General features: G+C 49.4%; 53 protein-coding genes, 3 riboswitches and 1 other annotated feature. Of the genes, 7 read left to right on the top strand and 46 right to left on the bottom strand.

The window, feature by feature from the left end; genetic code table 11:
- The first annotated feature begins 305 nt into the window (after positions 1-305).
- Positions 306-1,796: a lyase family protein gene (locus QZN42_RS02895; RefSeq protein ID WP_296954228.1), complete on the top strand. Its 1,491-nt coding sequence runs from the start codon at positions 306-308 to the stop codon at positions 1,794-1,796.
- Positions 1,797-2,146: 350 nt separating this feature from the next.
- On the opposite strand, the gene gyrA is transcribed toward QZN42_RS02895, so the two are convergent.
- Entirely contained in the window at positions 2,147-4,588 is a 2,442-nt protein-coding gene (gyrA, locus tag QZN42_RS02890) for a DNA gyrase subunit A (protein WP_296954227.1), read from the bottom strand.
- A 291-nt stretch (positions 4,589-4,879) separates the two neighbouring features.
- Between gyrA and QZN42_RS02885 the strand changes: the two genes are divergently transcribed.
- Complete coding sequence (locus QZN42_RS02885) at positions 4,880-5,386, top strand: succinate dehydrogenase (protein WP_296954226.1); 507 nt, start codon at positions 4,880-4,882, stop codon at positions 5,384-5,386.
- 332 nt (positions 5,387-5,718) lie between these two features.
- On the opposite strand, the gene QZN42_RS02880 is transcribed toward QZN42_RS02885, so the two are convergent.
- Positions 5,719-6,843: a metallophosphoesterase gene (locus QZN42_RS02880; protein WP_296954225.1), complete on the bottom strand. Its 1,125-nt coding sequence runs from the start codon at positions 6,841-6,843 to the stop codon at positions 5,719-5,721.
- A 139-nt stretch (positions 6,844-6,982) separates the two neighbouring features.
- Here QZN42_RS02880 and QZN42_RS02875 point away from each other — a divergent pair, with 139 nt between their 5' ends.
- Positions 6,983-7,234, top strand: coding sequence for a hypothetical protein (locus QZN42_RS02875; protein ID WP_296954224.1), 252 nt, complete (start codon positions 6,983-6,985; stop codon positions 7,232-7,234).
- A 119-nt stretch (positions 7,235-7,353) separates the two neighbouring features.
- Here the strand turns inward: QZN42_RS02875 and mutY are convergent, their stop codons facing one another.
- The 13 genes from mutY to QZN42_RS02810 all read right to left on the bottom strand — a co-directional run bounded on the left by mutY (position 7,354) and on the right by QZN42_RS02810 (position 19,435).
- A complete protein-coding gene (mutY, locus tag QZN42_RS02870; RefSeq protein WP_296954223.1) occupies positions 7,354-8,412 on the bottom strand; it encodes an A/G-specific adenine glycosylase in 1,059 nt (352 codons plus the stop codon).
- Entirely contained in the window at positions 8,409-8,879 is a 471-nt protein-coding gene (locus QZN42_RS02865) for an 8-oxo-dGTP diphosphatase (protein ID WP_296954222.1), read from the bottom strand. Before QZN42_RS02865 ends, mutY begins: the two co-directional genes overlap by 4 nt.
- Positions 8,876-9,388 (bottom strand): HD domain-containing protein, encoded by a 513-nt coding sequence (locus QZN42_RS02860; protein WP_296954221.1) that lies wholly within the window; start codon positions 9,386-9,388, stop codon positions 8,876-8,878. Before QZN42_RS02860 ends, QZN42_RS02865 begins: the two co-directional genes overlap by 4 nt.
- 62 nt (positions 9,389-9,450) lie before the next feature.
- Entirely contained in the window at positions 9,451-9,867 is a 417-nt protein-coding gene (locus tag QZN42_RS02855) for an OmpH family outer membrane protein (RefSeq protein WP_296954220.1), read from the bottom strand.
- A 355-nt stretch (positions 9,868-10,222) separates the two neighbouring features.
- Positions 10,223-10,651: a GerW family sporulation protein gene (locus QZN42_RS02850; protein WP_296954219.1), complete on the bottom strand. Its 429-nt coding sequence runs from the start codon at positions 10,649-10,651 to the stop codon at positions 10,223-10,225.
- Positions 10,644-11,396 carry a hypothetical protein gene (locus QZN42_RS02845; RefSeq protein WP_296954218.1) on the bottom strand — a complete coding sequence of 251 codons (753 nt, stop codon included), beginning with the start codon at positions 11,394-11,396 and terminating at the stop codon, positions 10,644-10,646. Before QZN42_RS02845 ends, QZN42_RS02850 begins: the two co-directional genes overlap by 8 nt.
- A complete protein-coding gene (locus QZN42_RS02840; RefSeq protein WP_296954217.1) occupies positions 11,393-12,433 on the bottom strand; it encodes a YafY family protein in 1,041 nt (346 codons plus the stop codon). Before QZN42_RS02840 ends, QZN42_RS02845 begins: the two co-directional genes overlap by 4 nt.
- 1 nt (position 12,434) lies before the next feature.
- On the bottom strand, positions 12,435-13,022 hold the full coding sequence (locus QZN42_RS02835) for a phosphatase PAP2 family protein (RefSeq protein WP_296954216.1): 588 nt from the start codon (positions 13,020-13,022) through the stop codon (positions 12,435-12,437).
- A 777-nt stretch (positions 13,023-13,799) separates the two neighbouring features.
- Complete coding sequence (locus tag QZN42_RS02830; protein ID WP_296954215.1) at positions 13,800-14,030, bottom strand: RNA helicase; 231 nt, start codon at positions 14,028-14,030, stop codon at positions 13,800-13,802.
- A 310-nt stretch (positions 14,031-14,340) separates the two neighbouring features.
- Positions 14,341-15,243, bottom strand: coding sequence for a succinate--CoA ligase subunit alpha (gene sucD, locus QZN42_RS02825; protein ID WP_296954214.1), 903 nt, complete (start codon positions 15,241-15,243; stop codon positions 14,341-14,343).
- Positions 15,244-15,252: 9 nt separating this feature from the next.
- On the bottom strand, positions 15,253-16,443 hold the full coding sequence (sucC, locus tag QZN42_RS02820) for an ADP-forming succinate--CoA ligase subunit beta (protein WP_296954213.1): 1,191 nt from the start codon (positions 16,441-16,443) through the stop codon (positions 15,253-15,255).
- Between the two features lie 314 nt (positions 16,444-16,757).
- Complete coding sequence (argH, locus tag QZN42_RS02815; protein ID WP_296954212.1) at positions 16,758-18,185, bottom strand: argininosuccinate lyase; 1,428 nt, start codon at positions 18,183-18,185, stop codon at positions 16,758-16,760.
- Entirely contained in the window at positions 18,182-19,435 is a 1,254-nt protein-coding gene (locus QZN42_RS02810) for an argininosuccinate synthase (RefSeq protein ID WP_296954211.1), read from the bottom strand. Before QZN42_RS02810 ends, argH begins: the two co-directional genes overlap by 4 nt.
- Before the next feature lie 430 nt (positions 19,436-19,865).
- Here QZN42_RS02810 and QZN42_RS02805 point away from each other — a divergent pair, with 430 nt between their 5' ends.
- Both QZN42_RS02805 and QZN42_RS02800 read left to right on the top strand, forming a co-directional pair.
- Positions 19,866-20,609 (top strand): class I SAM-dependent methyltransferase, encoded by a 744-nt coding sequence (locus QZN42_RS02805; RefSeq protein WP_296954210.1) that lies wholly within the window; start codon positions 19,866-19,868, stop codon positions 20,607-20,609.
- Between the two features lie 658 nt (positions 20,610-21,267).
- Complete coding sequence (locus tag QZN42_RS02800) at positions 21,268-21,927, top strand: TetR/AcrR family transcriptional regulator (protein WP_296954209.1); 660 nt, start codon at positions 21,268-21,270, stop codon at positions 21,925-21,927.
- 109 nt (positions 21,928-22,036) lie between these two features.
- Here QZN42_RS02800 and speE read toward each other — a convergent pair whose 3' ends face one another.
- From speE to QZN42_RS02695, 21 genes are all read right to left on the bottom strand, one after another.
- Positions 22,037-22,891 carry a polyamine aminopropyltransferase gene (gene speE, locus QZN42_RS02795; protein WP_296954208.1) on the bottom strand — a complete coding sequence of 285 codons (855 nt, stop codon included), beginning with the start codon at positions 22,889-22,891 and terminating at the stop codon, positions 22,037-22,039.
- Between the two features lie 2 nt (positions 22,892-22,893).
- Positions 22,894-23,514, bottom strand: coding sequence for a DivIVA domain-containing protein (locus tag QZN42_RS02790; protein WP_296954207.1), 621 nt, complete (start codon positions 23,512-23,514; stop codon positions 22,894-22,896).
- A gap of 175 nt (positions 23,515-23,689) precedes the next feature.
- Entirely contained in the window at positions 23,690-24,481 is a 792-nt protein-coding gene (locus QZN42_RS02785) for an RNA-binding protein (protein ID WP_296954206.1), read from the bottom strand.
- Positions 24,482-24,658: 177 nt separating this feature from the next.
- Complete coding sequence (gene proC / locus QZN42_RS02780) at positions 24,659-25,456, bottom strand: pyrroline-5-carboxylate reductase (RefSeq protein WP_296954205.1); 798 nt, start codon at positions 25,454-25,456, stop codon at positions 24,659-24,661.
- A gap of 1 nt (position 25,457) precedes the next feature.
- Positions 25,458-25,889 (bottom strand): cell division protein SepF, encoded by a 432-nt coding sequence (locus QZN42_RS02775; protein WP_296954204.1) that lies wholly within the window; start codon positions 25,887-25,889, stop codon positions 25,458-25,460.
- Positions 25,889-26,395 (bottom strand): cell division protein SepF, encoded by a 507-nt coding sequence (locus QZN42_RS02770; RefSeq protein WP_296954203.1) that lies wholly within the window; start codon positions 26,393-26,395, stop codon positions 25,889-25,891. The genes QZN42_RS02775 and QZN42_RS02770 overlap by 1 nt, the downstream gene beginning before the upstream one ends.
- 11 nt (positions 26,396-26,406) lie before the next feature.
- Complete coding sequence (locus QZN42_RS02765; protein WP_296954202.1) at positions 26,407-27,093, bottom strand: YggS family pyridoxal phosphate-dependent enzyme; 687 nt, start codon at positions 27,091-27,093, stop codon at positions 26,407-26,409.
- A 280-nt stretch (positions 27,094-27,373) separates the two neighbouring features.
- The gene (locus QZN42_RS02760) at positions 27,374-28,369 is read right to left on the bottom strand and encodes an ABC transporter substrate-binding protein (protein ID WP_296954201.1); all 996 of its coding nucleotides are present in this window, start codon (positions 28,367-28,369) and stop codon (positions 27,374-27,376) included.
- A 143-nt stretch (positions 28,370-28,512) separates the two neighbouring features.
- Complete coding sequence (locus tag QZN42_RS02755; protein WP_296954200.1) at positions 28,513-29,511, bottom strand: ABC transporter substrate-binding protein; 999 nt, start codon at positions 29,509-29,511, stop codon at positions 28,513-28,515.
- A 20-nt stretch (positions 29,512-29,531) separates the two neighbouring features.
- Positions 29,532-30,314: a transporter substrate-binding domain-containing protein gene (locus QZN42_RS02750; protein ID WP_296954199.1), complete on the bottom strand. Its 783-nt coding sequence runs from the start codon at positions 30,312-30,314 to the stop codon at positions 29,532-29,534.
- A 117-nt stretch (positions 30,315-30,431) separates the two neighbouring features.
- Positions 30,432-30,640 (bottom strand) — a binding site (T-box leader).
- A gap of 37 nt (positions 30,641-30,677) precedes the next feature.
- On the bottom strand, positions 30,678-31,469 hold the full coding sequence (locus QZN42_RS02745) for a TetR/AcrR family transcriptional regulator (RefSeq protein WP_296954198.1): 792 nt from the start codon (positions 31,467-31,469) through the stop codon (positions 30,678-30,680).
- A 139-nt stretch (positions 31,470-31,608) separates the two neighbouring features.
- On the bottom strand, positions 31,609-32,403 hold the full coding sequence (gene truA / locus QZN42_RS02740; protein ID WP_296954197.1) for a tRNA pseudouridine(38-40) synthase TruA: 795 nt from the start codon (positions 32,401-32,403) through the stop codon (positions 31,609-31,611).
- A 269-nt stretch (positions 32,404-32,672) separates the two neighbouring features.
- On the bottom strand, positions 32,673-33,476 hold the full coding sequence (locus QZN42_RS02735) for an energy-coupling factor transporter transmembrane protein EcfT (protein ID WP_296954196.1): 804 nt from the start codon (positions 33,474-33,476) through the stop codon (positions 32,673-32,675).
- A 1-nt stretch (position 33,477) separates the two neighbouring features.
- Entirely contained in the window at positions 33,478-34,335 is an 858-nt protein-coding gene (locus tag QZN42_RS02730) for an energy-coupling factor transporter ATPase (RefSeq protein WP_296954195.1), read from the bottom strand.
- Entirely contained in the window at positions 34,311-35,189 is an 879-nt protein-coding gene (locus QZN42_RS02725) for an energy-coupling factor transporter ATPase (RefSeq protein ID WP_296954194.1), read from the bottom strand. Before QZN42_RS02725 ends, QZN42_RS02730 begins: the two co-directional genes overlap by 25 nt.
- A gap of 259 nt (positions 35,190-35,448) precedes the next feature.
- Entirely contained in the window at positions 35,449-36,210 is a 762-nt protein-coding gene (locus QZN42_RS02720; protein WP_296954193.1) for an HAD-IIB family hydrolase, read from the bottom strand.
- A 196-nt stretch (positions 36,211-36,406) separates the two neighbouring features.
- Positions 36,407-36,952 (bottom strand): glutathione peroxidase, encoded by a 546-nt coding sequence (locus tag QZN42_RS02715; RefSeq protein ID WP_296954192.1) that lies wholly within the window; start codon positions 36,950-36,952, stop codon positions 36,407-36,409.
- A 906-nt stretch (positions 36,953-37,858) separates the two neighbouring features.
- Positions 37,859-38,035: riboswitch (cobalamin riboswitch) on the bottom strand.
- A 96-nt stretch (positions 38,036-38,131) separates the two neighbouring features.
- A riboswitch (cobalamin riboswitch) is annotated at positions 38,132-38,303 on the bottom strand.
- A gap of 260 nt (positions 38,304-38,563) precedes the next feature.
- Entirely contained in the window at positions 38,564-39,139 is a 576-nt protein-coding gene (locus QZN42_RS02710) for a peptide-methionine (S)-S-oxide reductase (protein WP_296954191.1), read from the bottom strand.
- Positions 39,140-39,252: 113 nt separating this feature from the next.
- Positions 39,253-40,425: a methylmalonyl Co-A mutase-associated GTPase MeaB gene (gene meaB / locus QZN42_RS02705; protein ID WP_296954190.1), complete on the bottom strand. Its 1,173-nt coding sequence runs from the start codon at positions 40,423-40,425 to the stop codon at positions 39,253-39,255.
- 11 nt (positions 40,426-40,436) lie between these two features.
- Positions 40,437-42,632, bottom strand: a complete 2,196-nt coding sequence (gene scpA / locus QZN42_RS02700; RefSeq protein ID WP_296954189.1) for a methylmalonyl-CoA mutase — start codon at positions 42,630-42,632, stop codon at positions 40,437-40,439.
- Between the two features lies 1 nt (position 42,633).
- Positions 42,634-44,913 carry an acyl-CoA mutase large subunit family protein gene (locus QZN42_RS02695; protein ID WP_296954188.1) on the bottom strand — a complete coding sequence of 760 codons (2,280 nt, stop codon included), beginning with the start codon at positions 44,911-44,913 and terminating at the stop codon, positions 42,634-42,636.
- 160 nt (positions 44,914-45,073) lie between these two features.
- A riboswitch (cobalamin riboswitch) is annotated at positions 45,074-45,244 on the bottom strand.
- Between the two features lie 191 nt (positions 45,245-45,435).
- Here QZN42_RS02695 and QZN42_RS02690 point away from each other — a divergent pair.
- Positions 45,436-45,921 (top strand): hypothetical protein, encoded by a 486-nt coding sequence (locus tag QZN42_RS02690; protein ID WP_296954187.1) that lies wholly within the window; start codon positions 45,436-45,438, stop codon positions 45,919-45,921.
- A 187-nt stretch (positions 45,922-46,108) separates the two neighbouring features.
- Here QZN42_RS02690 and QZN42_RS02685 read toward each other — a convergent pair whose 3' ends face one another.
- From QZN42_RS02685 to QZN42_RS02640, 10 genes are all read right to left on the bottom strand, one after another.
- On the bottom strand, positions 46,109-46,525 hold the full coding sequence (locus QZN42_RS02685; RefSeq protein ID WP_296954186.1) for a biotin/lipoyl-containing protein: 417 nt from the start codon (positions 46,523-46,525) through the stop codon (positions 46,109-46,111).
- Positions 46,526-46,563: 38 nt separating this feature from the next.
- On the bottom strand, positions 46,564-46,878 hold the full coding sequence (locus QZN42_RS02680; protein WP_296954185.1) for a hypothetical protein: 315 nt from the start codon (positions 46,876-46,878) through the stop codon (positions 46,564-46,566).
- 40 nt (positions 46,879-46,918) lie between these two features.
- Complete coding sequence (locus QZN42_RS02675) at positions 46,919-48,448, bottom strand: acyl-CoA carboxylase subunit beta (RefSeq protein ID WP_296954184.1); 1,530 nt, start codon at positions 48,446-48,448, stop codon at positions 46,919-46,921.
- An 82-nt stretch (positions 48,449-48,530) separates the two neighbouring features.
- Positions 48,531-48,983: a VOC family protein gene (locus tag QZN42_RS02670; protein WP_296954183.1), complete on the bottom strand. Its 453-nt coding sequence runs from the start codon at positions 48,981-48,983 to the stop codon at positions 48,531-48,533.
- 19 nt (positions 48,984-49,002) lie between these two features.
- Positions 49,003-49,941, bottom strand: coding sequence for a methylmalonyl Co-A mutase-associated GTPase MeaB (gene meaB, locus QZN42_RS02665; RefSeq protein WP_296954182.1), 939 nt, complete (start codon positions 49,939-49,941; stop codon positions 49,003-49,005).
- A 127-nt stretch (positions 49,942-50,068) separates the two neighbouring features.
- The gene (locus tag QZN42_RS02660; protein ID WP_296954181.1) at positions 50,069-50,458 is read right to left on the bottom strand and encodes a cobalamin B12-binding domain-containing protein; all 390 of its coding nucleotides are present in this window, start codon (positions 50,456-50,458) and stop codon (positions 50,069-50,071) included.
- A gap of 60 nt (positions 50,459-50,518) precedes the next feature.
- Positions 50,519-52,165 carry a methylmalonyl-CoA mutase gene (locus tag QZN42_RS02655; protein WP_296954180.1) on the bottom strand — a complete coding sequence of 549 codons (1,647 nt, stop codon included), beginning with the start codon at positions 52,163-52,165 and terminating at the stop codon, positions 50,519-50,521.
- A 290-nt stretch (positions 52,166-52,455) separates the two neighbouring features.
- Positions 52,456-54,003, bottom strand: a complete 1,548-nt coding sequence (locus QZN42_RS02650; RefSeq protein ID WP_296954179.1) for a succinate CoA transferase — start codon at positions 54,001-54,003, stop codon at positions 52,456-52,458.
- Positions 54,004-54,598: 595 nt separating this feature from the next.
- Positions 54,599-55,846 carry an O-antigen ligase gene (locus QZN42_RS02645; RefSeq protein ID WP_296954178.1) on the bottom strand — a complete coding sequence of 416 codons (1,248 nt, stop codon included), beginning with the start codon at positions 55,844-55,846 and terminating at the stop codon, positions 54,599-54,601.
- Between the two features lie 170 nt (positions 55,847-56,016).
- Positions 56,017-56,226 (bottom strand): hypothetical protein, encoded by a 210-nt coding sequence (locus QZN42_RS02640; RefSeq protein WP_296954177.1) that lies wholly within the window; start codon positions 56,224-56,226, stop codon positions 56,017-56,019.
- A gap of 331 nt (positions 56,227-56,557) precedes the next feature.
- Between QZN42_RS02640 and QZN42_RS02635 the strand changes: the two genes are divergently transcribed.
- Positions 56,558-57,217, top strand: a complete 660-nt coding sequence (locus tag QZN42_RS02635; protein ID WP_296954176.1) for a DUF4405 domain-containing protein — start codon at positions 56,558-56,560, stop codon at positions 57,215-57,217.
- The last annotated feature ends 130 nt before the right edge of the window (positions 57,218-57,347 follow it).

The raw sequence follows: 57,347 nt of genomic DNA, 5'->3' as shown, positions 1-57,347 counted from the left end.
AGGTCAAAGTCCCTGCAGCCGATTGATTCATACTGCTCTTTTCAGGTTACCCCCAGCTCAGACGGCCGGGGGAATTTTTTTTGCCCGTTTCCGGTATAAAAAGAATTTCTTTCCAATTGTACAGCCTGCTGCCGGTCTTATAAAATTTCCGTCCTGACCCGCCATGGGAAATACAGGGAGCAGGCCATAAGCTGTGATTTTTATTTCCTGTTACTCTTTATAAATCATTTCAATACATGCGTTAGTAAAAATGTATTTTATAATATATAAGGTATGTCATTCCGTTTATTTCAAAGGAGAAACCTATGAAAAAATCCATCCTTGCTTTAACGATTGCCGCACTGATTTCAAGCGGCACAGCCTTTGCCGCGGAAACGCCGCGGGATAACTTTTACTGGCTCGGCCAGATTAATAAAGCCTCGGACATCATCAATACGTCCGAAGGACTCCTGACGCCGGAGGAAGGAAGAAATATTGCCCAGGGCATCCGGAAGGTCCTCGCCGACGGCTCCCGCCCCGGCGCGCCAAGACCGTCCAACGTAGTCGCTTTCGAGCCATACCTCATCAAGGCTGCCGGCCCCCAGGTGACGAAAATCCATGCAGGCCGTTCCTCCCAGGATATGCTCACCACCGTAGGCATCATGGAACAGAGAGAGCATCTCCTCGATATGGCAAAAGAGCTGAACAAAGTACAGGCCGACCTCATCCGTCTGGCGGAAGAAAATAAAGAAACCGTCATTCCGAACTATACGAACGGCGTACAGGCCCAGCCGAACAGCCTCGCCCACTACCTCATCGCCTATGCCAATGCCTACAACCGTGATATGCAGCGGACCCGCGAATATTACGCCCGCCTCAACCGCTCCCCCATGGGCTCCACCGTTTTAAACGGCACCGGCTGGCCACTTAACCGTGACCGTATGGCCGCCTACCTTGGCTTTGACGGCCTTGCCTACAATACTTACGATGCAGGACAGGTCTTCCCTCAGGAAGCGCCCATTGAAACCGGCGGCATTACCAACTGCATTGCCATCCATACCACTTCCTTCATTGAAGAAATCATGCAGCAGTATGCCCAGCCCCGCCCCTGGATCCTCCTGAAAGAAGGCGGTGGAAATACATACGTATCTTCCGCTATGCCCCAGAAGCGGAACCCCGGCATCCTGAACTCCTGCCGCGGAGAAGCTTCCACCCTTCTCGGCATGAGCATGGAAGCCGCTTTCCGCTCCCACAATATCCCCGCCGGCATGGCTGACGGAAGGCTGAACGGAAGGCGCGACCTCATGCCCCAGGGCACGAAAGTCCTCTCCGGTCTGGACAGGATTCTGAACAATCTGGTCATTAAACCGGAAAGGTCTCTCGAAGAACTGGACCTCGACTGGACCTGCTCCCAGGAAATCGCCGATGAACTGATGAAGAATCACGGCATCCCCTTCCGCACGGGCCATCACTTTGCCAGCGAAATCGTGACCTACGCAAGAGCCAACAACATCACCCCGAAAGACTTCACCTATGATAAAGCGCAGATGGTCTATGCGAACCTTGCCAAAGACGATCCGGTCCTCCCGAAATCCTTCCCTATGACCGAAGAAGAATGGAACCATGCCAAAGACCCCGTAGCCATCGTGCACAACAGAAAAGTCAAAGGCGGACCCCAGCCGGCAGAACTTGACAAGATGATTTCCATGGCACAGAAAGACCTCGCCGATAACGAAAACTGGGTCTCCCGGCAGGAAGAAAAACTCTCCGCTGCAGAAAATAAACTGAATGCAGACTTTCAGGAGATGCTGAAATAGCGTCAGGCTCCTGCTTGTGGGTTGAGTCAGTTGCGGTTTTCGTGAGTTAGCCCCACCGGGACTTGAACCGCTATTCTCAGGCTCGTGCGATCGTGGTTCGTGATTCGTGATTCGGGTCGTCAGGCTCCTGCTATTGACCTCTGTCACTAACGAATCGTGAGTCAGCCCTGCCGGGACTTGAAACGATATTCTCAGGCTCGCGCGATTGTGATTCGTGAAGGTGGCGCCTTCTACTGTTGCGCCGCAGCTTCACTTACACTTATCACTTACTACTTTCACCAATAAAAAAGCTGCACAGTCTCACAATGACTGTACAGCTTTTTTGCTGATAACTAACGGCTGGCGGCTAATTATTCTTCTTCATTTTCGTCATCTTCTGCGGAAAGCACGTCGATGGAGGCGATTCTGTCTCCTTCTTCGAGTCTCTGGAGGATGACGCCCTGGCCGCCTCTTGATTTCTTGGAGAGGATCTGGCTGGCTTTTGTCTTGATGGTGATGCCCTGTTCGGATACGCCTACCAGTTCATCATCGTCGTCGGCTGCCACGAGGGCTACCACTTCGTAGCCTTTCTTGAAGTTGCGGACGCCTGTGCCATTCCGGCCCTGGAGTCTGTAGGCATCGGCTTTATTTCTCTTTGCATTACCGTCTGCGGAAATGGTGAAGATATCCTTTTCGTCGGCAATAGCTGCGCCTACCACTTCATCTCCTTCGTTCAGGCGGATACCGTGAACGCCGGCTGCCGCGCGGCCCACAGCCCGGATTTCTTCTGTGGAAATACGGATGGCCATACCCCATTTGGTACCGAGGATGAGATCTTCGTCTCCCTTAATGCGGAGCACCTGGGCCAGTTCGTCCCCTTCGTTGATACGTACGGCAATAAGGCCGTTTTTATTGATATTTCCATATTCGGAAATTTCGGTCTTCTTTACATAGCCAAGTTTGGTGACCATGAGGAGGAATTTCGTTTCTTCCCCTGCTGCATCGATATCGAGGAGCTCCGTCACTCTTTCACCGGAAGAGAGTCCCGGAATATAGTTGATGATAGCGCTGCCCCTTGCGGTCCTGCCTGATTTCGGGAAGTCTACGGCCGTCTTCATGTAGACCTTGCCCTTATTCGTGAAGAAGAGGATGCGGTTGTGGGTGGACGTATTGAGCAGCTTCCATACATAGTCGCCGTCTTTCATCTTCATGCCGGATACGCCGCGGCCGCCTTTCCGCTGTACGCGGATGTCGGAAGAATCCATGCGCTTGATGTAATTCTGTTTCGTCATGGTGATGGTCATGGGTTCATCCGGCACGAGGTCGGTGATGGTGAATTCTTCCTGTGCTTCGGAAATTTCCGTCCTTCTGTCATCACCAAAGTTGGCTTTTTCGTCCTGCAGTTCTTCTTTCACCACGCCCATGATCTTATCCCTGCTGGAGAGCAGGTCTTCCAGGTATGCGATTGTTTCTTTCACGTCTTTATAGTCCGCTTCCAGTTTATCTCTTTCGAGACCTGTCAGTCTTCTGAGTCTCATATCGAGAATGGCGAGAGACTGCTTTTCAGACAGGTCAAATCTCGTCATCAATGCATCTTTTGCAATGACGTCGGTGCGGGATTCACGAATGGTGCGGATTACTTCATCGATATGGTCGAGGGCGATGAGGAGTCCTTCCAGGATATGCGCCTTGGCTTTTGCCTTGTCCAGTTCGAACCGGCTTCTCCTGGTAATGACTTCTTCCTGATGTTTCAGGTAGTAGTAAAGGATCTGCTTCAGGTTCAGTACCCGCGGATGGCCGTCAACCAGGGCCAGCATGATGGCTCCAAAGTTCATCTGCATCTGGGTATGCTTGAAGAGGTTGTTCAGCATGATTTCCGGGCTCACATCGGCACGGAGTTCGATAGCGATTCTCATACCCGTGCGGTCTGATTCATCGCGGAGCATAGTGATACCGTCCAGTACTTTCTGGCGCTGGAGATCGGCAATGGAGGAAATAAGGCGGGCTTTATTCACCTGGTACGGGATTTCAGTGACTACGATCCGGTGTTTGCCGTGAGGCATATCCTCGATTTCCGTCTTTGCGCGGACGGTGATGGAACCGCGTCCTGTGCGGTAGGTATCTTCAATGCCCCGGTGTCCCAGGATGATGCCGGCCGTCGGGAAATCCGGGCCTTTGATGTATTTCATCAGTTCATTGATGGAAATTTCCGGATTGTCAATCATGGCACAGCAGCCATCGACCACTTCGCCTAAATTGTGGGGAGGAATATTCGTAGCCATGCCTACCGCTATACCATAGGAACCATTGACCAGAAGATTCGGGATGCGGGACGGGAGGACCACCGGTTCCTGCAGGGAGCCGTCGTAGTTCGGCATGAAATCGACCGTATTCTTGTCGATATCCCGCAGCATTTCCAGAGTGATCTTTGCCATGCGCATTTCGGTATAACGCATAGCGGCCGGAGAGTCGCCGTCCACGGAGCCAAAGTTGCCGTGGCCGTCTACCAGCATGTAGCGGGTGGAGAAATCCTGAGCCATGCGGACAGCCGATTCATAAACCGCCGTATCGCCGTGAGGATGAAATTTACCGAGAACGTCGCCCACGATTCGGGCGGATTTTTTATAAGGCTTATTGGGAAGCATTCCCGCTTCATTCATGGCATAGAGAATGCGGCGGTGCACCGGCTTCAGCCCGTCCCGCACATCAGGCAGCGCTCTGGTGACGATGACGCTCATGGCATAGTCGATGTAGGAATTCTTCATCTGCCCCTCGAGAGGGGTATTGACGATTTTACCTTCTTTCCACTCCATAAGGACTCCTTTGTTTCAAACATAAAAATAAGACCCGAAAGCCCCGGGTCCCGTTGGAACTTTTTATATATTATACCATGAAATCGCTAAAAAAGCCATTTAAGGCCGTTTTTAAGCAGATTTACTGTTTCTTATACAGAAAATAAATTTCGTTTGACTGAAAATAAAGCCATTTTTGTAAAATTCCCGCTGAAGAAAGGTAAAATAAAATTCAAAAAACACCTTCCTTTATTTGTCTGTTTTTTATATAATTAACTTGTATACTCTCTATTTCCCTAAGGACGTGTAATCATGAAAAAACTGGCACTTTTACTCATTGCCATTATCATACTTATAGCAGGCGGATTCTTTATTTTTGTTCACTTCATCAGCGGCGGTCCCTGGCAGGGCACCTGGTGGGGCGTGCAGGACGCAGGGATCAACTGGTCCGGCGATAATATCCGCAATCTGGAAACCATCAATTTCACAAAGAACGAGGATGGAACCATCAATGTAGACCATAAAGTCCAGCAGGGCAGCCGTGAAGTGGACGGATCTCTGGCAGGCACTGGCGTAGTCGATGGCGGAAGGCTCGTAGTGACCCCGAAAAAAGGCGGCAAAGATCTCGCGCTCTCTTACAATACAATCTCCAAGACCATGGATACCCCTTTCACCAATGCAGATGGTTCCACCGTCACCCTCAAGCCCCTCACTCAGGACAACAACGATGAAATGGAACGGATCCGCAGTGAAATCGTGCAGATTTCCCAGAAACCGGAAAATAAGATCGATACGACAATCTCTACGGCGAAGAGCTGAGTTCTGACAAATTCTCCATGAACGAGGGGAAAGGGGAACGGGAAAAGGGAAAAGGAAAGGATATGGTTTTCCTGCGGAAAACCAATCTTATGTATGAAGCCTTCGGCTCCCGGTCAGTGCCCCCATTGACAAATTTATTTTCCTGTCTATTCCAAAATAAAAGCTTTCATTGAATTTCCATTCAGTGAAAGCTTTTTATTTTAGCACTGCAGAGTCTTTAAGCCCTGCCTGTGAAAAGTCCCCATACAAACTCGCGCCGCCGGGCGGCGTCACCTTCCCTTATCCCTTTCCTCTTATCCCTTTCCCTTGCCAGGCTCTCTAAATGTATGATTCTATTTTCTATGAAATGTGATAATGACCAGTTCCCTGGGGCAGGAGAAGCGGAAGGGAAACCAGCTGGCGCTGCCTCTGGAGACGTAGCCGGGATGGGTACCGTCGGAGTAAAGGCCGCGGGTGAATTTGAAAGGCGTAATGATGGGCCGTCCGAAAAGGCCGAACTGGGTACCGTGGGTATGGCCCGTCAGGGTGAGGATGGCTCCCCGTGCAAAACCTTCATCGATGAAAGAGGAATTATGGGCGAGCAGGATGACTTTCGCATCCTTCGGAATTCCTTCATAGGCCCATTCGGTCATGTCTTTCCGCTGGCGCTGGAAGGCTTTGCTCCGTTCACCCCGTACCCAGGGATAGTCAACGCCTGCTACATACAGGGATTCTCCATTCCTGGTAATCTTCATGTGTTCATTTTCCAGAATCTTTACAGGCGTCTGGTTCAGGAAACCATGAATATAGGCCTGGCCCCGGTAATATTCGTGATTGCCCCAGACATAAATGATTCCGTCTTCAAAATCCTTATATTTCTCAGAAAGGGTACCGGCCGCTTCCGGCATATGGCGCACATCATCGATAAGGTCGCCCGTGAAGAAGACCACCTGCGCCCCCTCTTCCCTGGCCCGGTCGAATTCATGGGGGAGATCCTCCGCCCGGAAATAGGGTCCGATGTGGGTATCCGTGAGCTGGGCCGCCTTGTAGCCGTCAAAGGCTTCCGGAAGGCCTTCCACATAGACATCCAGATACTCCGTCACTTCCCGACGGTTTCCGTCGACAGCTCCGAAAATGCCGATGAAGAGCGCTGCCGCCAGGGCCGCCAGAGACAGGTATTGGGCAGGTTTTTTCAGTTTCTTTGAAATCGTGAAGAAGGGAAGAATGACATAGGCAGGAAATAAAACAATCTGGCTCACCATGAGGCCGCAGAAAAGGTAGCCCAGCCACAGGGACCAGGTTCCCAGCCCGTCATAGCCTTTCGCATACCATACGAAATATCCCGCCGAAGCGAGCCCTATAAGGAATCCGCCAAAAGTGTAACGGAAAAAATTCCGCCTCCTCATGATGAGCGCAAAAAGAGAGCCATTCAGGAGACCCAGAATGGAAAAAATCATAAGTATCATGCGCTCGAACATGGGGGACTCCTTTCGGGGGGGGGAAAACTGAGATTTCTGCTGATGGGTAATGGGTAATAGCTGTTAGCCATCAGCCGTTGAATCGGGGTGCGGGATACGGGGTGCGGGGTGCGGGATTATCGGGAAGGTGGCGGCCCTGATGGGCCGCGAGTTTTGTATGGGGATTTTGCTTCAAGGTGCTGATTCTTTTATCTCTCAATCGGAATCGAGATTTATAGAATCATATTTGTTATATAAAGATTTTGCGGCGCTTTTTACTATTGCGCCGCACCACCCCGAAACTCCCGGGATTCCCGAAACAAAGGCTTTTAAACCGGCAGGTTCCCTTATGCACTTTAAGTTTGTGAAAGGATATATACAGTTTTCCGAAGGACAGTCTCCTTCGGAATAAAGTTCCCAGACAATCAGCCATTAGCTATTCGCCATTAGCCATTTCCAGTAACTTTGAGGATTGCTAACTGCTATCGGCTAACTACTAAGGGCTCAAAAAGTTCTTCCGCTTTTATTGTATCAGAAGTCTCCTTCTTCCCGTAACAGTTTTTCCGTGAAGGCTGCCAGCTTTGCGTGAGGGCCTGCGAGGGGGATTTCTTTGTATTCTTCTGCGGTAAACCAGCGGTACTCTCCTTTTGGTACTACGCAGCTTTTCATGGTATAGGCTTTCATCATCCAGATGCGGTGGGTGAAGACATGTTTATATTTCCACACCAGTTCTTCCGCCTCTGACTGAAGGAGTGATTCCAGTTCAGCCCGGGAAGTTTCCGCCGATTCCGAAAGGATCATGGGAAATTCCCACATGGAGGCCAGCATGCCGCGGGAGGGCCTTTTGTGAAGGAGCACCTTTCCTTCTTTCATGATGATTCCGCAGGCCGCTTCCTGAAGGAGCTGTGGTTTCTTTTTCGTGCGAAGGGGCAGTTTATCCTGCAAACCCTTTTCAAAGGCCATGCATTCGCCCCGGAGAGGACATTCCCTGCAGCGGGGGGATTTGGGAATGCACACATCTGCCCCGAGATCCATCAAGGCTTCATTGAAGTCCCCTGCCCTTTCCGGCAGCGTCTTTTCCACCAGGGAGGCGATGGCCTTTTTTCCCCTGCTCTTTAAAATATCTTCTTCAATTTGATAAAGTCTTGCATAGACGCGGAGCACATTGCCATCGATGGCTCCTTCTTTTTTTCCGTAAGCCATGGAGAGGATGGCGCCTGCCGTATAGTCCCCGATGCCGGGAAGGCTGCGGATTTCTTCTTTGTCCTGAGGAAGCCGGGCGCCGTATTTTTCTTCCATTTCCCTTGCCGCTTTATGGATATTCCTTGCCCGGCTGTAATAGCCAAGGCCCTGCCACTGGTGGAGGACTTCCGCTTCCGAAGCCTTTGCAAGATCATGAATGGTTGGAAATTTTTCCATCCAGGAATGGAAATAGGGCTTCACCGCTTCGGTCCGCGTCTGCTGCAGCATGATTTCCGAAATCCATACGTGATAGGGATTCCGTGGCTTGTCTTCCCTCCAGGGAAGGTCCCTTTTATGGTCATCAAACCAGGCAAGGAGCTTTCCGGTCCACTTGTCAGATGGTTTCATTCCATTTCCCTGAATTCGTAATCATAGACGGTTTCCCCGTCTTCTGCAAAGTAGATGATGCCCCGTATTTTCCGTCCCGAAAGGACGAGTGGAAGCCACACTTTGTCGGCCATCCACATTTCCTCATAGGGAAATTCTTCCGGTGAAAACCAGCGGGGTTCCATTTCTTCCGAAAGGCAGGGGATTCCCATCCATTTCTTCGCAAAGTACACAATGCCTGCATGGGACCATTCAAGAGCTGATGGCTGATGGAAATAGAGGTCTGCCACCATTTCCAGATCTTCCGTATTGGAACGCAGGCCGCACTCTTCGTAGAGCTCTCTTGCGGCGCACTCGCGCATGGTTTCACCGGCTTCGATTTTTCCGCCGAAGCCGTTCCATTTCCCATAGCCCATGCCCCGCCGCTTGCGGCCAAGAAGGATTTTCCCGTCTCCCCGGAACGGGTAAACGAGTGAAGTATCTCTCATTCTTTTCCTGCCTTGTAATCCTCAAAATACAGTTCTTCAAAAATCCGCTTCCCAGCAGTCGTCTTGTAAAGGCGGTGATAGAGCGCTTCATTCTGTTTCCGCGGAGCATTGTCTTCATACTGGTTGACCAGCATATCCGCTTCCGCCAGGATCTGCGCATCCGGACCGTCGATGGAGCCATAGGAGTGATGATGGGCCACCAGCCACAAGATGCGTTCGATATCCTCTTCATCAAAGGAAAGGGCTTCCAGCATGGGACGGGATTCTCCCGGTCCCAGTTCCTGCTGGATCATGCCGTCGTTTCTGCCGAAACGCCTCTCCCCTTCGTGAATACCGATATCATGTACATAGGCTGCCGCTTCCAGGCGGAAGAGCGTCTTTTCATCAAGTCCTTCTTCCAGGCCGATCTGGCGGGCGAAGGCGTGAACTTTCAGGAAATGATGAATGCGGCGGACGTCGCCTTTATCATAGGTAATCATGGCTTTGCAAAGTAGAGACAGCTTATCCATTCTTTTTCCCTCCCGGTAAGAAAAAACGGTGCAGCCATGGGCTGCACCGTTTCCGGAATCAATTATTTTGCCAGTTTCTGAGCAACCGCAGAGGTTACATCTACACCGCCGTCAACGACAGCAGCCTGTTCCAGAATGACATCCAGGCTCTTTTCCTGACGAACCTGCTGGATAGCTTTGATCACATCAGTACGGATCGGTGTAATCAGGGATCTTTCTTTTTCCTGCAGTTCTTTGTCCAGGTCGGTTGCAATCTGCTGTTTTTCCTGATCGGTCTTGCCGGCAGCTTTGCTCCTGAAAGTTTCAGAAGCTTTCTGAGCGGCAGCCTTGAAGTCCAGCTGAGCTTTCTGCATCTTCGGATGAGAATTCATGAGGTAGTCAAAATTCACATAACCGATTCCTGCTGCAGAAGCAGAAAATACGGAACCAAATGCAATCATACCAGCAGCGATGGCTGCGACAGCTTTATTCATTTTCATATTGTCCTCCTAACTCGCCCTCAAATTGGGGGTAAAAGCAAGTATGTATTAATTTTAATCAAAGAATTCGTCCATGTCAATGGGAAAGTCATGGTTTTCAGTCAGCTTTACAATGTTTACGATTGGGAGAAATGGCTGTGAGATTTGCGTTTCCTCAAATATCGATATCGTTATTCGTTCTTCGTTTAGGCGGCGCCCTGCGGGCAGTTTTATATGGGCTTTGGGGGGCATCCCATGAACGATGCGTACTATATAAGATTGGTTTCCAGCAGGGAAACCCTATCCTTCACGGGTCACGATTCACGGCTGCAATAAAAGAGCTGCGGAAAAATTATATTTCCACAGCTCTCCGTACTCACGCCTTATCCCCTTTTGCTTCGATAGCTGCCGTTTCCGCTTCTTCCTGCATGGCCTGTTTGGCTTCCTTCAGGGCAGCTTCGCGGACTTCCGCTTTCTTTTCTTTCTTCTTTGTGAAATGGGATACCACTTCCGGCACCATATTGAGGACTTTATCGATAGTTCCATTGGGCGTAGCATTCTTGATGGAGAAGAGTTCCACTCTTTCCCCTTTCATGATGAGGACTGCCGTAGGCGTTACTTTGCCGCCGCCTGCGCCGCCGGAAGCGCCGCTCCCCGTGTGGGAACCGCTGCCGAAGCCGAAGGAAATATCCACAAAGGGGACGATGGTTGCGTCTCCCAGGTAAATCGGTTCACCTACTACCGATTCCGTGGTTACCATTTTTTTGAAATCATCAAAAATCTGCTTTCTTACTTCATCATCCATTCTGTTTTCCCCCTTGTCTGAAATGCCAGAATTCTCTTGCTTCTTTTGATACCGCAAGTTTGAGTAGAATATAAAGTACATAGAGAGGAATGAGCCGTCCCCGGCCACGCCCCTTTAAAGTGAAAACGGTTTCCAGATAATCCCATTCGATCTCTTCCGCCGCCCCGGGGAGGGTGGCGTACAGGAGCCCCTGGAACACCCCGGTATACATGGGGTCCGGAAGGCCCAGCTTTCCTTCCACCTGCCAGCGGCGGGGAAAGCCATGGTCAATGATTTTGGCTGCTGCAATGAGCACAAGCTTTATAAGTCCATTATCCAATGCAAAGCGTCCCTGCGCAAGAAGGGAAGGCTTATTTTTTTTATTTTTCTTTGATTCCTCTTTTTGAGGTTCCTCTTTTTCCTCTTCCTCCGGCTTTTTCTCCGCAGGCCGGCTTTCCGCGGACGTCGGACTTTTCTCGTCTGTCTTTATTTCAAGAGGTTCTTCCGGCATGATGGGGCCTGTTTTGCCGGATACCGATTCGTCCAGTTCGTCCAGCGCTTCATCCAGTTCTTCTGCCGATTCTTCCGATTCTTTCTTTTTCTTCTTCATGGGATCGATTTCTATCACTTTGGAAATCAGCCCGAAGAGGGCCCCCACCCTGACCGTGAGTTTCCATTTTTCAAAGGAAATGGAATAGGTAAGGGGAATGAGGAGCAGAAGAAGGATGACCAGAAGAATCCCGACAATTATTTTCACTGCTGTCATGATGAGCCATAGAGGCGGACAAGTCCATCTGCCGCCTCCCTCACCTCTTTTGCCAGGAACGAAGGTGAAAGGATCTTCACCAGCGGCGCATGCTTCAGGGCCCAGGCCTTCAGTGCTTCCGTCTGGATCGTGATTTCCACCAGCACCAGATTCTGCCTGGCGGAGACCAGGCGGGCCGATTTGCCGAAATCGCTGATGATATCGCTCATCAGGTGCCAGTCGGCCTCAAAGGTGCATAGCATGGGCGAGCCCGTATAAATATCGCTGGTCGAGGAAACCCAGTCGGAAAGCCTGCCTCCCTTCTCCAGTACGGGGATGGAAGTCTGCAGTCTCGCCGGTTCGTCGAGAATCAGGATATCCGCCATAAGGTCTACCCGGAATATGGATATTTCCTCGCTCCCCTCCAGATTGCACAGGAGAATATACCGGTCGTCGGATGCGATGATCTGGTAGGGACTGGCCCGGTAAAGACGGGCATTGCCGGAAATCGTATACCCGTGATGGCGCTTCCCGTCAGCTTCATAATGATCATAAAAGAAAGAAATCATCTTTTTCTGGCTGCAGGCCCTGGAAATCAGATTCAGCACTTCATCACAGCCGGCCGTCCTGGCAGCCGATGGAAGGTTTCGGATATTTCCTTTCCCGTCTTCAAAAGAGCTGCTCTGGATTTTTTTCAGTTTGTCCGCCAGCTGACGGACCTGCTGGCTTGGCAGATGGGAGAAATAAAGAAGGTCAATGAGTGTCTTAAGCTCTTCCTGGTTCAGCACATGGTCCCAGTACCAGTCAAGAGAGAGGGGTGCCTCTTTACCGTTGATCACCCGGGTCACCTCCCGGCACATCACCGGAAGGCCTGCCTCCTTCAGCCGGTTCAGGTTCCGGCTGACTGACTTCCTGCTCACCGTCATGCCGTATTTTTCTTCCAGCATCCTTAATATTTCCTGCTGCGTCAGCGGGTGGTCCTTATCCGATTCACGAAGGAGCACCTGGACGATGCGCATAATGGACATTTTGCTTCCGTTTTCTACGGATTCTGCCATCTCACCGCCCCCTGACCTTCATTACCAGCACATCGCTGATGAAAGAAGCAATGAGGGCAATGGGATTAAAAAAGTGAATCACCGAAGGACGGTGGAAAAGGAAGTGCACCATGCCGGCCAGCGTAAATCCGCCGAGAAGGTCCGTAGGATAATGCATACCCGAAAAGAGGCGGGAAAAGGCAAGAATACCCGCGAGGAGCGTCATGAGCCAGGAGCCTTTGAAACGGTACCTCAGAAGTTCCATGGCAATGAGAGATCCATGCATGGTGTGATTGCTGGGGAAGGATGCATTGGCCTTATGGCCTGTAAAATTCCAGATGGCAGGATCCCTTGTAAAAGGGCGCTTCCTGAACCAGACCTTGCCGATGATAAAGGAAATAAGGGATGCCACAATGACTTCCGTGAAAATAATGAGGCAGGACCGGCGCCTTTTCTCCCGGTCACTCCCCGGAGCAAACCAGAGAAGAAGTCCGTAAATCACAAAAGCCCAGTGGCCGTAACGGGTAAAAAGATCCATGGCCAGGTCAAAAGGACGCACCTTCCCGGCCAGGCCATTGATTTTCTTTACCAGTTCCATATCAGGATTCATGACAGTCACCTCTTTTTCCGAAGTGCCAGAAATCAGAATTTGATTTCTGTGGTTATTTCTCATTTTAGCATACTAATGGAAATTTGACAAAAAATGGGAAGTTTTTGGCCTTTCTTTTCGACTTGAGCTGCAGAGGATTTCGGGCCTGGGCCTTTTGGGTATTCGTATGGCCCGCCGGTCCGACTTGCGCTTTAGAGGCTTTTGCGCCTGGAACTTTGAGGTATTCGCTGGGCCTGCCCGTCCGACTTGATCTTTCGAGGCGTTTGTGCCTGGAACTTTGGGGTATTCGCTGGGCCTGCCCGTCCGACTTGAGCTGCAGAGGCTTTTATGCCTGGGCCTTTGGGGTATTCGTTTGGCCTGCCGATCCGTCTTGAGCTGAAGAGGCGTTTGTGCCTGAAACTTTGGGGTATTCGTTTGGCCTGCCGGTCCGTCTTGAGCTTTCGAGGCTTTCGTGCAGACAGCTTATTTGTATTCGTGGGTTACTCCGATTAACCATTAACCCCAATGTACGGTTTCACGCAAGATGGCCATCCTTCGGATGACAGCTCTCCATTCATTAACCATTAACCCCAATGCACAGTTTTCCGTAAGGCAGCCACCCTTCAAAAGACAGTTCCCCGTTCATTAACCATTAACTCCAATGTACAGTTTCATGCAAGACAGTTATCCCTTCTGAAGAAAGTTTCCCTATTATCTATTCCCTATTAGCTATTACCTGTTAGCTATTCCCCATTTGCCCCAAAAGCACAATAAAAAAAGCCCTCCCCGGGGCAATTTTTATTTCTTTTCTTTTTCTGCTTTTTCCTCTTCCATTTTCTTTATGGCTTCTTCCTTTTTCTTCTGGGCCCGGGCGTAGGCGCCGCTTCTGTTTAGAGCCATGGAGATGACGGCCACAATGGCACAGAGAAGGATGAAAAGGTTGATGGTTGTGAAGCCCACCGTTGCTATGCGGTAAACGGCATAAATGAGGACAAGGACGAGGAGCATATCCTGGAATTTGGCAAACATGGGAACCTCCGCTTTGAATCAATTACTATATCTACATTAATGGAAGAGAGCCATTCCGTCAAGAGGGAGAGTTTTGATATTCGCCGTTAGCAGTTAGCCGTTAGTGGAGAAAGGCTCATGAAAGCAAGTCGGAATCCATTTTCCATGACCGGTACCGCGGGCCGCAAATCAAAAATTTTTCGAAAATAAAAATACCGCGGCATACCATTATGACGAATGCCGGACCTTTCTAAAACTAACAAAAAGAGACTCTAAACAATTGTCAGAGTCTCTTTCTTTATAAGGCCAAAGCTTCTGTCTGTTAAACAAATCAGCAGGTATGGCAGATTTCGTACAGTCCTTTTTCTTTCAGCAGTTTAATGACTGTATCACCGATGTCGGCTACGGTATTGGCTACCGGAATGCCTACGGCTTCCAGGGCTGCAATCTTTTCAGCAGCTGTGCCTTTGCCTCCGGTAATGATAGCGCCTGCATGGCCCATGCGCTTTCCTGGAGGCGCCTGACGGCCTGCGATGAAGGCTGCTACCGGTTTTCTCATATTTTCATGAATCCACTTTGCTGCCTGTTCTTCCGCATTGCCACCGATTTCACCGATCATGAGGACTGCTTCGGTATCTTCATCATCGTTATAAAGCTTCAATACATCGATGAAATCAGTACCTTTGATCGGGTCGCCGCCGATGCCGACAGCTCCGGTCTGGCCGATACCTGCCTTGGTGAGCTGGAAAGTGGCTTCATAGGTGAGGGTGCCGGAACGGGAAACGACGCCTACATGACCTTTTTTGAAAATCTGGGCCGGAATGATGCCGATATTGCTTTCATCCACGCAGAGGAGCCCCGGGCAGTTCGGCCCGATGAGTCTTGTCTTCTTCCCTTCCATATACCGGTGTACGCGCACCATCTGTTCTACCGGAATATGCTCGGTAATGCAGACGACGAGATCCATTTCCGCTTCTACGGCTTCCATAATGGCATCTGCTGCAAATGCTGCAGGGACGAAAATGACAGAAGTCCTGGCGCCGGTTGCTTTTGCTGCATCACGGACTGTATTGAAAACCGGTACGCCGCAGCAGAGTTCTCCGGCCTTGCCGGGAGCTGTACCTCCGACGATTCTGGTACCGTCGGCCTGCATCTGGGCTGTATGGAAACGGGCAGCCTTGCCGGTAATGCCCTGTACAATGACTTTTGTACCTCTATTGATTAAAATGCTCATAAGCCCTCCTTATTTCTTATTTTCCTTAACAAGACGAATAACCTTCTTGGCTCCGTCATCCATATCAGATGCGGGGTAAAGGTTCTTGATATTTGCCTCTTCAAGAATCTGGCGTCCCCTTTCCACGTTTCTGCCTTCGAGGCGGACAACTACAGGAATGGGGAATTCTTCTTTGCCGCCGGAGAGGAGAGCCGCAGCCTGTGCGATGCCGGTAGCAATGACATCGCATTTATTAATTCCGCCGAAAATATTGATCAGAATACCATGCACCTGATCATCTTCCAGCATAATCTGGAAGGCAGCCACGATTTTTTCAGGTGTGGAATCGCCGCCTACGTCGAGGAAGTTGGCCGGTTCGCCGCCATTTTCCTTGATAATATCCACAGTTGCCATAGCCAGGCCTGCACCATTGACCATGCAGGCTACGTCGCCGCCCAGGTTGACGTAGTTCAAACCTTCTGCAGCTGCTTTCATTTCCTTATCATCTTCTTCGGTGATATCGCGAAGTGCCAGGATTTCCGGATGACGGGAGAGGGTGCTGTCATCGAAATTCAGCTTGGCATCCAGGGCCATGACATCACCTTCATCGGTAACGACCATGGGGTTCGTTTCGGCCAGGGAGCAGTCTTTTTCTACAAAAATCTTGTACAGGCATTTCATGAACTTGGCTGCTTTATTCACGACTGCCGGTTCGAAATGAAGGCTGAATGCCATACGCCGTGCCTGGAAATCAGCAAGGCCGATGACGGGGTCGATGTATTCACGGATGATTTTTTCCGGAGTTTTAGCCGCAATATCTTCAATAGACATGCCGCCTGCCTCGGAACCCATCATAACGACGCATTCGCTCTGGCGGTCCACAACGAAGGAGAGGTAGTATTCCTTTTTGATATGACAGCCGGCTTCAATAAGAAGTCTGTTTACTTTCTTGCCTTTCGGTCCGGTCTGGCGGGTCACAAGGGTGGAGCCGAGAAGTTCTTTCGCATATTTACGGACTTCTTCTTCGTTGTGCGCCAGTTTGACGCCGCCTGCCTCACCACGTCCGCCGGCATGAATCTGTGCTTTGACAACGACTACCGGTGTCCCAAGACGTCTGGCTGCTATCGAAGCATCGGAAACGGTAAATGCAGAATACCCTTCCGGCACGTGAATGCCATATTCTTTCATAAGGGCTTTTGCCTGATATTCATGAATATTCATAAAAATCCTCCCTTCCAATCAAGGAAATAACGATTGCCTGGATGTTCAGTCTCACTCATCATACCACTTTATGTATAAACAAAAAAGGTACATTTATTCAATTAGCATACTCTTTGCAAAAATAGTATAGTTTTATAGGAGTATATTGCAAAAAAGGTATGAGTGACTCCCCTGTGGCATCATAAGCGTTCCATCAGCTTTGTTTCTGATGGAAACCAGGCTGATTCCATGCAGGGGTACAGAGAAAAAGCCCCGCTTTCGCGGGGCTTTTTCCCTGTGAAATTGTCTATACCAGGCGCATTGGCCGTGGCTGCTTAACCGAGGAAGGCCATGGATTCTTTCCAGGCCGATGCAGTCTCTTTCATCTCTGCAATGACTTTTTCGCCATGTGCCTGCTGACGGGCCACGGACTTTGGTCCTGTACCGCCATAGCTTTCGCGATTCTTCACGCAGTTTTCAATCTTCAGCGTTTCCAGAATATCTTCTTCAAAGAGAGGAGATAAGGATTTCAGTTCTTCCATGGAAAGGTCCAGAAGCACTTTGTGATGTTCTATGCAGTAATGCACCGCATTTCCCACCACGGCATGGGCTTTCCGGAAAGGAAGACCTTTCTTTGCCAGGTAGTCTGCCATATCGGTGGCATTGGAGAAGTCATGCTCCAGCACTTCCCTCGTGTGACTGCCGTTGACGGTCATGGTATTGATCATGCCTGCATAAATATCGAGAGCAAAGTACAGGTTGTCAATGGCATCAAAGACTCCCTCTTTATCTTCCTGCATATCCTTGTCATAGGCAAGGGGCAGGCCTTTCATAACGGTCAGAAGGCCCATAAGGCTTCCGTAAATACGGCCGGTCTTTCCGCGGATGAGCTCGCACATATCCGGATTTTTCTTCTGGGGCATAATGGAGCTGCCCGTGGAATACCCGTCGTCCAGCTCGATGAACTGGAATTCGCTGGTACTCCAGTAAATGAATTCTTCCGAAAGCCGGGAAAGGTGCATGGCGCAGATAGCGGCAAAGGAAAGGAACTGAAGGAGGTAATCCCTGTCAGAAACGGCATCCAGGCTGTTTCCATAGATTTTTCCGAAATGGAGCGCTTCTCTCTCTTCTTCCGGAGCCGTGGGATAGGTGGTGCCGGCCAGGGCACAGGCGCCGATGGGAGACATGTCCGTCATTTCATAACAGTCCATGAGCCGCCTGAAATCCCGCTCCAGCATAGCGAAGTAGCAGAGCATATGGTGGGCGAAGAGTACCGGCTGGGCCCGCTGCATGTGGGTATAACCGGGAAGAATCACATCTTTGTATTTCTTCGAAGCAGAAAGCAGCGCTTCTTCCAGGGCGATGAGCTTGTCTGCCAGGCGTCCCATATTTCTCTTCATATACATATGAAGATCCAGGGCACACTGGTCATTCCGGCTCCGCGCCGTATGGAGGCGGGCGCCGGCATCGCCTATATCATCGGTGAGCCGTTTTTCCACATTCATGTGAATGTCTTCCAGCTCGATGGAGAAATCAAATTTCCCCTCATCGATTTCCTTCTTGATCTTTTTGAGACCCTCAGTAATTTTTTGTGAGTCCTCTTTGGAAATAATTCCTTGATTTGCCAGCATGGCCGCATGGGCCATGGATCCGGCAATATCTTCTTTATACATACGGCAGTCAAAGGAAATGGATGCGTTGAAATCGAGGGCGTTTTTCTCTTCTGCTTTCGTGAAGCGTCCGCCCCACATCATTTCACTCATTTGCTGTTTTTCTCCTTCATCAGGGCTCTGATAGTAAGCGGCAGTCCGAAGAGGTTGATGAAGCCTTCTGCATCGGCCTGGTTGTATACATCATCTTCGCCAAAGGTTACGAATTCTTCATTGTACAGGGAGTACGGGCTTTCAGCGCCATGGGACATGATATTTCCTTTATAGAGGCGAAGCGTAACTTTACCGGTTACGGTTTCAGAGGTCTTCTCTGCAAAGGCCTGCAGCGCTTCTCTCAGAGGAGCAAACCACATACCGTCATAAACGAGTTCGGAATATTTCACAGCCGTTACCTGTTTGAAATGGAAGGTTGCCCGGTCGAGGCAGAGTCTTTCCAGTTCGGTATGAGCATAGAAGAGGATGGAACCGCAGGGATTTTCATAAACCCCTCTGGATTTCATGCCTACCAGTCTGTTTTCCACAAGATCGTCGATACCGATGCCGTTTCTGGCCCCGATTTCATTCAGGGTATTCACCAGTTCCACCCCGTCCATCTTCTTGCCATTTACAGCCACCGGTACGCCTTTTTCAAATTCGATGGTCACCAGTTCATCCTTGTCCGGAGCGTCTGCCGGATCGCAGGTAACGAGGTACATATCTTTATGAGGCGCATTGGCCGGATTTTCCAGATCATCCCCTTCGTGGGAAAGGTGCCACATATTCCAGTCCATGGAGTACGGATATTTCTGGGCTGCTTTTTCTTCATCCGTCTGTTTTTCGTCGTATTTGTCAATCGGTACGCCATGGGCTTCCGCATAAGCCATTTCATCTTCTCTGGACTTCATATCCCAGATTCTCCAGGGAGCGATGATCTTCATGTGGGGAGCCAGAGCCTTTACAGTCAGTTCGAAACGGACCTGGTCATTGCCCTTGCCGGTAGCGCCGTGGCAGATGGCATCTGCGCCATATTTCTTGGCCATGTCCACCAGGCATTTGCCGATGAGCGGACGGGCAAAGGAAGTGCCCAGCAGGTACTTGCCTTCATACTGACCGTCAGCCTGAAGGACTTTGTAGGCATATTCTTCAATGAATTCTTTGCGTACATCCAGGGTTTCCGCATAGGATGCGCCGGAAGCCAGCGCTTTTTTATGAATGGCATCGAAATCTTCCGGCTGCCCCAGGTTTACGGTGCAGGCAATGACTTCGCAGCCATAATTTTCTTTCAGCCAGGGAATGATGACGGAAGTATCGAGACCACCGGAATAAGCAAGAACTACTTTTTTAACATTTTTTACATCAGCCATAATAATGCCGCCTTTCTTAAGGAAATAGACAATTTCACAGCCCTTCACAGCGGGCTTCTCAAACTGTGATAATTATACAGCTTTATGTATATTATTGCAAGCGTAATTTTGAAATATTTCCTTTTATCCGATAAATTATAAAAATGTATATCTGTTTTTTATCGATAATTTCTGGCTTTGCAGGATTTTTCAGTCACTAACGCGTTACTCATTTTTATACAAAATATACAATTATATATGTATAGAAGCGGCAAAACCATCCATCTGCCGGAAAGAGGGACGCCTTCCGAAGATGTACCTGAAAAATGAAAAGCAGACCTGTAAAATCCGTGAAATAAGGAGGTCCCGCCCTCTCTTCTCTCTCAAAACAGAATCGGTTATAATAAAGAATATAATATGTACGAAAAAATTTTCACAAGGAGGTACCACTATGAATCTTGAACTTAAGAATGCAGCGACCGGCGCAAAAGTAGAAAACTGCCTGCTCACTGCTTCCAACCTGTGGAACACGCCCCTTTCTCTCTGGGGCCTTTCGCGGATTGATATTCCGGAGGATGCGGAAATCCTTGATATCGGATGCTGCGGCGGAAAAAATCTGGAACGGCTGACAAAGCTGGCCCCCAAAGGCCACGTGAGCGGTATGGATGAATCGTTCCGGGCGGTGGACTTCGCATTCCGCCTCAATGAAGAAGCCATTGGTGAGGGCCGCTGCCAGGTCTATGAAGGATCCGCAGACATTCTCCCATTCGGTGCAGGCAAATTTGATCTTGTAGTCGTGGAGGATACATTCTTTTTCTGGGAAGATCCCGCCAAATGTTTCAAGGAAATTTCCCGTGTCATGAAGGCGGAAGGAAAGATTCTGCTCCTCCTTTCCAAGGGAGGCCTTGCTCCGCTGGACAAGTTCTTTGCAGCCCTGATTCCCGGCATGCAGGCCTATGGCCGGGACGATATCAGAGACCTTCTCGAAGATGCCGGTTTCCGGGATGTGGAAACAGCTTCCCGCCTGGGCGCACTTGTCGTCACTGCAGTAAAGCCCCTGTCCCTTCCCGCACGGGCAAAACGCAGACTGAATCTGCCGGATACGATTCCTTACAGCAAGCTGGCTGTCGCAGCTCTGGGCGTCCTGGCCCTTGGCGCTGCTGCCGCCGCTGCCGCTTCTAAAAAGAAGGAATAAATCATTTCAGAAATCCTCAAGGATTGTATCTTTTCTTTCTTCCTGCTGACGCTTCCTGTCCGCGCTGAACAGACGTCATGGAAATATATGGATCTTCCGGGTAGATGCAAATTATTTCCATCATTCCTTCCCGGCCGGTTAAAAGAACCGGGACAGGCAACTTTTGTGTTATGACTCATTGACTTTCCTCATGGAACCTCGTATAATTAAATACATTCTAAAACGTATTTTATATGTTTTGGAACAGGTATCTTCCCTGCGCGGTTTATCTGCCCCATGAAGAGACGGCTCCTGCCCTAACCTGGAGCGGTGTCCCTACGCCGACTCCGGCCGGATCCCCATCCGGTACGGGATGCTGTCCTTCTCCACGCACGGAAGAAATGAAGGAGCGGGATTCCCCTAAATCCCGCTCCTTTCCTTTTTCATTCAGAAATTAAAGGTATCTCTATTCATGTTTCCCATGATATAAAGAGATACCTTTTTTATTCAGTTATCGAATATTTTTATAAACTTTCAAATTTAACTGTTTTGACAGTGAATCCTGTTTGACAGTAAGGACTATTCTCTTTTATAATAATCCTAAGTTAGGGGGGGTAAGTGCATATTAAAATTTGCATGAAATATATACATTTTTAGTTAGGGGTAAAGTGAGGTATATATGGCAAAATCAGAAAAAAGGGCAGTGCACATGCAGGGGGTGCGGGAAAAAATCCTGACTACCGCGGAAAAACTTTTCCTTAGCCAGGGATATAAAAATACCACCATCCGGCAGATTGTGCAGATGTCCGGCATCACCTCCGGCAGCATCTACAATATCTTTGAGGACAAGGAGCACCTGTTCTCGGCGCTGGTGGACAAATTTATGGATATCATCCAGGACAGTGTGGATAAGGAATTGAAGGGTGAGGACGGCCTGCACAGGCTGGCAGGCCTGATTTACGTCGAGCTGTACTGCGCCCAGCTGAACCCGGTAATGCGGGAAATGATGGCCGCCTCCCATGTATCACCGATCCTTCTCGAGGATATTATAGCGCGCCATGAAAGAGTGATTTACGCAGTCACGGGGAATACGAAACAGGATGAAAGCTTCAGGTCGGATCTTCTTCTGGCAGAAGGGTCGGTAGGGGCGTACCTTTTTGCTTTTGAATTCAATGTGAAGCCGAATCCATCTGTGCTTCGTGAAAAAGTGGTTTGCGATGTTTTCCGTGCCATGGGGCTTGAGGCAGAGGAAATCGCTCTACTGATTCGTTTCGTAAGAGAAAAAGAACCGGTTTGGAAAAAAATTGCGGGCTCCATCCTGAAGCCGTCGGATGTATGAACTCTTCGAATCAATAAAAAAAGGCTGCATCTTTTCATGCGGCCTTTTATAAATAATAAATAAATGCTGTGCATGGACAGGGTATCGTCTGCACAGCATTTTTTTATTTCTAAAAACTGATTGTACCTTTAAACAGGAGATTCCTGATGAAGTTCGGAAGGATAAAGCAGCTTTTCTGGATTCCTTCGTTATAGTACTTCATGGGGGCAGGCACGTCTTTCCTGGGTTCCGTCGTAAGGGGATCATATTTCTTGGATGCCATCATGAAAGAGTGCAGGCATGCCGGGTAGATGGGTACATGGGAGTAATACATGCGCACAATGGGAAATACATCGCCCATGGCTTCGTACACATCATGAACGATATGCTGCTGCACGATGGGAGATTCGGTCTGCTGTACGATGAGTCCGTCTTCCCTCAGGGCATCGAAAGCGCTCCTGTAGAAATCCCGGGTGAAGAGGCCTTCTCCCGGACCGATGGGATCAGAGCAGTCGATGATGATGATATCGTAAAAATCTTTCACCGCTTTCGCAAAAGCAATTCCGTCCCCCACATGGATGTGGAGCTTTGCCGGCGGGTCATTCAGCACTTTGGAAATAGTAGGGAAATATTTCTTTGAAAGTTCGATGACCCTTCCGTCGATGTCACAGAGGTCTACCTGTTTGACGCACTCGTGGCGGCATACTTCCCGTGCTACCCCGCCGTCTCCGCCTCCGATGATGAGCACCCTCTCCGGATGGGGATGAAGCATGAGGGGCACGTGGGAAATCATCTCATGATAGGTCCACTCATCCTTGACGGACGTCTGGAATACACCGTCCAGGATAAGGATACGGCCATACTGAAGGGTATCCGCAATCTGGATATGCTGGAAAGGCGTCTTTTCTTCATGAAGCATCTTCGTGATTTTCAGGGTGAGCCCCAGGTTTTCATTGGCCCACTCCGTTACGTATGCGTTATCCATACTCAATCCTTCGGTTCTTCCGAGGAAGCCACGGTCTCTCTCGCCTGATCAAAAAGGTTGCCGGAATAAGGATCTTCCTCGGTTGCTTCTTCGGCAGAAGTCGTTTCACCGGGAGCCTGGAGAGGAGAAGCCTGTTCAGAAGCCGGTTTCATCCCGTCTTCCACGGGCTGCGGCGCCTGTACTGCCTTGGCCGCTTCAATCATGGCAAGAGCCGATTTGCAGTTGGACAGGAGTTTGGCAATATAAAGGTTCATATCCCCTTCTGCCTTCAGAAGGTCTTCATTCATTTTCCGGCGGGCCGCTTCTGCATCAGCCACGATTTTATGGGCTTCGCTCTGGGCTTCCTTGATGGACAGATCCGCTTCTTTGTGCGCAATCTTTTTCAGATTGTCTGCCGTCTCCTGGGCCATGATCAGGGTATTGGACATGGTGGATTCCATTTTCTCATAATTCCGAAGCTTTGTACGGATACCATCCATTTCCTCTTCCATTTCACGGTGTTCACGATAAATTTTCTCATAGTCCGAAGCCAGTTCTTCGAGGAATGCATTGACTTCCTCCTGGGAATAGCCGCGGAGCTGGCGGGAAAACGTCTTATTGTGAATATCCATCGGTGTAATCATGTGTTTCTCCTTTTTATAACAACTTGAATTCCATAAAATACGGTTACTATAGGTGAGAAGTTATCAGTTGCATTCAGCTCAGGCGGGAGGCAGAATTTTCATCTCAAATACGCACTGAGAGTGGTTAGCCATTAGCTATCAGCCATCAGCGATGAGCCGATCTGAAAACTAACTGCTACTTATATCGATTAATGAGCAGCCCGATCCTGCCTTTCCGGCTCACACCGGTCTGTTCCACGATTTCTATGCGGCCGCGGCCCCTGATGCTGATGATATCCCCCGGTTTTACGGCCTGCGAGGCGCTTTTGGCAGGGACCCAGTTCACTTCGGTCCTTTCATCATCCACTGCCTGGGCCATTTTGGAACGGGAAATGCCAAATCCGGCGGCCCCCACCGCATCAAGGCGCAGGGATGCCACAGTGGCCCTCACTTCTTTAGCAGTCTGTTTCGGAGGCTGTATTTCCGAAAGCGGAATTTCTTTGACTTCTACCGGTACCATGGCCACTTTATGGAAATTATCGATGAGCCAGCCTGCCATGGTTTTATCGCAGATCACCTGGCAGCCGGAGCCCTGCATGAGGATATCTCCCAGGATAGACCGGTCGATACCAAGACCCATCAGGCTTCCCAGCACATCCCGGTGACCGATGAGACGGTACCTGCCGTCCCAGGTAACGGAAAGAAGGGAAACTCCATAATCCACAGGGCCTTCATAATCATTGCTTTTGAAAGAAATGCGGACTCGTTCTGCTTCATGAAATCCGCCAAAGCCGGCGGATGTGACGGTCTTCATATGCGCCGCGATGGTCTGGCCGATCTGCCTTCCGTAGGGAGCCATGAAAGGACCAACGGCAAAAGGCCTGCCCCGCTCTACAGAATCTGCCAGATCCAGCAGGCGGATGGCCATTTCTTTTGCCTCATCACCGCCGGCCGCAAAAAACTTAAGAATTTTTTCTCTATCTTTCATTTCATCCTCTTTCCTGAAATGAGATCATATATTGTTCCTGTAAAGGTCGTATGGCTTTGCAGCCCTTCCCTTCACTGATGGAAGTATTCCAAAAACGAGCCGCCGCCTGGGGAATTCCTCTCCGGGCGGCGGACGGTTATTCACAAAATAAAATCCGCAAACCGGGTTTTATTTCCTTTATTTCTTCGCCATAGCGTCTGATTTATCGAGGCAGGCTTTCACTCCATCGATCAGGGCGGCCCGGAGGCCTCCTTTCTCCATGGCATAAATACCGGCAATGGTCGTGCCGCCCGGGCTTGTCACCTGGTCGCGCAGTTCGGCTGGATGTTTACCTGTTTCCAGTACCATTTTCGCTGCACCATACAGAGTCTGTGCAGCGGCTTCAATAGCCAGTTTCCTGGGCAGTCCCACAAGTACGCCTGCATCAGAAAGGGCATCAATGATAACGAAGGCATATCCCGGGCCTGCGCCGGAAAGGGCGCCCAGTTCATCGAGCTGCCGTTCCGTGACTACTGCCGCTTTGCCAAGTGCATTGAAAATATCGACTGCATCTTTCAGGAATTCATCACCTGCAAGGGTGCCTTTCGCAATGGCAGCCATGCCCTCCCCTACGGATGCCGGGGTGTTTGGCATGCAGCGGATTACTTCCGTTCCTTTGGGAAGACTTTTTTCCAGTGTTTCCAGAGTCACGGCTGCTGCAATGGAAAGTACGCGACGAGGTTTATATCTGGAAATTTCTTCCAGTACAGACGGTACTACATTCGGCTTTACTGCCACAATGACCATATCTGCTTCAGCAGCCACACTGCCATCAGCAGATACGCCGACCCCGTAGCGGGCTGCTTTTTCTTCTGAAGCCTCGAGGGAGTGTTCCTTGAGGAAGACCTCCTCCTTCTTCCAGAGCCCTTTGGCAAGGCAGCCGGAAAGAATGGCGCCTCCCATGGCCCCGCAGCCGATGAGCAGTATTTTCTTCATATTACGGTCCTTTCCAGGTAGGAATGCCCGATACAAAAGCCAGTCTGTCTTCATGCAGGTCAACCGTATCAGGGACACAGATGAGCACATCATCACCGATCAGGGTGATATCCCCATGGCACATGCAGACGGCTCCGCTCATGAAATCTACGAAGCGGCTGGCCACTTCATCATTCACATTATCTGAGAGTACAACCATGACGGATTTGCCCTGCTCCAGTGTCTCTACGGCACGGCGGGCATCGCCATAAGAGCCGGGAACCATGATGACAACCTGCTGGGGACGAATAGCCCTCGCCGGCAGCGCGCCTGCCGCGGGCACATCATCGCCATCTTCATCATAGCTTCCCTCTGCTTCCTCATAACCGGCTTCTTCATCGGTATCTTCAAACTGGTTTTTGAACCACTGAAGACCGTTTGAAAGGAAGGACATTAAGCCTGTGGTGCCCCAGAGTCCTGAGGCTGAGCGTTCCACTGGGGAGCAGCCGGTGCCTGCTGGTCAGAGTAAGCTGCAAAATTTTCACGGGATACGCTCATATTATTCGGCGCGCAGAGATAAATGCTTTCGGAAATCTGGTCAATTCTGCCATCCAGCGCATACATGATGCCCTGTACGAAATCGACGATACGCTGTGCTTCATCAGCATCGGTTTTTTCCATATTCATGACTACCGGGCGCATGGCTTTCAGATGGTCACCGATCTTTTCAGCATCTGCATAGCTCTTCGGATTCACAACGACCATGGTGTAGGGTTTAGCAGCCTGACGGGGAGCCGCACTGCGGCCGACGGGTCTTGCAGGATTGACGGCTGCCGGACGGGGCGGGACGGGTGCTGCCGGGCTAACGGCTTCTTCTTCCTCATCCAGTTCTTCTTCGTCTTCTCTTTCATCATCATCGCGGTCTACAAACTGGTCCTTAAATTTATCAAGTAAGCTCATGCTTTCTCCTCCTAATACTGTCTTGGCCCGAATATGGCCGTACCGATGCGCACCATGGTGGCACCCTCTTCAATTGCTATTTCAAAATCATGGGTCATGCCCATAGATAATATTGAAATCTGTCCTTTGGGAAATTTTTCTTTCAGTTCTTCAAAAAGCCGGCGGCCTTCCCTGAATACGGGCCGTGTCTTTTCCACATCCTCATATTCCGGAGCCATGCACATGAGGCCTTTCACGCGGATGTGCTGAAGTTCCTTCGCTTTATTGACAGCTTCTTCCATAGCCGAAGGTTCAAGTCCGGTTTTTGATTCCTCTCCGGAAATATTGAACTCCAGAAGCACTTCCTGTACCTTGCCGATTTCTCCTGCCCGCCGGTCGATTTCCTGCATGATTTCCAAGGAATCCACGGACTGGATGAGATCCGCCATGGCTACCGCTTTTTTCACTTTGTTCTTCTGCAAATGCCCCTGCAGGTTCCAGACGACAGGAAGCGTGAGGACTTTATGTTTTTCTTCCATTTCCTGAACCCGGTTTTCTCCCACCTGTGTCACGCCGAGACGGATGGCTTCTTCCATATCCTGAAGAGGATGGAATTTCGTCACTGCCACCAGCTGTACTTCCTGACCATAGGGAGACCGCTTTTCCGCGGACCGGATCCGGTCCCTGACCCGGGCTAACCTTGTCTCTATCTCTGACATAGCCCCGCCTTCTTTATCTGTTTTTCGTATATTCCTCATGACGATAATTTGGGATATACCTGTTAAGTATTATACATCATCGGGATATTGACATTCCAGTAAATTTGTTGATTTTGTTTGAATTTTTGATGAAGAAAATTCCTGATTTGAATCAGTAATTTTTACGATTTACCGGTAAATAGAAATGGCGCCTGCAAACAGGCGCCATGTTCAGGAAAGACGAATCACGAGATATTCCTCTCTATGTCTGCGCAGCCTGGTCTTCCAGGTTGACTCCTGCTCACACCATCTGCGCTTTCTTCGCTATTTCTTCCGGAATCGTGATTCCCAGGGTTTCAGCAGTTTTCTTGTTGATCACGATGGGGAATTCTTTCTGGTGCTCAATAGCCCTCGTTTCCGGTTTACTCTTGCCGTCCAGGATATCGGCAGCCATGTGGCCGGTCTGGATGCCAAGTTTGTAATAGTCCACGGAGAGGGAAGCCAGAGCCCCGTCTTTGGCCATGATTTCAGCGCCTGCAAAGACAGGAATCTTATGTGGATCCGTAATCTTCACGAGGTTTGCCATGGCGGAAGCCACCGTATTGTCTGTGGGGACATAGATGATGTCTACTTTTCCGATGAGGGATTCTGCCACCTGCTGAATGTCATTGACATTGTGAATGGTCCTTTCTTCCACAGTCAGATCATGGGTTTTGCAGTAATCCCTGAGCATATTGGCCTGAACCTCGGAATTGACTTCACTGGCCGTGTAGATCAGACCCACTTTCTTTGTATTCGGTGCCAGTGAAAGAGCCAGCTTCATCTGGGGTTCGATAGGCGTCAGGTTGGAGACGCCGGTGACATTACCGCCGGGAGCATCATTTGTCTTGACCAGCTTCGCTGTAACGTAGTCGGTGATGCAGGTGCCCACGATGGGGATGTCCCTGATTTCATTGGCCATGGTCTGGGCTGCCGGTGTAGTGATGGCACAGACAAGTTTCGGTTTCTCCGAAGCAAAACGGGAAGCAATGGATTTCAGATTGGCCTGATCCCCCTGTGCGTTCTGCTGATCGAAGTGGACTTTATCCTCTGTATAGCCTCTTTCTTTCATGCCTTCCATGAATCCCTTATTGGCAAGATCCAGGGAACCGTGTTCCACGAGCTGTACTACGGCTACGATTGGTTTTCCTGAAGATGCGGCGGAGGATCCTGCCCCTTTATCACTGCCGCAGCCTCCGTAAATCAGGGCTGATGCCGCAAGCACAGCCGCCATTCCAAGTTTCATCCATTTCTTCATAAATATTCTCCTATCCTACCATCCCATTTTTAATTCCGGCCTGCTTACCTTCCATTTTATCTGCCGGTTTGGGAAATAGACTTAATCCGGGGTCCGTTTCCCCTTTTTCGTTCACCGGTATCCGGAAACGAAATATTTCTTACTTAAACCATCTGTGCTTTCTTTGCGATTTCTTCCGGAATCCTGATTCCCAGAATTTCTGCATCTTTCTTGTTGATCATGATGGTATATTCTTTCTGGTGCTGGATTGGCGCGGTTTCCGGCTTGATTTTGCCATCCAGGATGTCCGCCGCCATCTGGCCTGTCTGTATGCCCAGCTTGTAGTAATCTACGGAAAGAGCTGCCAGAGCTCCGTCTTTAGCCATAATATCGGCCCCTACAATGACCGGTATCTTATGGGCATCGGTAATCTTCATAAGGGTGGGAATCGCCGAGGCCAGTGTATTATCGGTGGGGACATAGATGAAATCTACTTTGCCTGCCAGGGATTCAGCTACCTGCTGGATATCATTGACACTGTTTACGGTCCTTTCTTCCACTGCCAGATTATTTCTCTTGCAATAATCCTTCATCATATTGGCCTGCACTTCGGAATTGACTTCGGAAGAGCAGTAGATGAGGCCGATATTTTTCGCACCCGGTACAAGGGCCCTTCCCAGATCCATCTGGGCATCGATGGAGGCCAGGTCGGATACGCCGGTGACATTGCCGCCAGGCTTTTCATCATTCTTCACCAGTTTGGCAGTGGTGTAATCAGTGATGGCTGTGCCGACAATCGGGATATCCTTGATTTCATTGGCTACCGCCTGGGCTGCAGGCGTAGCAATGGCACAGATGAGCTTCGGTTTTTCAGAAGCAAATCTGGATGCGATGGTCTTCAGATTGGACTGGTCGCCCTGGGCATTCTGCTGATCGAAAGTAACTTTGCTTTCATCATAGCCCCTCTGCTTCAGGCCATCCACGAATCCCTTGTTTGCCTGGTCAAGGGAACCATGCTGTACGATCTGGACTATGCCGATGATTGGTTTATCCGAAGGAGGCAGCTGCTGTTTGCCGCCCTGTCCTCCTCCGCCGCAGCCTCCATAAAGGAGCGCTGCCGCCGCGATGGCTGCTGCCATACCGATTTTCATCCACTGTCTCATATATGTTCCTCCCGTTTCCCTTATTTAATATATTTATCTTCCAGTTCTTCCATGGTACCGGTCGTTTCCATTTCTGCCAGGAAGAAGTTCACATAGTTCAGGAAATCCTGGTCTCCCTTTTCCATCAGGGCACCGAAGCGGCTCTTTGTGAAAGGTTCATCCACAAGGGGCGCCGCCAGTTTTTTATTGAGCTTCACATAGCGGTTGGCTTCCATGGTTTCCGTAATCATCACGTCTGCTTTGCCTTCTGCAATGAGGCCCGGTATTTCTGCATTCTGTTCATGAATGAGGAGTGTGGCTTTCGGCAGGTTGGCTTTGGCGAATTTTTCGTTCGTTCCGCCCGGATTGACCATGACTTTCACTTCCGGCCGGTTCAGATCTGCCAGGGATTTGTATTTCCCTTCCTCACCTTTGCGGCAGAGAATGGTCTTCCCGAAAAGAAGATACCCGTCGGACATGGTCAGTGTCCTTTCACGGTCAAAGGTGCGGGTAATGCCGCAGAGCGCAAGGTCGAATTTACCTGCGGCCGTATCGGCGGAAAGTGTCTTCCATGTGGTGGGCACGAATTCCACCTGTACATGAAGGGAATCGGCCAGTTTCTGTGAAAGCTCCACGTCGAAGCCTTCATACTGACCCGTTTCCCTGTCTTTATAGGACATGGGCCGGTAATCGCCCGTGGTGCCTACGCGGATGGTCCCGCGGGCTGCAATATCTTCCAGATGAGCCGCCATGGCATCCATTCCTCCTGCCATGAGCAGTCCTGCTGCCATAAGGGCAGCTGCCTTCCATTTCAAACCTTTCATTTGAATCCTCCTCTTCTTCCGGTACCATCAAAAAATCCCCGCTTCATTGCTGAAGCAGGGACGAAATTTTTCGCGGTACCACCCTTCTTATCTGATTTGAAACAAAAAGGGTGGTACCAAAGGGACGGATTATCCGTGGTACCACCCAAATTATCTTCATCAGATCAACTCTCTGCCCTGTAACGGGGGCTCTACGTCAGGGCCTACTGTCATTTCAGCTCTGCAGTTCAGGAAAGAACTTCCTCATTTCTCCGCTGCCGGTTCTCACCAGTCCGGCTCTCTTTGAAACTTCTGAAACAAGTACTTTTTTCCATCAGCACTTTTTACGTGTTGCATACATTTTAGCGAATGAGGTCCTTTTTGTCAAGACAGGGATTTTTTATTCCGGATCCCGTTCATGAGCACATCGTAGGCCTGGGTCATGTAGGATTCTTCGGAAATATCTTCTTCCACCTCAAACCGTTTCTTGATTTCATTCATCAGGTAGTAGTATACCACCATGCCGGCCCAGGATATGCAGACTTCCGTGGGCTTCAGGTCTTTCCGGAAACAGCCTTCTTCCATGCCTTCCGTCAATGCGCCGCGCAGCACCATGAGCACCATGGCGAACCGTTCCTTCCCGATGGAAGCAAAGACATCGGTGGGATGGATCATTTCCCAGGAAAAAATGCGGAGGATGTACGGCCGGTCCTCCATGAGGCGGAAGAAGAAATGAGCATACATTTCCATGACTTCCGTAGGGCTCCTTGTGCCGTCTGCCGCTTTTTCCACAAAGTCTACCAGAAGGTTGGAGCCTTTTTCCAGAATGTCCGCATACAGCTCCCGTTTGCCGCCGAAGTAATAGGAAATAGCCGCACTGTTGACCCCTGCTTCTTTTCCTATATCCCGGATGGATACGTCTGAATAGCCTTTCAGCGCAAAGAGCCGAATGGCGGCATCCCGGATCTGTTTTTTCTTGTCCGGCACTGTTTCTTCCTTCGACTTTGGAAATAGTTCCTGATACAGTTCTTCCTTGGTTCCAAAATAATAAGAAATAGAGGACACATTCACTCCTGCCTCGCGGCTGATATCCCGGAGCGATGTGTCCTGGTAACCATTCTCTTTAAAGAGCTTCTTTGCCGCTTTGCGGATCTGCTCTTTCTTTGTCAATACCATAGTCCTCTCCCCAAAATGAAATGAAATTGATTATTGTTATTATTATTTCCTATATTATAACTCTTTCGGGAGAAAATTGGAACGTGAGAATTGAACGATTGAACTGTTTTAACTGGAACGTAATAATCGATTCACCTGTTCAGCACCAGGGAAATAGTGGCCGGGAAAGTGTCTCTTCAACTGCCTCTTTTGTAATGGGTGAAAAGTAAACGCGAAGGAGACAAAGACCTTCTGCAGGGGCGGTCATTCCCAGCTCCTTCCGGTCTTTTAATGCGAGGATCCTCGTGATATCGTCCGGCGACAATGCCCCGGTTCCTGCATCGACAAGGGCACCGGCAATATTTCTCACCATATGGTAAAGGAACCCTTCCCCGGTGACGAAAATCCGGACATAAGGTCCATCTTTTGCGATTCGGATTTGATTGATTTTCCGGACGGGAGAAGAAGGGACCGAATTGTTCCCGCGGAAAGAAGTGAAATCGTGAGTGCCTTCCAGCACTTCAGCCGCCTTTTCCATCAGGGAAAGATCCAGATTCTTCCCGGTCCTCCAGATATAGCGCTTCAGGAAGGGCGGACATTCCCTCTCCTCTGTCAGAAGATACCCATAGGTCTTTCCGAAATTTCCTTTCCGCACGGAAAAATCCATATCTGCTTCCATGCTTCTCGTCACGCGGATATCGTAGGGCAGCACTGCATTCATGGCATAGATGAAGCGATCTCCCGGAATGGTGGATTCCGTATAAAATGTACATTCCTGTCCATAGGCATGGACGCCGGCATCGGTGCGGGCCACAAAATAAAGGGTGGTTTTCACTCCGGTAATCTGAAGGAGGCAGTTCTCCACCATCTCCTGCACGGTCATTCGGTTTTCCTGCCGCTGGAAACCGGCGTAATTTGTGCCCTCATAAGAGAGGGTAATCCAGATATTTTTCATATAGCCTCGGATTTGTAGATGGGTAATGAGTAAGGGGTAATAGTTAATGGGTATCGGTTATAGTTGGCAGCTGCATTGTACACAGGCGAGCGGCGGTGCGATCGTACTATATTTCCTATCCGCGGAGATTTTCCCACAATCAGGCAAAGGCTCTGTAAAATGAAGTCAAATCAGCCATTCGCCATCAGCAGTCCCACGGATGAGAAACCAATGGAAACTGCGAAATGATCACTAAACAAAAATTGGCAGGAGTATTTCCCGCCAATTTTTTATCTGAAATAAATATAAAGCACGATTAAAGCCACGGTCACAATAACTACGGCAAGGAATGCATTCCTGTCCCGCCAGGTGTAGGCCAGCTGATGCATTTTCGTCCTGCCTTCACCGCCCCGATAACAGCGGGCTTCCATGGCCGTAGCCAGGTCATCGGCCCGGCGAAAGGCGGAAATGAAGAGCGGTACCAGAAGAGGCACCATGTTTTTGGCCCTCTGCCAGAGATTGCCGTTCACAAAGTCCGCGCCCCTGGAGGACTGTGCCTTCATGATACGGTCTGTTTCCTGAAGAAGGGTCGGGATGAAACGGAGCGCGATGGTCATCATCATGGCCAGTTCATGAGCAGGCACGCCGAAACGGCGGAAGGGCATGAGAAGCGCTTCGATGCCATCGGTGAGGACAATCGGGCTGGTCGTATAGGTCAGGAGGGAGGAAAAAGCGATAAGGAAAACGAGACGGAGCGTCATGATGAGACCGTTCGTAATACCTTCCTGGCTGATATGGATGAATTTCCAGGTGAAGAATTCATTGCCCGGGGTGGTGAGCATGTGAATGACCATGGTAAAGACGAGAATGATCCAGAGCGGTTTGATGGCTTTCCAGATAAGTTTTGACGGTACGCCGGATTTGGCGATGGCCGCAAAAGTAAAAGCCGCCACAAGGACATAGGAGAAAAGGTTATTGGCAAGGAAAATGGCAATGATGAAAATCATGGTACACAGGATCTTTGCCCTGGGATCCATGCGGTGAAGGAAGGAATCACCGGGATAATACTGGCCGAGAGTGATATCTGTAAGCATCTTATTTACCTCCCAGCATTTTGTACATACGATCCACGGCTTCCTGAACAGTCTTCGCGTCTTCCGGTACAGGGATGCCTTTTTCTTTCAGATAGAGCAGCGTCTGGGTAAGAGGCGGCGCATCTACGCCGCAATCCTTAAGTTCCTTCCTGTGATGGAGGAAAATATCCATGGGCTTTCCATCAAGTACGAGGTGTCCCTTGTGCATGACAAGGAGCCTGGTCGCCAGGCGGGCGATATCATCCATATTATGAGAAACAAGGATGACGGAAAATACGCCTTTTTTATACCAGCTCTGGATGCGGGCAAAAATTTCCCTTCTGCCGATTGGGTCAAGTCCTGCGGAAGGTTCATCAAGGATGAGGAAATCCGGGTGCATGGCAATGACTCCGGCAATGGCTACACGTCGCTGCTGGCCGCCGGACAGGCGGAATGGCGAACGCTGCCCGAAAGTTTCATAATCAAGGCCTGCAAATTTCATGGCGCTCTTTACGCGCTTTTCCGTTTCTGCCTCATCGCAGCCCAGGTTTCTGGGCCCGAAGGCAATGTCTTTGGCCACTGTTTCCTCAAAGAGCTGGTGTTCCGGATACTGGAAAACCATGCCTACGGAATGACGCTTCTTCACTACTTCTTTCGATTTGGCCGAAAGGTCAATACCATCGATGGTGACTTTGCCGGTCGTAGGATGAATGAGGCCGTTCAGGTGCTGGATCAGGGTAGATTTGCCACTTCCCGTATGGCCGATGATTCCGATGAATTCTCCTTTCTCAATGGTAAAGCTGATATTTTCCAGCGCCACCTTTTCAAAAGGAGAACCCTTGCTGTAGACGCAGCTTACATTTTCGACACATATGGACATAATGCTTCTCCCAGCTCCTCATCTGTCATACAATCTTCAGGAATGGAAAGTCCCTTCTTTCGAAGGCCATAGGCAAGGTCGGCTGCCACCGGCACATCAAGCCCCCAGGCCGTCAGCTTTTCCGCCTGGGAAAATACTTCCTTCGGGGTGCCTTCCATGCGAAGCTCTCCTTTTTCAACGACCATCACATGGTCTGCAGTCACCGCTTCTTCCATGAAATGGGTGATGAGGACGATGGTAATCCCTTCTTTTTCATTCAGTCCGTGAATGGTATCCATCACTTCCCGGCGTCCTTTGGGATCCAGCATGGCCGTCGGTTCATCAAGAACGATGCAGTCCGGTTTCATGGCAAGGATGCCTGCGATGGCGATTCTCTGTTTCTGTCCGCCGGAAAGCATGGCGGGGGAATAGGTACGGCAGGCCGTCATGCCCACCTTTTCCAGCGCATCATCTACACGCTTCCTGATTTCTTCAGAAGGCACGCCGATATTTTCCGGGCCGAAGGCCACATCTTCTTCCACGATGGCTGCCACCAGCTGGTTGTCCGGATTCTGGAAGACCATGCCCACCTTCTGGCGGATATCCCAGATATGGGAAAAATCAGAAGTCTTCATGCCTTCCACGTAAAGTTCCCCATCCGTAGGGATAAGGAGCGCATTCAAGTGACGGGCCAGGGTGGATTTACCGCTTCCGTTAGTGCCGATAATAGCCGTAAAGGAGCCCTTTTTTATGGTCGCCGTAACGTCCTTCAATGCATCAAACTTCTTCCCGTCCTCCATTTCAAAGGTATGGGTTAAATGACGGATGTCAAAAAGGACTTCCTCTTTTCCATCCTTCAGTTTTTCTGTATCCATATTTCCTCTTTTCAAATCAAGAAATACAAAAATTCACTGATACTTTATGATAGCAGAAGTGAACCTTTGACGTCAATGGGAAATTGTAAATGTAAAATACACATTTAGATTAACAAACAAGCGCTGTCCCTGACAAGAACCGGCCATCAGCTTGAGGCGCACCATGCGTGGACGGGCAGAAATTTTTCAAACTGAAAACTCCCCGTTCGCACGAACGGAGAGTCTCATCCATTTTATCCATAAAAGGACAGTTGCTGCTTCAGATCCACCCGAAATGCCTGCATGCATTATATATCCCATCTTCATCTGCCCGGGAAGTGATATATTTCGCCAGTTCCTTCAGCTGCGGCTTCGCATTGCCCATGGCCACGCTCATCCACTCAGGACGGAACATGGTACGGTCATTCATACCATCACCAAAGACGATGATATCCTGATCGGAAATACCGTATCGTTTCTGTATTTCCAGGATTCCTCTCTCTTTGTGGACCGGTTCCACCAGCATGGTATCTGCCGAAAACCACACGTGAGGCAGCGTATAGAGAGGAATATCCTCCTGTTCTGCTTTCGTGCAGGCAATGAAAATTTTGTGAATGACATCCACAGAAGGGATATAGAAATCAGGAATCACTGCCGTTTCATAATACCGGTCCTTCACTTTTTCCAGATATTTCGTGGTTCTGGTGATACGGAATTTCCTGTTATAGGGGCAGAAGGCGAAAGGATGCTTTTCTTCGTCAATTTCAGAAAGGGTGCGGATGCAGGCATCGAGGGGAAGGCCTTCATCATAGAGGATTTTTCCGTCGATGGTCACCGCATTTCCCCCATCGGAAACGATGGAAGAAATACCGAGGGTCCTTCCCACTCTGGCCGCATCAGACTGCATGCGGCCCGTGGCAATGGCCACGAAATGGCCTTTTTCCTTGAGCAGGCGCACCGCTTCCCTGGTGCTGTCCGGATAATCCGCCGTAAGCGGCGTAGTCAGCGTCCCGTCGATATCAAAGAAAAAATATTTCCTCATGCCCTGCCTCCTTTACTACATATTATAGTATCATATTTTGTCGTCCGGGAAACATTAGAAATGCGTCACACATGCCTTCCGGCTCTCATATGATTCATGATCCGCCGATGTCTGACAACGAATCACTAAATGCCCATACAAAAGGCGCGCCTCATCTCTGATGCGCGCCACAATTACTTTTCGCTTATCACTGCTTTCACAACAGTTTTTCAATTTCTGCCGCTATGACCTCCGGTGTTTTTGTCGGTTCAAAGCGGGCAATGACTTTTCCATCCCGGTCAATGAGGAATTTCGTGAAGTTCCACTTGATATCGTCCCCTTCCAGGAATTCGGGGAAGTTCTTCTTCAGGAAATCAGTGAGTCCCTTTGCATTGGGATGATCCATGTCAAAGCCTTTAAAGCCCTTTTCGCCGGTCAGGTACTTGAAGAGAGGCTGCGCCGTTTCTCCCCGCACATCCCCTTTTTTGAACAGGGGAAAGGATACGCCGTAATTCAGCCGGCAGAACTGCTCAATCTCCCCGTCGCTTCCCGGATCCTGTCCGGCAAACTGGTTGCATGGAAAGCCTAAGACCACGAGACCTTTGTCTTTATAAGTTTTATACAGGGCTTCGAGTCCTTCATACTGGGGCGTAAAGCCGCATTTGCTGGCCGTATTCACGATAAGAAGGACCTTGCCTTTGTAATCAGACAAAGAGATTTCCTTTCCTCTATTGGTAATGACCTTGAAATCATAAATGTTCATAGTATGCCTCCTTTTATCAATGATAGTTTCTATGCCTTTATTATATCGAATATAATCGAATTAATCAAACAAAAAAAGAAGCGACGATTGGGCCGCTTCAAAAGGGGTTGGAGCAAACGCTCCATGAGAACCTGTATAATAACATCTCATCGATGCTATTATCAAAAAGTATTGAGAGTGATGAGGGATTTCTCCCTCATCACTCAGGGAGGAAAACAGGGCATCGCCCATAAGATCAGGAAAAACTCAGTTCCCTATAGGACTTCCATGGAGGGAAGGATTTTGAAAAAGGTGGTGATGATCATATTTCCCTTTACAACCATCACCTGAGGGAGATGAATCACGGGGCTAAGCCCCGGCTGTATAGTCACTTCACGCGGAAGTATCTGTAAAAGGGGGCGATGGTTATATTTCCCTGTTATAACCCTCGCACAAAAGGAAGAAGAACCATGGGGCCAAGCCCCGGAGGTGCAGCGCACCATATAGTCACTTCATAGAGAAGTATTAGTAAAAAGGGAGGGTGATGATCAGTCCACCATCACCCGAAGGGAGATGAATCTGCGGGAATGCTGCCTGAAGCAGTCCCCGATATATAGGCACTTCACAAGGAAGTTACTGGAAAAAGGGTGGGGTGATGATCGTATTTCCCTGTTACTACCATCACCCGAAGGAGATGAACCATGGGAGGAAATCCCACAGGTATATGTAAAGCCCTTTCGGGCGATACACCGATGTTTAGAGCTATAAGAAAAACCGCGGAGGATGATGTTTCCCTTCACCATCCTCAGATCATCCCCGGGGATCCTCATTCCCGGAAATAGAAAATCCACCTTTCGCGCAGGACAAAGGTGGACAATTGTACCCTAAAAGTACATATATTCACACCTTCCCATCGCTCGTAGGTCAAACGGTGATTCCAAAACAGGCAGTTCTCCTGACTCTGCTTCCTCGCTCCTCCAGCCTTCCCAATATCCTCAGTGACTTTTGTTGGATTCGCTCCGCATTACAGTGGCGGGACCGTGCCGGCATTTCACCGGTCTTCCCTATTAAGCCCTTCTGGGCACCTGTCTTACGTATGTAGTTCGCTCCTCAATAACCGATTCACCAATAAAAAACCTCTTTACACGAACGTAAAGAGACATCTTGATTAGACATCCCCTTCCCATCGCTCGTGGGTTCAAACGGTGATTTAAGACAGGCAGTTCTCCTGACTCTGCTTCCTCGCTCCTCCGTCTTCCCGATTTCTCAGTGACATCTAGATTCGCTCTGCATTACAGTGGCGGGACCGTGCCGGCATTTCACCGGTCTTCCCTATTAAGCCCTTTTGGGCACCTGACTTTTCTTATTCGGTTGTATTTATAGTAGCACCGTCAAGGACCCCTGTCAATCTGTAAATGAGGATTTAAGGTACTTTTTATTATGATTTCTTAATCAGCATAACAGAATAGGTTGATTATAACATTTAGTCATATCTAAATTTTACGCTTTATATGAAGATTCATCAATGGAGGATAACTTCTCTTTGTAATCACTTTTATGGAAAGTAAGACCCTGGCATTAGAAAAGCCATGCCGGTGAGTTGCAGCCGGCATGGCAGACACTGAAATGATGTTATTGATTTACAGGTTCAATGGTTCCCAGTTTTTCCAGGAGCGGGATATTGATGGGTGTGTACGTACCGGGATGGCTTCGGAGATAGAATTGTTCCTCCTCCGGTGCCGGATAGAAATTTTCCAGCGGTTTTGCTTCTGTGCGGATCGGTGGCAGATGCTTTCCTTCCCCTTCGTACTCATTGACGATAAAGCTGGACTCTGTCATCCTTCTCGATACGCCCCGGTTCTGAAGAAATACCAGGTAGTAGCTGATCTGCATCGTATCTTCATGGCTGGTATAGTAAACACCGCTTCTAAACTGTGGTCCCACTGCTTTCCCCTGAATCCCGTCAGTATGTGGATTGATAATGGTGAAAAACAGGGATAAAAGGCTGACGATATCAATCTTTTTCGGATTATATATGACTCGGATGCATTCTCTGCCTTCCACTTTTCCGCTATATATATCGTCTTTTGAGGGATTGGGAGCACTGCAGTTGGCAAAGCCCGCCTCTACCCGGGCCACTCCTTTTACACGGGAAAAGACTTCCTGGAGCCCGTAATAGGGACCGCCGGCAAGGTACAGCTCTTTCATAAATGCCCCGTTAATATACATAGAAAGACCTCTCTTTGCAAGCTCTAATGAGCAGAATACAGGGATAGGGGCGCAGCAGTGCCGCGCCCCTTCCTGTAATACAATGAAGCTTATTATTTGATTGATTCCAGATGGCGGGCTGCGGCCCGGTCAAGATCAAAGGTCTTGATGAGCTCGGCCACTGCCTGGCTGGGCGATACCACTCCTGCAAGGACTGCTGCGCGGACTTCCGGGATCCGTCCTTTGATGACAGGATCTTCATAGAAGAGATTGTGCAGATGTTCCTCGATCATGGTCTTCACCCATTCGATAATCTGGCGCTGGCGGCGGTTTTCGAAAGCGCCGGATTTTTTCGTCACTTTCTCAAATTCACGCATGACAGCCCAGAGTTCCAGGAGCCCGGTCTTCTTTAGAGCGGAGCAGCGATACGCATGGGTCTTCCATCCTTCCGTGGCCGGACGGATGAATTCCACCATTCTTTCGTATTCGCCCTGAGTGACTTTGGCTCTTTCCAGGTTATCGCCATCAGCCTTGTTGACCACAATGGCATCTGCCAGTTCCATGATACCTTTCTTGATGCCCTGCAGGTCATCACCGGCACCGGTTAAGACTACGAGCATGAAGAAGTCAACCATGGAACGGACTGTGGTTTCGGACTGGCCTACACCTACCGTTTCCACCAGGATAACATCACATCCTGCGGCTTCGCAGAGCATCATGGTTTCACGGCTCTTCCTGGCAACCCCGCCGAGGGTTCCGCCGGAAGGAGAAGGACGAATGAAACAGTTTGGCTCACGGGAGAGCTTCTGCATTCTTGTCTTATCCCCCAGAATGGACCCGCCGGTGATGGAGCTGGTGGGGTCTACGGCCAGGACTGCCACTTTATAGCCCTGCTGGCAGAGGAGCTGGCCGAAAGCTTCAATAAATGTACTTTTCCCTGCACCTGGGACACCGGTAATCCCTACGCGGAGGGAATGACCGGTCCTGGGCAGTAATGCCTGCAATACTTTCTGGGCCTTGTCAAAGTCCTTCGGGGCATTACTTTCGATGAGAGTAATAGCCTTGGAAAGAATCATTCGGTCGCCGCGTTCCACGCCTTTCACGTATTCTTCTACGGAAAGTTTCTTCCGGAGCGGAACTCTGCGGAGAGGTTCCTTCGGGACGTACTTGATATCGGTCACGCTGTTGACAGCACTGTCGATACCACGCATCACGGAACAGGCAAATTCAGGATTCTTTTCTTTCGGGACCCAGCTTGGCCGGAGATCATCATCGTTTTCAGGCATATACGCTTACCTTAACCTTCCTTGGCTTCAGCTTTAGCGCGGTCTACAAGGATCTGCAGTAACTGGATGCAGCACTTCGGGATATTGGTGCCTGGTCCGAAGATGGCGGTTGCGCCATGGTCGTAGAGGAATTCATAATCCTGTGGAGGAATTACGCCACCGATGCAGACGAGGATATCGTCACGGCCGCGTTTCTTCAGTTCATCTACGATAGCCGGAAGCAGTGTCTTGTGGCCTGCTGCCAGAGAGGAGAAACCAACAATATGAACATCGTTATCTACCGCATCCTGAGCAGCTTCTTCCGGAGTCTGGAAGAGCGGGCCTACGTCGACATCCCAGCCCATATCTGCGAAGGAGGAGGACAGGACTTTCTGGCCTCTGTCGTGACCATCCTGGCCCATCTTGCAGAAGAAGATACGCGGACGACGGCCTTCGAGGGATTCGAATTCGTCAACCAGTTTCTTTGCCTTTTCGAAGGAACCATCATCCTGGTATTCGGAGGAGTAAACGCCGGATACGGTGTGGATGGTTGCATTGTAACGGCCGGAAACTTTTTCAACGGCATCGGAAATTTCACCCAGGGATGCACGGTCATGAGCTGCCTGAACGGCTGCGTCAAGCAGGTTGCCGTTTTCGCGGCTTTCTGCGCACTTGGTGATATGTTCGAGGTCGATTGCAACCTTTTCCGGATCGCGGATGGAGCGGAGTTTTTCCAGTCTCTTGATCTGTGCGTTACGAACAGCGGTGTTATCAATGGACAGTACGTTCAGCGGATCTTCCTTAGCCAGTCTGTACTTGTTCAGGCCGACAATGGTTTCCTTGCCGGAGTCGATATCTGCCTGACGACGGGCAGCGCATTCTTCGATACGCATTTTCGGAAGACCGGTAGCGATAGCCTTTGCCATGCCGCCCAGGGATTCGACTTCCTGGATGTGTGCCCAGGACCGTTTGATCATTTCGTTGGTCAGGTATTCTACATAGTAGGAACCGCCCCACGGATCAATGATCTTGCAGCTCTTTGTTTCATCCTGAATATACAGCTGGGTATTACGAGCCAGGCGGGCAGAGAAGTCCGTCGGCAGAGCGATAGCTTCATCAAGCGCATTGGTATGGAGGGACTGGGTGTGGCCAAGAGCCGCAGACATAGCTTCCATACAGGTTCTTGTGATGTTGTTGAATGGATCCTGTTCGGTGAGGGACCAGCCGGAGGTCTGGGAGTGGGTACGGAGAGCCATGGATTTCGGGTTCTTTGCGCCGAAGCCTTTGAGGATCTTTGCCCAGAGGACACGGGCAGCACGCATCTTTGCGATTTCCATGAAGTAGTTCTTGCCCTGATCCCAGAAGAAGGAAAGTCTCTTTGCGAAGGCATCGACCGGCAGGCCTGCTTTTTCGCCGCAGCGGATGTATTCCATGCCGTCTGCCAGGGTGTAGCCCAGTTCCAGGTCGCAGGTAGCGCCGCATTCCTGGATATGGTAGCCGGAAATGGAAATGGAGTTGAATTTCGGCATGTACTTGGTGGTGTATTCGAAGATATCACCGATGATACGCATGGACATAGCCGGCGGGTAAATGTAGGTGTTACGAACCATGAATTCCTTCAGAATATCGTTCTGAATGGTGCCCTGGAGGATTTTCTTATCTACGCCCTGTTCGATGCCGGCAGAAATGAAGAATGCCAGAATCGGAAGTACGGCGCCGTTCATGGTCATGGATACGGACATCTGGTCCAGCGGAATACCATCGAAGAGGATGTTCATATCGAGCATGGAGCAAACGGATACGCCTGCCTTACCAACGTCGCCTACTACACGGGGGTTATCAGCATCGTAACCGCGGTGGGTCGGAAGGTCGAATGCAATGGACAGGCCTTTCTGACCTGCTGCCAGGTTTCTCTTGTAGAATGCGTTGGATTCTTCAGCGGTGGAGAAGCCTGCGTACTGACGGACGGTCCATGGACGGAATACGTACATGGTGGAGTACGGTCCGCGGAGGAACGGAGGAATACCGCTCATGAAATCCAGGTGGTTGCAGTCTTTGTATACGTCCTGGGTATAGAGAGGACCTACCGGGATACGTTCCAGGGTGGTGTCATAGAGGTCGTCATATTTCTTGCCTGTTTCGCTTTCCAGAGCTTCTCTCCACTGATCGTAGTCACAACTTGGATGAGCTTCCAGGTTCAGTTTTGTAAAATCAGGATTTGTTGCCATATTATTTTACCTCCTCTTCCGTAATCTTCATGCCTTTTGCTCTCTGAAGTTCACGGATGATTTCGTAGCAGTTAGCCTTGACGGAGATGAAATCATCTACGCCGGCTTCACGGTATTTTGCTTCCATATCTTTCGGAGCTGCGCCTGCCAGGAAGAGTTTGCCGCTGCCCAGGACTTCTTTCAGTCTCGGAGCGAGAGCTGGTACGTCTTCCGGATAGGTATCATCCTTGGAGCAGATGACTGCACAGTCATATGGAGTGCCTTTATCATCAAAGCCGGCTTTAAGTGCTTCCACGCATTTATCCCAGCGGGAGCCCGGTTTGCCTTCATCATCCTGGAAGCCGGTGTTCAGGTGAACGTTGAATTCACCAACCTGCAGGAAGGAGGTGGAGAAATCGGCTCTTGCTTTATGCTGCGGAATGCGGCCCATGTTTGCCAGGAATACTTCCACATTCTTGCCGGTTTCTTTCTTGTAGTTTTCGGTATCGAAACGGAGTCTTTCGAAACGTTCGGTCCAGCGGTGTTCAGTGATGACGCGTACTGCTTCAGATTCGCCGTCAACGTCCAGTGCTTTTCCGACTTCACCCTGAGTTGCGCCTGCGGAGAATGCTTCGATGGCTTTATCCAGTTTTGCATCAGCAGGAGCTGCTTCGAGTTCTTCCAGTTTCTTGCCGAGGAATTCTTTATCAATGTCTTTCTTGTAAGCTTCAACGCCGTCTACAAGGATCTTCTTCAGAGCCGGGGTATCTTCCGGTCTCGGTTCGATCAGTTCTTCAGCCATGTTCGGATACATGTTGTTGCCTACGGAACGGTCTTTACGGAAGTCAAGAGCCTTGAAGCGCTGTTTCAGGATATCCAGGATCTGTTCCTGCGGATATTCAGCTTCCAGAGCCTTGGTGAAACCGCCCATGGATTCAATCTTCTGGAATTCAGCCCAGATATGATTTGCCATTTCAGTGGTCAGGTGTTCAATGCCCCAGGAGCCGCCGGCCGGATCGATCGGGCGGAGCATACCGAATTCTTCCTGCAGAATGATGTGAGCGTTTCTTGCGATACGACGGGAGAATACGTCGCCTTTACGAACGGTTTCATCATATGGTTCATTTTCGTAGGTATCTACGCCGCCAACTACGGAAGAGAACATGGCAGTGCAGTTACGAAGCATGTTAACGCCTGCATCGAAAATGGTGCGGAAGAAATATGCCGGTCTTGCATGAATCTTTGCACTTCTGTCAGCGCCTTCAGCTCCGAAGGCTTTCATGATGTTTGCCCATACTTCACGAGCTGCACGAACCTTGGCGATTTCCAGGAAGAATACTTCGCCGGTGTTGAAGCCAAAGTTGATGGACTGAGCGATATCATGAATGGAAATTCCTCTCTTTTCCATTTCACGGATATATTCTACAGCCATAGCAAAGGTGTAAGCGACTTCCTGTACGGAGTTTGCGCCGCCTCTGGAGAATACTTCGGATCTCGGCATAATGGTGCGCAGGCCCGGAGCGTTCTTTCTTGCCCAGCAGATGGTTTCAGCCATTTCATCATAGTAAGCAGCAAGCGGTTTAGCCAGTTTGCCATTCTTTGCAAGCTGGGACAGCGGGTTGGCGCCGATAACGCCATGAAGTTTGCTGGTATCTTTTCCCTTGGCTTTCAGAGCAGCAGCTACCAGCGCGAGCATCTTCAGAGAAGATGCTCCGCAGTACATCATGAATGGATATTTTTCAAGGTCCAGTCCATCAAGCATCTGAGCCATATCTTCCAGAGTGGTGATGGATACGCCGGTATCACCCGGTTTTTCAGCATCTTTCACATCGATGCCTTCGGTGGATGCGGAGTCAAGACGAACGTTGTAAACGGTGGAACCTTTAGCGATTTCATCTTTCAGAAGTTCATTATTTTCCTTCGGAAGGGTTTCATCGCATGCCTGCGCGATGCCCCAGGGAGCTTCCTTGTAGCCATGAGCGGTGGATCCGCGAAGGAAATCGCCCATGCCCGGGTAGTCGTCAGCCGGAAGTTTTCCTTCCATGGCAACCGGTCCGGTATGGAGTGTATAAATAGGATCAAAGGTAATGCCTTCGTAAGTCTTTGTATACATGAGTTTATCGAAAGGTTTACCCTTCAGCAGAGCGTTGCAGGCATCAACCCATTCTTCCCATGTAGGTGGTGTAAATTCATCAAATTTGACTGCCGGGAAATCAGTTTTTCCTTCAGATTTTTTAAGGATTGCTTCCAATTCTTTATCGGTAAGCTGTTTTACTGGTTCCTGGGATTTCTGTTCATCCATGAATAGTTCCTCCTTTAATAATTTTAGACAATTTCACGTATTAACGGGGTTCACCTCCTTCAAAGGTTATTTTGTTTTGACATGAAAAAAGCCGGCACCTGAAATGGCAGCCGGTTATGAGACCTTTGTCCCAAATCCCCTTCCCATCGCTCGCAGGTTTAACGGTGATTCATTGACAGATAGTTCTCCTGGCTTGGATTCATCGTCCTGTCCGCCTTCCCAGGTTTCCCCAGTGACATAATGGACAGGTCTCCTCCTTACAGTGGCGGGACCGCTCCGGCTTATACCGGATTCTCTTTTATGCTTTCGCATCTGTCAGGAATATGAAATTGTCTAAATGATTACAGTATCAGTATAATTCATCATATTCTAAGTGTCAAATATTTTATTATAATTTTATTCCAATTTTCTTGTCTTAAATCAATAATTTAATAAAATTATTATGGATAAAATTCTTGCGTGAGTTTATAATAATACTAGCATTAGTATTAAATTTGTGTAATCTTTAGTAAGGAGTATAGTATGGATAAAGAGTTTGACAAAGACAGGGAAGAGTCAATCGCATTGAGCAGAAAATTTGCAGATCTGGAAGGACGGCGCCCCCGCATCTACGTACCGGAAATGGAAGATGACGGATGTGGTGAAAAGAGAAGGCTTGCCGCCAGTGCCTTTGCAGACTGCGGCTGGGATGTAGACGTAGACTCCCTCCAGTCCCCTGAAGAATCAGCCAGGAATGCGGTAGATAATGACGATTATTATATTTACTATTATTCTGAAAGCGAAAAAACTGCCGGTCTGCTGATCCGTCTGGAACAATCTCTTGCCATGTATGGAAGGGACGATATCCTTGTGGCAGCCGGTCCGGTAGAAAATGAGGAAACGAAAGAAAAACTTTTCCGCTATGGCCTTACTGCCCTGTTTCCAAAAGATTACTCCGCCTATAAAGCTAGTCTTACCATGCTGAGGCTTCTTATTACAAGAAGTATAGATGAGGAATCTGATTTATAAATTCCGCTTCAAAAGGGAACCTGTCTGATTAACAATAATAAATAAAGAAAAGGCTTATGATTATTATTATCACATCATAAGCCTTTTAAAATGTTTATATACAATAATAAAGAATTAAAGGTAGAACAAAAAAGGCAGTGCATATGCACTGCCTTTTCAGACTGTTCAAGCAGATTCCTGATAGGAATTAGCCAACGGTGAACAGCGGATCGCCGCCCTGTACGGACTGGCCTTCGGAAACCTGCATGGAGGTAACCTTGCCATCGCATGGAGCCATGATCGGGTTGCCCATCTTCATAGCTTCGAGAACGAGAACTTCGTCGCCGGAAGCAACTGCATCGCCAACGTGTTTATTGATGCGGATTACTTTGCCCGGCATCGGAGCTTCTACGGATTCGCCTGCACCTGCAGGTGCTGCTGCCGGAGCCGGAGCCGGAGCCGGAGCCGGTGCTGGAGCCGGAGCTGGAGCCGGAGCTGCTGCCGGAGCTGGAGCTGCTTTCGGAGCCGGAGCTGCTGCCGGAGCCGGAGCTGCTGCTGCTGCGCCGCCGTCTTCTACTACTACGTCGTATTTCTGGCCGTTAACTGTTACAGTAAATTTTCTCATTGTCTTTCCTCCTAAATGATTGATAGTTCAACTTTCAATTAGAACTGCTGGGAACCAGCTACACCTGCAATGCGGGAAGCGCTGGTCCAGCCGGATCTAGCTGCCGGACGGATGGAGACGATTTCGCCGCCACCCATAGCAACGATAGCAGCAGCGATTGCTGCTACGACTGCACCGTTGTCAGCAGCTGGTGCTGCTGCCTTCGGAGCTGCAGCTGCTTTCTTAGGAGCTGCGGCCGGTGCCGGTGCTGCGGACTGATTGAGAGATGAACGTACCTGCCAGATCATGATCAGGGCAATTACAGCCACTACAAGGCCTGCAACTGCGATATACATAACTGTGTCGTTACCCATCTGTACCCATCCTTTCAATTAGTGATTTAAGCAGCAAATATTACAGCGGAATGTTGCCGTGTTTCTTTGCCGGATGTACTTCGTGTTTGGAAGCGAGCATCTTCAGAGCATTGATGATTGTCGGACGAGTGTTTCTCGGATCGATAACTGCGTCTACATAGCCGCGTTCTGCAGCTTTGTAAGGAGTAGCGAATTCCTCTACATATTCCTTTGTACGCTGTTCTTTCTGCGGATCTTTCTTGAAGATGATGTTAGCTGCGCCTGCAGGTCCCATTACAGCGATTTCAGCGGTCGGCCAAGCAAATACCTGGTCAGCGCCCTGTTCACGGGAGCACATAGCGATGTAGGAACCGCCGTAAGCTTTACGGAGAATCATGGTAACCTTCGGAACGGTAGCTTCGCAGTATGCAAACAGCATCTTAGCGCCGTGACGAATTACGCCGGCATATTCCTGCTGACGGCCCGGGAGGAACCCAGGAACATCGACAACGTTCAGAACCGGAATGTTGAAGCAGTCGCAGAAACGAATGAAGCGAGCTGCTTTATCGGATGCGTTGTAGTCAAGGCAGCCTGCCATGAATGCCGGCTGGTTAGCAATGATACCAACAGTCTGTCCGTCCATACGAGCGAAGCAGGTGATGATGTTCTTTGCCCATTCTTTAGCTACATCGTAGTATTCGCCATTATCGACAATGGATTTAATTACATCGTACATGTTGTACGGAGCGTTGGAGTTTTCTGGCATGAGGGTATCGAGAGCCGGATCGGTTCTGGTCGGATCATCGCCAGTTTCAACGATTGGAGCGTCTTCCATGTTGTTGGAAGGCAGGAAGGAGAGCAGATAACGAATCTGTTTAATGCAGTCTTCGTCGTTCTTTGCTCTGAACTGAGCAACACCGGAGGTGGTGTTGTGGGTCTTAGCGCCGCCGAGTGCTTCAGCGGTGATCTTTTCACCGGTTACAGATTCAACTACTGCCGGGCCGGTCAGGAACATCTGAGAGGTCTTGTCAACCATGTAGATGAAGTCGGTCAGAGCCGGGGAATAAACAGCGCCGCCTGCAGATGGTCCCATGATAGCGGAAATCTGAGGAATTACGCCGGATGCAATGGTGTTGCACCAGAAGATCTTGCCGTAGCCAGAGAGTGCATCTACTGCTTCCTGAATACGAGCGCCGCCGGAATCGTTCAGGCCTACGCAAGGAGCACCGACTTTGAGAGCCAGTTCGTTTACGTGAACGATTTTAGCTGCGTGCATTTCGCCGAGGGAGCCGCCTTCAACGGTGAAGTCCTGAGCGAATGCGAATACGAGTCTGCCATCGACAGTACCGTAACCAGTTACTACGCCTTCACCAGGAAGATCTTTCTTTTCCTGGCCGAAGTTGTGGCAGCGGGATTTAACAAGAGCATTGACTTCTACGAAAGTGCCTTCATCAAACAGAAGAGCAAGTCTTTCACGAGCGGTCAGTTTGCCTTTTGCATGCTGTTTTTCAACACGTTTTTCCCCACCCATAGCCTCTACATGCGCGAGGTTTTTGTGGAGAAGTTCAATTCTTTCTGCAACAGTTGCCATTCTTACACCTCCAAAAATTCTAGGGATCCCCCTAGAGGGGGATGATTTACCCGAATGGGTAAATCATATACCATCATTCAAATTAAGCTTTGAAGGATGGGCCGCCGGGACGTTCAGTCAGTTCCAGCAGAAGGCCGGTTGCTTTTGGATGCAGGAATGCGATGTGGCAGCCACCTGCACCAACGCGGAACTTCTTGTCGATGAGCGGAACTTCTTTAGCCTGCAGATCAGCGAGGCAAGCTTCGATGTCGTCTACGCGAAGTGCTACATGCTGGAAGCCGTTCTTGCCGCCGTTAGCTTTTTCGATGAAACGAGCGATCGGGCCGTCCGGAGTGGTGGAACCCAGGAATTCGAGTTCGCAAGCTTCGGTCTGAGCGGACGGTTTGTAGAAGCTGGTTGTTACATGCTGTTCTTCTACAGTTTCATCCGGCAGAGAAGGTTCGAGTCCGAAAATGTCTTTCATCTGCTGTTTAATCTTCTGGAGATCTTTAACAGCTACGCCAACATGATCGACAGTTAAAACTTTAAATGCCATAATAACTCCTCCTTTAAAATTATTTGAATATTTTGCCTACAATGGAATCAACGACTGTGAACGGATCAGTTTCACGTTCAAATACCTGTTCCACGTAGTCAGCAAATTCACCCGTGTTCGCGATGTCACTCTCGATCTTACGGGAAATGCGGTCGTGAATCATCTCAAGCATTTCGCTTCTTGCTCTCTCGCGTCTGCGTTCTTCAAGAATGCCGGATTCTTCCAGATACTTGCGATGATCACCCAGGGCTGCTACTACATCTTCTACACCCTGGTCTTTATTCGCGATCGTTCTTTCAATCGGAGGACGCCAGTTCTGAGCTTCGCCCAGATCGAGCATCATTTCGATTTCAACATTTAAACGATCAGCGCCGTCGCGGTCGCATTTATTAATGACGAATACGTCACCAATTTCAAGGATACCTGCTTTAATAGCCTGAATATCGTCACCTAGTCCAGGTACGAGCACAACAAGTGTTGTATCCGCATTTTTAACGATATCTACTTCTGACTGTCCTACGCCTACTGTTTCGATGAAAATCACATCGAAGCCGAAAGCATCCATCAGTTTAACCGCATCTGCAGTCTTGCGGGAAAGTCCGCCAAGGCTGCCACGCGTGCCCATACTACGGATATAAACACCCTTATCCAAGGTCAGATCGTTCATTCTGATACGGTCGCCGAGAATGGCGCCGCCGGAGAATGGTGAGGTAGGATCGACAGCAACGATACCTACAGTTTTACCCTGTTGACGGAATTTCTTGATCAGGGCATCTGACAGTGTGCTCTTACCCGCACCAGGTGCACCAGTAATACCGATGACCTGTGCACGACCGGTATGATGATAGATATCTTTCATGATATCTTCAAATCCATCCCGTTCGTCTTCAACGATGGTAATTGCTCTCGCTAAGGCACGTCTGTTTCCATTCCAAAAGTCTTTCATAGAAAATTCCATGGATAGATACACCGCCTTTTCGAAGAGTAAGTAATATATAGAAATAATATAGTGCCGGGGCCGGGAGTCCTCCCGGTCCCGGGCAGCTACATTAAACCTACCGTATTAAATGACCAGATAAGTCTGATTATTTCTTAACGTTTCCGTTAATGAAATCAATAACTTCTTTGGTTGGGGTGCCAGGGGTGAAGATAGCCTTTACGCCTGCTTCTTTCAGACCCGGGATATCGCCTGCAGGGATTACGCCGCCGCCGATAACCAGAACGTCGCCCATTCCTTTAGCTTTCAGTGCTTCAACAACTTCCGGGAAAAGGGTGTTGTGAGCGCCAGAGAGCAGGGACAGAGCTACTACATCAACGTCTTCTGCGTCTGCTGCTTCAACGATCTGAGCAACGGTCTGACGAAGACCGGTGTAAATAACTTCCATACCAGCATCGCGGAGTGCACGAGCGATAACTTTTGCACCACGATCATGTCCATCAAGGCCCGGTTTTGCTACGAGAACTCTAATTGCCATTATAGATTACCTCCAAGAAAGTATATGTCTAAGATTCTATGTCTGAAATTCAGTTATGAATTAAAGAGTGTTGTGCGGTTTGTATTCGCCGAATACTTTACGCAGAACGCCGCAGATTTCGCCTTCGGAGCAGTAAGCGCGTACGCAGTCGAGGATGACTGGCATCAGGTTTACAGATTCGTCAGCTGCTGCAACTTCGAGTTTCTTCAGTTCTTCCTGAACTTTTGCGTTGTCGCGTTCAGCCTTAACTTTAGCGAGTTTGTTCTTCTGGAATACGCCAGCGGATGCATCAACCTTCAGCAGGCCCTGAACCGGTGGTTCTTCCATGGTGAACTTGTTGACGCCGACGATGGTTCTTTCGCCGGATTCAACGGACATCTGCCAAGCATAAGCAGAATCCTGAATTTCTTTCTGGATGTAGCCTTTATCAATAGCTTCTACAGCGCCGCCCATTTCATCAATCTTGCGGATGTATTCTTTAGCTTCAGCTTCGATAGCATTGGTCATAGCTTCTACATAGTAGGAACCGCCGAGTGGATCGATTACGTCAGCCAGGCCGGATTCGTAAGCAACGATCTGCTGGGTACGAAGAGCGATGGTTACGGATTCAGTGGTCGGAAGAGCCAGAGCTTCATCGCGGGAGTTGGTGTGCAGGGACTGGGTGCCGCCCATAACTGCTGCTGCGGTCTGCAGAGCAACACGAACGATGTTGTTGTTCGGCTGCTGAGCGGTCAGCATGGAGCCAGCGGTCTGGGTGTGGAAACGGAGTTTCAGGGACTTCGGGTTTTCTGCGTGGAATCTTTCTTTCAGGATAGAAGCCCACAGACGACGGGAAGCACGGAATTTAGCAACTTCTTCGAGTACGTTGTTGTGAGCGTTCCAGAAGAAGGACAGACGTGGAGCGAACTGATCTACATGCATGCCAGCTTTCAGAGCTGCTTCGATGTATGCGATACCATCAGCGATGGTGAATGCAACTTCCTGAGCAGCGGTGGAACCTGCTTCACGGATGTGGTAGCCGGAAATGGAAATGGTGTTCCACTTCGGTACGTTCTTGGAGCAGTATTCGAAAATGTTGGTGATCAGACGCATGGACGGTTTAACCGGGAAAATGTAGGTGCCGCGTGCGGAGTATTCCTTCAGAATATCGTTCTGAATGGTGCCGCGCAGTGCGGAAGCCGGTACACCCTGTTTTTCAGCTACAGCGATGTACATAGCGAGCAGTACGGAAGCCGGTGCGTTGATGGTCATGGAGGTGGAAACTTTGCCGAGGTCGATCTGGTCGAACAGGATTTCCATATCCTTCAGGGTATCAATAGCAACGCCTACTTTACCAACTTCGCCTTCAGCCATCTTATCATCGGAGTCATAGCCGATCTGGGTCGGAAGGTCGAATGCGCAGGACAGGCCGGAGCCGCCGTTTGCAATCAGGTAACGATAACGTTTGTTGGATTCTTCAGCGGTAGCGAAGCCAGCGTACATACGCATGGTCCAGAGTTTGCCGCGATACATGGTCGGCTGTACGCCACGGGTGTATGGATATTCGCCCGGGAAACCGAGGTCTCTTTCATAGTCGAAGCCTTCGATATCCAGAGGGGTGTACAGGTTTTTGTGTTTCAGGCCAACTCTTTCCGGATGTTTTGCGGTCTGTGCTGCATATTCAGCATTGTACTTTTCAAGTTTAGCTTTCAGGGATTCGTTAGACATGAGTTCATCTTCCTCCTAAAAAAGTAAGAATGTAATATCTGGAAACCTGGTTCATCACGCAGATGACGGCGGCTTTTCGCTCTTCTCATTCACCGGTTTTCGAATCAGTTTCCGTCAGGGTTCCGCAAAGCCTTTCGCTGCCGCAGTGTTCGTTGGGGAATCTTATTGCAGCAGCTTTCGGACTCTTGCGAGACCCATGTATATGACACTGTCTTCTGACAGTCATCACCATAGGTTATTATACAATATTCTGATTATTTGTAAAGCATTAAGATGCTTCAAATTTCAGATTATTTGGAAAAATGCATATCGCCGGTTTCAGCGAGGCTTTCATGGAATTTGAATGCTTCTTTGAGGATATGCGGGGTCTGGCTGCCTTTGCATGCCACAACTGCTCTTTCATAGTAGTCCATGAGCTGATCTCTGAAGGACGGATGAGCAACGTTGTTGATGATAACCTTTGCTCTTTCTTTCGGGGACAGGCCGCGAACATCTGCAACACCCTGTTCAGAAATGAATACATGGGTATCATGTTCGGTGTGGTCAACATGAGAGCACATCGGAACTACTGCGGAAATCTTGCCGCCCTTGGTGGTGCTGTGGCAGAAGAAGCAGGACAGGAATGCGTTACGAGCGAAGTCGCCGGAGCCGCCGATACCATTCATCAGTTTGGTGCCGGTTACATGGGTGGAGTTAACGTGACCATAGATATCCATTTCCAGAGCGGTGTTCATGCCGATTACGCCGATACGACGAACAACTTCACCGTTGTTGGAAATTTCCTGCGGACGAAGGATGATCTTCTTGCTGTATTTGTCAATGTTAGCATAGAAGCGTTTCAGTCCGTCCGGGGATGGGGACAGGGAAGTACCGGAAATCATGTCAATCTTGTCTTTGTCGATCAGGTCGAACATGCCATCCTGAATAACTTCGGTATATACGGAAAGGTTCTTGAAGTCGGATTCAACGAGGCCATGGATAACTGCGTTAGCAACGTTGCCTACGCCGGACTGCAGCGGGAGCAGGTTTTCCGGAAGTCTGCCATGAGCGACTTCATTCTTCAGGAAGCTTACGAGGTTGTTGCCCATTGCTTCAGCATCGTCATCGAGCGGAGCCAGTGCACGGGTAACATCCGGCAGATCGCATGGAACTACTGCGATGATCTTTTCCGGATCGCAAGGAATGTACGGGGTGCCTACACGGTCACCTGCATGAACGATCGGAATCGGTTCACAGAATGGCGGGTTCTTTCTCATGTAGATATCTGCCATGCCAACGAGTCCCAGCGGCTGGGTGGTGTTGACTTCTACAATGACTTTCTTTGCAGTATCAACATATACCGGGGAGTTGCCGATTGCAGTGGTGGTGTAGAGTTCGCCGTTCGGTCCGATCTTGCATACTTCTACTACTGCAATGTCCGGTCCGTAAACGCGTTCACCTTTAGCGTTGGTGAAGAAGCCTGCACGAACCTGCTGAGCAACATGGGACAGGTGGAGATCAAAATAGTTTACCTGGCCTGCATTGATTGCTTTTCTCAGGTTTGCGTTGGTCTGGTATGGCATACGGTTACGAACGCCGTTTACAGCAACCAGTTCGCCATCGATCTGGGAACCGGTGGAAGCGCCGGTCCAGATATCTACCTGGAACGGGGTTTCTTTCATACGTTCAGCCAGTTCATGCATGGTGATTTTCGGATAGCCGCAGGGCGTAAAGCCGGAAATACCAAGGATGTCGCCAGGATTAATCATGGCAGCTGCTGCTTTGCCGTCGCATACTTTGGAGAGAAGGGCTTTGTCTTCAATTCTGCTCAGGAATTCGCTATCATTGGTGTCGATCATTACTATCATCCTCCCAAAAATAAAAATAAATATTGAAAAGTCCGCAGCCTCAGATGTCTTTTACCCACAATGCCGCAGAACTTTTTACCGTAAAAAAAGGCAGCCCCTCTTATTTCCCCGATAGTAAAAGGTTCAGCTTAAGATTAGTCACGTTCACTTTGTACACGAACATAATCATAAGTCTAAACCCTCCAATCATTGAATAAGCTGACTGCTTCGGCGGCTCTTCAGTCACCGATATTATTATAGCACACTTTCTCCGGATGGAACCTCAAAAAGAGGCCCTTTTACTTACAAATTCCCTTTCAGGGGTTATAGATAATTCCTATTAGACAAATTATAGTTTTCGTGACCCATAACCTTCTATTTACAAATACCCCTATTTATTGGCAAAGCCATATCAGAAATTTTCTATACCATTCCCTTTTAGTGAATGTTTCAGTATTTTGTAAAGTCCATGTTCCGGAATTATTTCTATTCCGTAGAAATAAAATGTTTCAATTTGAAATATGTTATTAGATAAATTTAATTCTATATTTCCTCCCATGACTTAACTTCCCGCCCATTAAAAAGAGCCCCCTCAGGAGCTCTGCATTTATCCTATATCCTTTTCTCCTTCTGTCACCGCATAGTCCGAAACGCACAGGGCTGAGAGGCTCCAGAAGCAGAAGGAGACAGACCGGCTGAAAAGGACGTGATCTCCCAGGCTGATGACGGCTATGGCCATGACCATGAGGAGTCCCCCAAGGCCAAGGGATTTCGAAAAGCTGTCTTTTCCATGGCGGTAAATGCGGCAGGAAAGAAGGCCCTGCGCAAAAAAGGCGGCAAGGAAAGCAATGCCTCCCGGGATGCCCACTTCCGCCGGCATATTGAGGTACATATCATGGGCATGGAAAATAAGTACATGTTCATCCTGGATGAAGAAATTATATTCCGGATAAGCGAGGAAATAACTCCCCCAGCCGATGCCCAGAAGCGGATGCTCTTCAATCATGGCCTCCGTCGATTCCCAGAGCGCAAAGCGCAGCCCTACAGACGTATCTTCACCGGAGAACAGGGAAAGGAACCTTTCCGTAATCTGTCCGTGATAGAAGAAAAGTATAAGCGGTATAAAAAGGAAAAGGATACCGAACCGTTTATCATAAAAAAGAGTGAGGCCCAGCACGATGGCTGCCAGGGAGACCCATGCGCCCCTGGAATAGGTAAGGGCAAGGCAGAGCACAAAAACGACGAGCAGTATGCCGAATGCCGCCTGTCTCTTTCCCCTCTCCCTGAGGAAGAAAGGAGTAAGCAGGCTGATGATCATGAGGAGGTAGGCGCCAAAAAGATTCGGGTTTTCCAACGTGGAATACATACGCCGCCGGAGGAGGGGGAACCTTTCAGGATCCACCCAGCTCTGTGCCGCCATATCGGCCGCCATATCCTTTGCATCCGCATACTGGAAAAAGCCATAGGCCGCAGTCACCAGGGCTCCTGCAAGGAATACATAAAGAGCCGTTTCCTTTTCCTTCCTTGTTTCGCTCATGGTAAAAACAAGGAGGTACAAAGCCGCATACATAAGCGGCTGAAATGCCCAGTTCATCAGCGAAAAAGCGGTATCCGGCGACACGAATCCCGAAAGAAAGGCCGCTATAAGAAATATGGCTCCCGGCTGCCACAGGGGAGGCCGCCGGAATGAGACTTCCCCTGCCCACCTGTAATTCACAAGCCAGCCCAGTACCAGGGGCACCAGGGTCACATAAAAAAGCATGGGGTGAAGCGGCAGCAGAAAAAGCGTCGCATATAACAGATATAATAAATGCCTGCGGGAACAGATACGCCCCGGAAGACTCCCATTTTCCATGATTACCCTCCATCACAGGATGATGAGTGAAACGTATTTCTATTATTATATAAGAGAAAATAAAAAGGGGCAATGAATTTAAAGCTCTTTTTATTTCCCCTGTTTTCAAAAACGTATGAACCATCCTCTCCCACAGACAGAAAACCTCTCCCGCAGGCTGTCAAAAAAATTTAAGAATTTCTAATAAAATAAATTCCTTTTTCTGTACTATATACGCAGAGGCAAAGATAAAGGCCAAAGCAGCCCGCCAGGATATCCTGCATCCCGGGAAGGATAAAGCGGCGGATCTGCTTACATGTATGTCTTTTCCTCTGCTGCGCAGCTTCCTCATTCATAAGTCGTTCATCAAAAGAAAATCCTCCGACAGACCGGAACATCATAAGTAATCCTTCTTCTGCCCTGTTTCACGGGGTGCATACGTCCCGCTAACGATTCCTGCGGCCGATTGATCAGGCAGAGCATGGATTCTATCCCTCCGCACAGTGCGGAGGATTTTCTGCTGCCAAAAGGGCCCGAAGTCACTTCCGGGCCCTTTTGGCGTGGTTTTACCGTTTCATTCATGAATCATTAACTTCCATGAAAAAATCCGGACTTCCCTTCAAATCAGAATCTTTTATTTCCTAATGAAAAAAGCCGGCCGCCTTTTTCAAATAGAGTCTCTCCTTCTCCCGTATGCTAGAATAAAGAAAAACGATTCCCCCGGAGGTCCTTATGAAAAAACGCATCCTCATCGATATCCTTATGCTCATCCTTTTCCTCGTCATGATGGATTACCGGCTCATCCGGAATTTCTGGCATGAAACGCTGGGAGCGCTGCTCTTTTTCGTGGTCCTCTATCACAACTGGCTGAACCGCAGCTGGTACAAATCCCTCTTCCGGGGCCGGTGGACCGTGGAAAGAACCATCACCCTTCTCGTCAATATGGTGCTGATCTTTTCCATCCTTTCCGCCATCTGGAGCGGTATCTTCATTTCCAAGAATCTTCCCCACTTGATCGGAAAGGCCCCCCGCTGGATTCATTATCTCCATCACATCGGAGGTTACCTCATGCTGATTTCCCTGGGCTTTCACCTGGGACTTCACTGGAAGCCCATGCTTTCCCGGCTGGAGCGAATATTGGGATTTTCGAAATCAAAAGTCCTTCCATGGGTAGAACGGCTCCCCGTTCTCGGAATCATTGCCTGCGGCATTTATTTCTCCAACTACTACAGCATCGGAAGCCGCCTCTTCTTCCGGCCCATCCCCAATGCCAGGTCCCTTCCCATCACGCTCTGGACTTTCACCTTCGGGTACCTCATGATTATTTCCACTTATGGAGTCATTGCCTACTACGGGATGGAGATGCTGAGAAAAATAAAGCGGAGGAAATAGTTTTTAGTTATTAGTGGTTAGTGGTTAGTTTCAATATCATTAACTTAACAGCTGCTAAAGTGCTTCCAAATCGAAATTTCTCTATTGCGTTTAAAGGAAATAGGGCCTTATTCACCCTGTTCGGAGTAAA

The organism is uncultured Dialister sp. (assembly GCA_900314595.1).
Taxonomy (GTDB): Bacteria; Bacillota; Negativicutes; order Veillonellales; family Dialisteraceae; genus Dialister.
This window is presented reverse-complemented; position numbering and strand designations above follow the sequence as displayed.

Excerpts from the sequence above, each read along its gene's own strand:
- QZN42_RS02895 (WP_296954228.1), top strand. The coding sequence starts at position 306 with ATGAAAAAATCCATCCTTGCTTTAACGATTGCCGCACTGATTTCAAGC.
- gyrA (WP_296954227.1), bottom strand. The coding sequence starts at position 4,588 with ATGGAGTGGAAAGAAGGTAAAATCGTCAATACCCCTCTCGAGGGGCAG.
- QZN42_RS02885 (WP_296954226.1), top strand. The coding sequence starts at position 4,880 with ATGAAAAAACTGGCACTTTTACTCATTGCCATTATCATACTTATAGCA.
- QZN42_RS02880 (WP_296954225.1), bottom strand. The coding sequence starts at position 6,843 with ATGTTCGAGCGCATGATACTTATGATTTTTTCCATTCTGGGTCTCCTG.
- QZN42_RS02875 (WP_296954224.1), top strand. The coding sequence starts at position 6,983 with ATGGGCCGCGAGTTTTGTATGGGGATTTTGCTTCAAGGTGCTGATTCT.
- mutY (WP_296954223.1), bottom strand. The coding sequence starts at position 8,412 with ATGAAACCATCTGACAAGTGGACCGGAAAGCTCCTTGCCTGGTTTGAT.
- QZN42_RS02865 (WP_296954222.1), bottom strand. The coding sequence starts at position 8,879 with ATGAGAGATACTTCACTCGTTTACCCGTTCCGGGGAGACGGGAAAATC.
- QZN42_RS02860 (WP_296954221.1), bottom strand. The coding sequence starts at position 9,388 with ATGGATAAGCTGTCTCTACTTTGCAAAGCCATGATTACCTATGATAAA.
- QZN42_RS02855 (WP_296954220.1), bottom strand. The coding sequence starts at position 9,867 with ATGAAAATGAATAAAGCTGTCGCAGCCATCGCTGCTGGTATGATTGCA.
- QZN42_RS02850 (WP_296954219.1), bottom strand. The coding sequence starts at position 10,651 with ATGGATGATGAAGTAAGAAAGCAGATTTTTGATGATTTCAAAAAAATG.
- QZN42_RS02845 (WP_296954218.1), bottom strand. The coding sequence starts at position 11,396 with ATGACAGCAGTGAAAATAATTGTCGGGATTCTTCTGGTCATCCTTCTT.
- QZN42_RS02840 (WP_296954217.1), bottom strand. The coding sequence starts at position 12,433 with ATGGCAGAATCCGTAGAAAACGGAAGCAAAATGTCCATTATGCGCATC.
- QZN42_RS02835 (WP_296954216.1), bottom strand. The coding sequence starts at position 13,022 with ATGAATCCTGATATGGAACTGGTAAAGAAAATCAATGGCCTGGCCGGG.
- QZN42_RS02830 (WP_296954215.1), bottom strand. The coding sequence starts at position 14,030 with ATGTTTGCCAAATTCCAGGATATGCTCCTCGTCCTTGTCCTCATTTAT.
- sucD (WP_296954214.1), bottom strand. The coding sequence starts at position 15,243 with ATGAGCATTTTAATCAATAGAGGTACAAAAGTCATTGTACAGGGCATT.
- sucC (WP_296954213.1), bottom strand. The coding sequence starts at position 16,443 with ATGAATATTCATGAATATCAGGCAAAAGCCCTTATGAAAGAATATGGC.
- argH (WP_296954212.1), bottom strand. The coding sequence starts at position 18,185 with ATGAGTGAAATGATGTGGGGCGGACGCTTCACGAAAGCAGAAGAGAAA.
- QZN42_RS02810 (WP_296954211.1), bottom strand. The coding sequence starts at position 19,435 with ATGGCTGATGTAAAAAATGTTAAAAAAGTAGTTCTTGCTTATTCCGGT.
- QZN42_RS02805 (WP_296954210.1), top strand. The coding sequence starts at position 19,866 with ATGAATCTTGAACTTAAGAATGCAGCGACCGGCGCAAAAGTAGAAAAC.
- QZN42_RS02800 (WP_296954209.1), top strand. The coding sequence starts at position 21,268 with ATGGCAAAATCAGAAAAAAGGGCAGTGCACATGCAGGGGGTGCGGGAA.
- speE (WP_296954208.1), bottom strand. The coding sequence starts at position 22,891 with ATGGATAACGCATACGTAACGGAGTGGGCCAATGAAAACCTGGGGCTC.
- QZN42_RS02790 (WP_296954207.1), bottom strand. The coding sequence starts at position 23,514 with ATGATTACACCGATGGATATTCACAATAAGACGTTTTCCCGCCAGCTC.
- QZN42_RS02785 (WP_296954206.1), bottom strand. The coding sequence starts at position 24,481 with ATGAAAGATAGAGAAAAAATTCTTAAGTTTTTTGCGGCCGGCGGTGAT.
- proC (WP_296954205.1), bottom strand. The coding sequence starts at position 25,456 with ATGAAGAAAATACTGCTCATCGGCTGCGGGGCCATGGGAGGCGCCATT.
- QZN42_RS02775 (WP_296954204.1), bottom strand. The coding sequence starts at position 25,889 with ATGTCCTTCCTTTCAAACGGTCTTCAGTGGTTCAAAAACCAGTTTGAA.
- QZN42_RS02770 (WP_296954203.1), bottom strand. The coding sequence starts at position 26,395 with ATGAGCTTACTTGATAAATTTAAGGACCAGTTTGTAGACCGCGATGAT.
- QZN42_RS02765 (WP_296954202.1), bottom strand. The coding sequence starts at position 27,093 with ATGTCAGAGATAGAGACAAGGTTAGCCCGGGTCAGGGACCGGATCCGG.
- QZN42_RS02760 (WP_296954201.1), bottom strand. The coding sequence starts at position 28,369 with ATGAAGAAATGGATGAAACTTGGAATGGCGGCTGTGCTTGCGGCATCA.
- QZN42_RS02755 (WP_296954200.1), bottom strand. The coding sequence starts at position 29,511 with ATGAGACAGTGGATGAAAATCGGTATGGCAGCAGCCATCGCGGCGGCA.
- QZN42_RS02750 (WP_296954199.1), bottom strand. The coding sequence starts at position 30,314 with ATGAAAGGTTTGAAATGGAAGGCAGCTGCCCTTATGGCAGCAGGACTG.
- QZN42_RS02745 (WP_296954198.1), bottom strand. The coding sequence starts at position 31,469 with ATGGTATTGACAAAGAAAGAGCAGATCCGCAAAGCGGCAAAGAAGCTC.
- truA (WP_296954197.1), bottom strand. The coding sequence starts at position 32,403 with ATGAAAAATATCTGGATTACCCTCTCTTATGAGGGCACAAATTACGCC.
- QZN42_RS02735 (WP_296954196.1), bottom strand. The coding sequence starts at position 33,476 with ATGCTTACAGATATCACTCTCGGCCAGTATTATCCCGGTGATTCCTTC.
- QZN42_RS02730 (WP_296954195.1), bottom strand. The coding sequence starts at position 34,335 with ATGTCCATATGTGTCGAAAATGTAAGCTGCGTCTACAGCAAGGGTTCT.
- QZN42_RS02725 (WP_296954194.1), bottom strand. The coding sequence starts at position 35,189 with ATGGATACAGAAAAACTGAAGGATGGAAAAGAGGAAGTCCTTTTTGAC.
- QZN42_RS02720 (WP_296954193.1), bottom strand. The coding sequence starts at position 36,210 with ATGAGGAAATATTTTTTCTTTGATATCGACGGGACGCTGACTACGCCG.
- QZN42_RS02715 (WP_296954192.1), bottom strand. The coding sequence starts at position 36,952 with ATGAACATTTATGATTTCAAGGTCATTACCAATAGAGGAAAGGAAATC.
- QZN42_RS02710 (WP_296954191.1), bottom strand. The coding sequence starts at position 39,139 with ATGAAAGAGCTGTACCTTGCCGGCGGTCCCTATTACGGGCTCCAGGAA.
- meaB (WP_296954190.1), bottom strand. The coding sequence starts at position 40,425 with ATGCCTGAAAACGATGATGATCTCCGGCCAAGCTGGGTCCCGAAAGAA.
- scpA (WP_296954189.1), bottom strand. The coding sequence starts at position 42,632 with ATGGCAACAAATCCTGATTTTACAAAACTGAACCTGGAAGCTCATCCA.
- QZN42_RS02695 (WP_296954188.1), bottom strand. The coding sequence starts at position 44,913 with ATGGATGAACAGAAATCCCAGGAACCAGTAAAACAGCTTACCGATAAA.
- QZN42_RS02690 (WP_296954187.1), top strand. The coding sequence starts at position 45,436 with ATGGATAAAGAGTTTGACAAAGACAGGGAAGAGTCAATCGCATTGAGC.
- QZN42_RS02685 (WP_296954186.1), bottom strand. The coding sequence starts at position 46,525 with ATGAGAAAATTTACTGTAACAGTTAACGGCCAGAAATACGACGTAGTA.
- QZN42_RS02680 (WP_296954185.1), bottom strand. The coding sequence starts at position 46,878 with ATGGGTAACGACACAGTTATGTATATCGCAGTTGCAGGCCTTGTAGTG.
- QZN42_RS02675 (WP_296954184.1), bottom strand. The coding sequence starts at position 48,448 with ATGGCAACTGTTGCAGAAAGAATTGAACTTCTCCACAAAAACCTCGCG.
- QZN42_RS02670 (WP_296954183.1), bottom strand. The coding sequence starts at position 48,983 with ATGGCATTTAAAGTTTTAACTGTCGATCATGTTGGCGTAGCTGTTAAA.
- meaB (WP_296954182.1), bottom strand. The coding sequence starts at position 49,941 with ATGGAATTTTCTATGAAAGACTTTTGGAATGGAAACAGACGTGCCTTA.
- QZN42_RS02660 (WP_296954181.1), bottom strand. The coding sequence starts at position 50,458 with ATGGCAATTAGAGTTCTCGTAGCAAAACCGGGCCTTGATGGACATGAT.
- QZN42_RS02655 (WP_296954180.1), bottom strand. The coding sequence starts at position 52,165 with ATGTCTAACGAATCCCTGAAAGCTAAACTTGAAAAGTACAATGCTGAA.
- QZN42_RS02650 (WP_296954179.1), bottom strand. The coding sequence starts at position 54,003 with ATGATCGACACCAATGATAGCGAATTCCTGAGCAGAATTGAAGACAAA.
- QZN42_RS02645 (WP_296954178.1), bottom strand. The coding sequence starts at position 55,846 with ATGGAAAATGGGAGTCTTCCGGGGCGTATCTGTTCCCGCAGGCATTTA.
- QZN42_RS02640 (WP_296954177.1), bottom strand. The coding sequence starts at position 56,226 with ATGATGTTCCGGTCTGTCGGAGGATTTTCTTTTGATGAACGACTTATG.
- QZN42_RS02635 (WP_296954176.1), top strand. The coding sequence starts at position 56,558 with ATGAAAAAACGCATCCTCATCGATATCCTTATGCTCATCCTTTTCCTC.